Annotated in this window: 69 protein-coding genes (2 of these 69 running past the window's edge); 34 read left to right on the forward strand and 35 right to left on the reverse strand. The window is 69.3% G+C overall.

Features of this window, described 5'->3' with window-relative positions:
* The 7 genes from J3S20_RS20455 to J3S20_RS20485 form a co-directional block, all read right to left on the reverse strand.
* A protein-coding gene (locus J3S20_RS20455) for a toprim domain-containing protein (protein WP_216838378.1) crosses the window boundary here: on the reverse strand, positions 1-3,058 show its 5' portion. 32 nt of this gene lie to the left of the window's left edge; the window shows 3,058 of its 3,090 coding nt (coding positions 1-3,058); it begins with the start codon at positions 3,056-3,058; its stop codon lies beyond the left edge, outside the window.
* On the reverse strand, positions 3,055-3,903 hold the full coding sequence (locus J3S20_RS20460; RefSeq protein ID WP_216838379.1) for a phosphoadenosine phosphosulfate reductase family protein: 849 nt from the start codon (positions 3,901-3,903) through the stop codon (positions 3,055-3,057). Before J3S20_RS20460 ends, J3S20_RS20455 begins: the two co-directional genes overlap by 4 nt.
* On the reverse strand, positions 3,903-4,745 hold the full coding sequence (locus J3S20_RS20465) for a YdaU family protein (RefSeq protein ID WP_216838381.1): 843 nt from the start codon (positions 4,743-4,745) through the stop codon (positions 3,903-3,905). Before J3S20_RS20465 ends, J3S20_RS20460 begins: the two co-directional genes overlap by 1 nt.
* Before the next feature lie 64 nt (positions 4,746-4,809).
* Complete coding sequence (locus J3S20_RS20470) at positions 4,810-5,154, reverse strand: hypothetical protein (protein ID WP_216838382.1); 345 nt, start codon at positions 5,152-5,154, stop codon at positions 4,810-4,812.
* Positions 5,151-5,522, reverse strand: a complete 372-nt coding sequence (locus tag J3S20_RS20475; RefSeq protein WP_216838383.1) for a helix-turn-helix domain-containing protein — start codon at positions 5,520-5,522, stop codon at positions 5,151-5,153. The genes J3S20_RS20470 and J3S20_RS20475 overlap by 4 nt, the downstream gene beginning before the upstream one ends.
* A complete protein-coding gene (locus tag J3S20_RS20480) occupies positions 5,519-5,965 on the reverse strand; it encodes a hypothetical protein (protein WP_216838384.1) in 447 nt (148 codons plus the stop codon). The genes J3S20_RS20475 and J3S20_RS20480 overlap by 4 nt, the downstream gene beginning before the upstream one ends.
* 2 nt (positions 5,966-5,967) lie before the next feature.
* Positions 5,968-6,408, reverse strand: a complete 441-nt coding sequence (locus tag J3S20_RS20485; RefSeq protein WP_216838385.1) for a RusA family crossover junction endodeoxyribonuclease — start codon at positions 6,406-6,408, stop codon at positions 5,968-5,970.
* 581 nt (positions 6,409-6,989) lie between these two features.
* On the opposite strand from J3S20_RS20485, the gene J3S20_RS20490 reads away from it, so the two are divergent.
* From J3S20_RS20490 to J3S20_RS20605, 24 genes are all read left to right on the forward strand, one after another.
* A complete protein-coding gene (locus J3S20_RS20490) occupies positions 6,990-7,172 on the forward strand; it encodes a hypothetical protein (RefSeq protein WP_216838386.1) in 183 nt (60 codons plus the stop codon).
* Positions 7,172-7,981 carry a hypothetical protein gene (locus tag J3S20_RS20495; RefSeq protein WP_216838388.1) on the forward strand — a complete coding sequence of 270 codons (810 nt, stop codon included), beginning with the start codon at positions 7,172-7,174 and terminating at the stop codon, positions 7,979-7,981. The genes J3S20_RS20490 and J3S20_RS20495 overlap by 1 nt, the downstream gene beginning before the upstream one ends.
* Complete coding sequence (locus J3S20_RS20500; protein WP_216838389.1) at positions 7,978-8,148, forward strand: hypothetical protein; 171 nt, start codon at positions 7,978-7,980, stop codon at positions 8,146-8,148. Before J3S20_RS20495 ends, J3S20_RS20500 begins: the two co-directional genes overlap by 4 nt.
* Positions 8,145-8,675, forward strand: coding sequence for a phage N-6-adenine-methyltransferase (locus tag J3S20_RS20505; RefSeq protein ID WP_216838390.1), 531 nt, complete (start codon positions 8,145-8,147; stop codon positions 8,673-8,675). Before J3S20_RS20500 ends, J3S20_RS20505 begins: the two co-directional genes overlap by 4 nt.
* Positions 8,672-9,547: a PD-(D/E)XK nuclease family protein gene (locus tag J3S20_RS20510; RefSeq protein WP_216838391.1), complete on the forward strand. Its 876-nt coding sequence runs from the start codon at positions 8,672-8,674 to the stop codon at positions 9,545-9,547. The genes J3S20_RS20505 and J3S20_RS20510 overlap by 4 nt, the downstream gene beginning before the upstream one ends.
* The gene (locus J3S20_RS20515; RefSeq protein WP_216838393.1) at positions 9,544-9,882 is read left to right on the forward strand and encodes a hypothetical protein; all 339 of its coding nucleotides are present in this window, start codon (positions 9,544-9,546) and stop codon (positions 9,880-9,882) included. Before J3S20_RS20510 ends, J3S20_RS20515 begins: the two co-directional genes overlap by 4 nt.
* Positions 9,879-10,118, forward strand: a complete 240-nt coding sequence (locus tag J3S20_RS20520) for a hypothetical protein (RefSeq protein ID WP_216838395.1) — start codon at positions 9,879-9,881, stop codon at positions 10,116-10,118. Before J3S20_RS20515 ends, J3S20_RS20520 begins: the two co-directional genes overlap by 4 nt.
* Positions 10,115-11,275 (forward strand): recombinase RecT, encoded by a 1,161-nt coding sequence (locus J3S20_RS20525; protein ID WP_216838396.1) that lies wholly within the window; start codon positions 10,115-10,117, stop codon positions 11,273-11,275. The genes J3S20_RS20520 and J3S20_RS20525 overlap by 4 nt, the downstream gene beginning before the upstream one ends.
* Positions 11,272-11,616: a hypothetical protein gene (locus J3S20_RS20530; RefSeq protein WP_216838398.1), complete on the forward strand. Its 345-nt coding sequence runs from the start codon at positions 11,272-11,274 to the stop codon at positions 11,614-11,616. Before J3S20_RS20525 ends, J3S20_RS20530 begins: the two co-directional genes overlap by 4 nt.
* Before the next feature lie 2 nt (positions 11,617-11,618).
* Positions 11,619-13,355 carry a hypothetical protein gene (locus tag J3S20_RS20535; protein WP_216838400.1) on the forward strand — a complete coding sequence of 579 codons (1,737 nt, stop codon included), beginning with the start codon at positions 11,619-11,621 and terminating at the stop codon, positions 13,353-13,355.
* Positions 13,356-13,468: 113 nt separating this feature from the next.
* Positions 13,469-13,714, forward strand: a complete 246-nt coding sequence (locus tag J3S20_RS20540; RefSeq protein ID WP_216838401.1) for a hypothetical protein — start codon at positions 13,469-13,471, stop codon at positions 13,712-13,714.
* 26 nt (positions 13,715-13,740) lie between these two features.
* Positions 13,741-14,079 (forward strand): hypothetical protein, encoded by a 339-nt coding sequence (locus J3S20_RS20545; RefSeq protein ID WP_216838403.1) that lies wholly within the window; start codon positions 13,741-13,743, stop codon positions 14,077-14,079.
* Positions 14,080-14,131: 52 nt separating this feature from the next.
* Positions 14,132-14,476 (forward strand): hypothetical protein, encoded by a 345-nt coding sequence (locus J3S20_RS20550; protein WP_216838405.1) that lies wholly within the window; start codon positions 14,132-14,134, stop codon positions 14,474-14,476.
* 40 nt (positions 14,477-14,516) lie between these two features.
* On the forward strand, positions 14,517-15,251 hold the full coding sequence (locus J3S20_RS20555; RefSeq protein WP_216838406.1) for a hypothetical protein: 735 nt from the start codon (positions 14,517-14,519) through the stop codon (positions 15,249-15,251).
* Between the two features lie 203 nt (positions 15,252-15,454).
* Positions 15,455-15,697: a hypothetical protein gene (locus J3S20_RS20560; protein ID WP_216838407.1), complete on the forward strand. Its 243-nt coding sequence runs from the start codon at positions 15,455-15,457 to the stop codon at positions 15,695-15,697.
* A 32-nt stretch (positions 15,698-15,729) separates the two neighbouring features.
* The gene (locus J3S20_RS20565; protein ID WP_216838408.1) at positions 15,730-16,164 is read left to right on the forward strand and encodes a helix-turn-helix domain-containing protein; all 435 of its coding nucleotides are present in this window, start codon (positions 15,730-15,732) and stop codon (positions 16,162-16,164) included.
* A gap of 271 nt (positions 16,165-16,435) precedes the next feature.
* The gene (locus J3S20_RS20570; protein WP_216838409.1) at positions 16,436-17,656 is read left to right on the forward strand and encodes a tyrosine-type recombinase/integrase; all 1,221 of its coding nucleotides are present in this window, start codon (positions 16,436-16,438) and stop codon (positions 17,654-17,656) included.
* The gene (locus J3S20_RS20575) at positions 17,653-17,889 is read left to right on the forward strand and encodes a hypothetical protein (RefSeq protein WP_216838410.1); all 237 of its coding nucleotides are present in this window, start codon (positions 17,653-17,655) and stop codon (positions 17,887-17,889) included. Before J3S20_RS20570 ends, J3S20_RS20575 begins: the two co-directional genes overlap by 4 nt.
* Complete coding sequence (locus tag J3S20_RS20580; RefSeq protein WP_216838411.1) at positions 17,886-18,446, forward strand: hypothetical protein; 561 nt, start codon at positions 17,886-17,888, stop codon at positions 18,444-18,446. The genes J3S20_RS20575 and J3S20_RS20580 overlap by 4 nt, the downstream gene beginning before the upstream one ends.
* Complete coding sequence (locus J3S20_RS20585) at positions 18,439-19,032, forward strand: hypothetical protein (protein ID WP_216838412.1); 594 nt, start codon at positions 18,439-18,441, stop codon at positions 19,030-19,032. Before J3S20_RS20580 ends, J3S20_RS20585 begins: the two co-directional genes overlap by 8 nt.
* A complete protein-coding gene (locus J3S20_RS20590; protein WP_216838413.1) occupies positions 19,025-19,213 on the forward strand; it encodes a hypothetical protein in 189 nt (62 codons plus the stop codon). The genes J3S20_RS20585 and J3S20_RS20590 overlap by 8 nt, the downstream gene beginning before the upstream one ends.
* Positions 19,210-19,437, forward strand: coding sequence for a hypothetical protein (locus tag J3S20_RS20595; protein WP_216838414.1), 228 nt, complete (start codon positions 19,210-19,212; stop codon positions 19,435-19,437). Before J3S20_RS20590 ends, J3S20_RS20595 begins: the two co-directional genes overlap by 4 nt.
* Positions 19,434-19,577, forward strand: coding sequence for a hypothetical protein (locus J3S20_RS20600; RefSeq protein ID WP_216838415.1), 144 nt, complete (start codon positions 19,434-19,436; stop codon positions 19,575-19,577). The genes J3S20_RS20595 and J3S20_RS20600 overlap by 4 nt, the downstream gene beginning before the upstream one ends.
* Positions 19,574-19,774: a hypothetical protein gene (locus J3S20_RS20605; protein ID WP_216838416.1), complete on the forward strand. Its 201-nt coding sequence runs from the start codon at positions 19,574-19,576 to the stop codon at positions 19,772-19,774. Before J3S20_RS20600 ends, J3S20_RS20605 begins: the two co-directional genes overlap by 4 nt.
* 203 nt (positions 19,775-19,977) lie before the next feature.
* Here the strand turns inward: J3S20_RS20605 and J3S20_RS20610 are convergent, their stop codons facing one another.
* The 7 genes from J3S20_RS20610 to J3S20_RS20640 form a co-directional block, all read right to left on the reverse strand.
* The gene (locus J3S20_RS20610) at positions 19,978-20,397 is read right to left on the reverse strand and encodes a MerR family transcriptional regulator (RefSeq protein WP_216838417.1); all 420 of its coding nucleotides are present in this window, start codon (positions 20,395-20,397) and stop codon (positions 19,978-19,980) included.
* An 8-nt stretch (positions 20,398-20,405) separates the two neighbouring features.
* A complete protein-coding gene (locus J3S20_RS20615) occupies positions 20,406-20,726 on the reverse strand; it encodes an integration host factor subunit alpha (protein WP_216838418.1) in 321 nt (106 codons plus the stop codon).
* 137 nt (positions 20,727-20,863) lie between these two features.
* The gene (locus tag J3S20_RS20620; protein ID WP_246603054.1) at positions 20,864-21,838 is read right to left on the reverse strand and encodes a beta-ketoacyl-ACP synthase III; all 975 of its coding nucleotides are present in this window, start codon (positions 21,836-21,838) and stop codon (positions 20,864-20,866) included.
* An 11-nt stretch (positions 21,839-21,849) separates the two neighbouring features.
* On the reverse strand, positions 21,850-22,920 hold the full coding sequence (gene plsX, locus J3S20_RS20625; protein ID WP_343215265.1) for a phosphate acyltransferase PlsX: 1,071 nt from the start codon (positions 22,918-22,920) through the stop codon (positions 21,850-21,852).
* A 43-nt stretch (positions 22,921-22,963) separates the two neighbouring features.
* The gene (gene rpmF / locus J3S20_RS20630; RefSeq protein ID WP_216838419.1) at positions 22,964-23,164 is read right to left on the reverse strand and encodes a 50S ribosomal protein L32; all 201 of its coding nucleotides are present in this window, start codon (positions 23,162-23,164) and stop codon (positions 22,964-22,966) included.
* 103 nt (positions 23,165-23,267) lie between these two features.
* Complete coding sequence (locus J3S20_RS20635) at positions 23,268-23,795, reverse strand: YceD family protein (RefSeq protein WP_216838420.1); 528 nt, start codon at positions 23,793-23,795, stop codon at positions 23,268-23,270.
* Positions 23,792-24,325, reverse strand: a complete 534-nt coding sequence (locus J3S20_RS20640; protein WP_246603055.1) for a ubiquinol-cytochrome C chaperone family protein — start codon at positions 24,323-24,325, stop codon at positions 23,792-23,794. Before J3S20_RS20640 ends, J3S20_RS20635 begins: the two co-directional genes overlap by 4 nt.
* A 106-nt stretch (positions 24,326-24,431) precedes the next feature.
* On the opposite strand from J3S20_RS20640, the gene J3S20_RS20645 reads away from it, so the two are divergent.
* Complete coding sequence (locus J3S20_RS20645) at positions 24,432-24,977, forward strand: outer membrane protein assembly factor BamE (protein ID WP_216838421.1); 546 nt, start codon at positions 24,432-24,434, stop codon at positions 24,975-24,977.
* Between the two features lie 45 nt (positions 24,978-25,022).
* Here the strand turns inward: J3S20_RS20645 and J3S20_RS20650 are convergent, their stop codons facing one another.
* From J3S20_RS20650 to rpiB, 11 genes are all read right to left on the reverse strand, one after another.
* Positions 25,023-26,204 (reverse strand): MFS transporter, encoded by a 1,182-nt coding sequence (locus tag J3S20_RS20650; RefSeq protein WP_246603065.1) that lies wholly within the window; start codon positions 26,202-26,204, stop codon positions 25,023-25,025.
* Positions 26,204-27,163 (reverse strand): thiamine-phosphate kinase, encoded by a 960-nt coding sequence (gene thiL / locus J3S20_RS20655; RefSeq protein WP_216838423.1) that lies wholly within the window; start codon positions 27,161-27,163, stop codon positions 26,204-26,206. Before thiL ends, J3S20_RS20650 begins: the two co-directional genes overlap by 1 nt.
* Position 27,164: 1 nt before the next feature.
* Positions 27,165-27,692, reverse strand: coding sequence for a transcription antitermination factor NusB (gene nusB, locus J3S20_RS20660; protein ID WP_216838424.1), 528 nt, complete (start codon positions 27,690-27,692; stop codon positions 27,165-27,167).
* Positions 27,689-28,186, reverse strand: coding sequence for a 6,7-dimethyl-8-ribityllumazine synthase (ribH, locus tag J3S20_RS20665; RefSeq protein WP_216838425.1), 498 nt, complete (start codon positions 28,184-28,186; stop codon positions 27,689-27,691). The genes nusB and ribH overlap by 4 nt, the downstream gene beginning before the upstream one ends.
* Positions 28,187-28,304: 118 nt before the next feature.
* Positions 28,305-29,432, reverse strand: a complete 1,128-nt coding sequence (ribB, locus tag J3S20_RS20670; RefSeq protein WP_216838426.1) for a 3,4-dihydroxy-2-butanone-4-phosphate synthase — start codon at positions 29,430-29,432, stop codon at positions 28,305-28,307.
* On the reverse strand, positions 29,429-30,031 hold the full coding sequence (locus J3S20_RS20675; RefSeq protein ID WP_216838427.1) for a riboflavin synthase: 603 nt from the start codon (positions 30,029-30,031) through the stop codon (positions 29,429-29,431). The genes ribB and J3S20_RS20675 overlap by 4 nt, the downstream gene beginning before the upstream one ends.
* Positions 30,032-31,132, reverse strand: a complete 1,101-nt coding sequence (ribD, locus tag J3S20_RS20680) for a bifunctional diaminohydroxyphosphoribosylaminopyrimidine deaminase/5-amino-6-(5-phosphoribosylamino)uracil reductase RibD (RefSeq protein ID WP_343215266.1) — start codon at positions 31,130-31,132, stop codon at positions 30,032-30,034.
* Between the two features lie 3 nt (positions 31,133-31,135).
* Positions 31,136-31,588, reverse strand: coding sequence for a transcriptional regulator NrdR (nrdR, locus tag J3S20_RS20685; protein WP_216838428.1), 453 nt, complete (start codon positions 31,586-31,588; stop codon positions 31,136-31,138).
* A gap of 12 nt (positions 31,589-31,600) precedes the next feature.
* Complete coding sequence (locus J3S20_RS20690) at positions 31,601-31,762, reverse strand: hypothetical protein (protein ID WP_216838429.1); 162 nt, start codon at positions 31,760-31,762, stop codon at positions 31,601-31,603.
* A 27-nt stretch (positions 31,763-31,789) separates the two neighbouring features.
* Positions 31,790-33,091 carry a serine hydroxymethyltransferase gene (glyA, locus tag J3S20_RS20695; protein ID WP_216838430.1) on the reverse strand — a complete coding sequence of 434 codons (1,302 nt, stop codon included), beginning with the start codon at positions 33,089-33,091 and terminating at the stop codon, positions 31,790-31,792.
* The gene (gene rpiB / locus J3S20_RS20700) at positions 33,088-33,561 is read right to left on the reverse strand and encodes a ribose 5-phosphate isomerase B (RefSeq protein WP_216838431.1); all 474 of its coding nucleotides are present in this window, start codon (positions 33,559-33,561) and stop codon (positions 33,088-33,090) included. Before rpiB ends, glyA begins: the two co-directional genes overlap by 4 nt.
* Positions 33,562-33,782: 221 nt before the next feature.
* On the opposite strand from rpiB, the gene J3S20_RS20705 reads away from it, so the two are divergent.
* The 3 genes from J3S20_RS20705 to J3S20_RS20715 are packed head-to-tail and all read left to right on the forward strand — an operon-like array spanning position 33,783 to position 36,351.
* Positions 33,783-35,075, forward strand: a complete 1,293-nt coding sequence (locus J3S20_RS20705; RefSeq protein ID WP_216838432.1) for an O-acetylhomoserine aminocarboxypropyltransferase/cysteine synthase family protein — start codon at positions 33,783-33,785, stop codon at positions 35,073-35,075.
* The gene (gene hemB, locus J3S20_RS20710) at positions 35,072-36,076 is read left to right on the forward strand and encodes a porphobilinogen synthase (RefSeq protein WP_216838433.1); all 1,005 of its coding nucleotides are present in this window, start codon (positions 35,072-35,074) and stop codon (positions 36,074-36,076) included. The genes J3S20_RS20705 and hemB overlap by 4 nt, the downstream gene beginning before the upstream one ends.
* On the forward strand, positions 36,073-36,351 hold the full coding sequence (locus J3S20_RS20715) for a hypothetical protein (RefSeq protein ID WP_216838434.1): 279 nt from the start codon (positions 36,073-36,075) through the stop codon (positions 36,349-36,351). The genes hemB and J3S20_RS20715 overlap by 4 nt, the downstream gene beginning before the upstream one ends.
* Positions 36,352-36,360: 9 nt before the next feature.
* Here J3S20_RS20715 and J3S20_RS20720 read toward each other — a convergent pair whose 3' ends face one another.
* Together J3S20_RS20720 and J3S20_RS20725 are read right to left on the reverse strand one after the other, a co-directional pair.
* Complete coding sequence (locus tag J3S20_RS20720) at positions 36,361-37,206, reverse strand: alpha/beta fold hydrolase (RefSeq protein WP_216838435.1); 846 nt, start codon at positions 37,204-37,206, stop codon at positions 36,361-36,363.
* 1 nt (position 37,207) lies between these two features.
* Positions 37,208-38,416 (reverse strand): CaiB/BaiF CoA transferase family protein, encoded by a 1,209-nt coding sequence (locus J3S20_RS20725; RefSeq protein WP_216838436.1) that lies wholly within the window; start codon positions 38,414-38,416, stop codon positions 37,208-37,210.
* Positions 38,417-38,563: 147 nt separating this feature from the next.
* On the opposite strand from J3S20_RS20725, the gene J3S20_RS20730 reads away from it, so the two are divergent.
* Positions 38,564-40,075, forward strand: a complete 1,512-nt coding sequence (locus tag J3S20_RS20730) for an aldehyde dehydrogenase family protein (protein ID WP_216838437.1) — start codon at positions 38,564-38,566, stop codon at positions 40,073-40,075.
* Positions 40,076-40,197: 122 nt separating this feature from the next.
* Here the strand turns inward: J3S20_RS20730 and J3S20_RS20735 are convergent, their stop codons facing one another.
* The 3 genes from J3S20_RS20735 to J3S20_RS20745 all read right to left on the reverse strand — a co-directional run bounded on the left by J3S20_RS20735 (position 40,198) and on the right by J3S20_RS20745 (position 41,519).
* The gene (locus tag J3S20_RS20735) at positions 40,198-40,608 is read right to left on the reverse strand and encodes a hypothetical protein (protein WP_216838438.1); all 411 of its coding nucleotides are present in this window, start codon (positions 40,606-40,608) and stop codon (positions 40,198-40,200) included.
* A gap of 115 nt (positions 40,609-40,723) precedes the next feature.
* Positions 40,724-41,110: a hypothetical protein gene (locus tag J3S20_RS20740; RefSeq protein WP_216838439.1), complete on the reverse strand. Its 387-nt coding sequence runs from the start codon at positions 41,108-41,110 to the stop codon at positions 40,724-40,726.
* Positions 41,111-41,138: 28 nt separating this feature from the next.
* Positions 41,139-41,519 carry a hypothetical protein gene (locus J3S20_RS20745; protein ID WP_216838440.1) on the reverse strand — a complete coding sequence of 127 codons (381 nt, stop codon included), beginning with the start codon at positions 41,517-41,519 and terminating at the stop codon, positions 41,139-41,141.
* Between the two features lie 42 nt (positions 41,520-41,561).
* Between J3S20_RS20745 and J3S20_RS20750 the strand changes: the two genes are divergently transcribed.
* From J3S20_RS20750 to J3S20_RS20765, 4 genes are all read left to right on the forward strand, one after another.
* Positions 41,562-41,903 carry a hypothetical protein gene (locus tag J3S20_RS20750; RefSeq protein ID WP_216838441.1) on the forward strand — a complete coding sequence of 114 codons (342 nt, stop codon included), beginning with the start codon at positions 41,562-41,564 and terminating at the stop codon, positions 41,901-41,903.
* A gap of 583 nt (positions 41,904-42,486) precedes the next feature.
* Positions 42,487-44,829 carry a penicillin acylase family protein gene (locus J3S20_RS20755; RefSeq protein WP_216838442.1) on the forward strand — a complete coding sequence of 781 codons (2,343 nt, stop codon included), beginning with the start codon at positions 42,487-42,489 and terminating at the stop codon, positions 44,827-44,829.
* Between the two features lie 19 nt (positions 44,830-44,848).
* Positions 44,849-45,343, forward strand: coding sequence for an RDD family protein (locus J3S20_RS20760; protein ID WP_216838443.1), 495 nt, complete (start codon positions 44,849-44,851; stop codon positions 45,341-45,343).
* 38 nt (positions 45,344-45,381) lie between these two features.
* Complete coding sequence (locus tag J3S20_RS20765) at positions 45,382-46,158, forward strand: arginyltransferase (protein WP_216838444.1); 777 nt, start codon at positions 45,382-45,384, stop codon at positions 46,156-46,158.
* On the opposite strand, the gene J3S20_RS20770 is transcribed toward J3S20_RS20765, so the two are convergent.
* Genes J3S20_RS20770 through recO form a run of 3 tightly spaced genes read right to left on the reverse strand, consistent with a single transcriptional unit; the run spans position 46,148 to position 50,381 of the window.
* Positions 46,148-47,305, reverse strand: a complete 1,158-nt coding sequence (locus J3S20_RS20770) for an alpha/beta hydrolase (RefSeq protein WP_216838445.1) — start codon at positions 47,303-47,305, stop codon at positions 46,148-46,150. The genes J3S20_RS20765 and J3S20_RS20770 overlap by 11 nt on opposite strands.
* 59 nt (positions 47,306-47,364) lie before the next feature.
* Entirely contained in the window at positions 47,365-49,605 is a 2,241-nt protein-coding gene (parC, locus tag J3S20_RS20775) for a DNA topoisomerase IV subunit A (protein WP_216838446.1), read from the reverse strand.
* A gap of 32 nt (positions 49,606-49,637) precedes the next feature.
* Complete coding sequence (gene recO / locus J3S20_RS20780) at positions 49,638-50,381, reverse strand: DNA repair protein RecO (RefSeq protein ID WP_216838574.1); 744 nt, start codon at positions 50,379-50,381, stop codon at positions 49,638-49,640.
* Positions 50,382-50,434: 53 nt separating this feature from the next.
* On the opposite strand from recO, the gene J3S20_RS20785 reads away from it, so the two are divergent.
* Positions 50,435-51,046, forward strand: coding sequence for a DUF6498-containing protein (locus J3S20_RS20785; RefSeq protein ID WP_216838447.1), 612 nt, complete (start codon positions 50,435-50,437; stop codon positions 51,044-51,046).
* On the opposite strand, the gene era is transcribed toward J3S20_RS20785, so the two are convergent.
* Together era and rnc are read right to left on the reverse strand one after the other, a co-directional pair.
* The gene (gene era / locus J3S20_RS20790) at positions 51,047-51,973 is read right to left on the reverse strand and encodes a GTPase Era (RefSeq protein ID WP_216838448.1); all 927 of its coding nucleotides are present in this window, start codon (positions 51,971-51,973) and stop codon (positions 51,047-51,049) included. It lies immediately after the preceding gene.
* A protein-coding gene (gene rnc / locus J3S20_RS20795; protein WP_343215267.1) for a ribonuclease III crosses the window boundary here: on the reverse strand, positions 51,970-52,006 show its end. 839 nt of this gene lie beyond the right edge of the window; only the last 37 of its 876 coding nucleotides appear in the window; its start codon lies beyond the right edge, outside the window — the gene reads right to left on this strand; the stop codon is at positions 51,970-51,972. The genes era and rnc overlap by 4 nt, the downstream gene beginning before the upstream one ends.

Raw genomic sequence — 52,006 nt, forward strand, 5'->3', positions numbered from 1 at the left:
AATCGGTGCCGGTGTCGGCGCCGCAGCTCGCCAGGCGGCCGGTGCGCGGATCTCGCTTTAGCACGGCCTTGCTGTTTCGCACGCCGAAAGCGGGAAACCGGGCCTTCCAGCAGTGGACATTCACGTAGCCCTCGAACTCGCGGTAGATCGTCAGCCCCAGGTCGGCCCGGTTGAACCACATGGCCGACCCGTTGATGTCGTAGCCTTCGACCACCGGGTATTTCTTCGTCTTGGGGTCCTTGGCCTGGCCCTTGGGATGGGCCGCGATCAGCAGGCCGATTCCCTCGCGTCGCGACCACGCCTTGAGGCGGCGCAGCCAGCGGCCGGTGTATTGCGTCTCGCTCTCGCCACGCTGGAACTGGTGCTCCAGCTCGTTGTTCGGATCCAGCACCAGCAGCTGCCGCTTGTGTCGCTTCTTCGCCTGCTCGGCGCGCGCCAGCAGCCACTCGTATGTCATCTCCGTGTCCGGATCGTCCGCATAGACGAAGGTGATGTGGTCGCGAATCCATTGCTCGGCCTCGGACAGCATCCAGTCGGGCATGTAGCCGCCGGCTTCGCGCACCGGCTGGTTCTTCACGATCTGGGCGATGTCCAGCGCCAGCACTTCGGGGCGATTGTCCTCCGGGCTGCACCAGATGATGCCGATGTCGTGGCGGTGGGCGATGTAGGCCAGCCAGCAGCGGAGGAAGGCGCTGTTGTGGGTCGCGATATGGGCGCGAGTGACAAGGAACTGGTGGCTGGGATGCGCCACCTGGATGCACTTGACCGGCACGCTCTCGCATCTCTCGGCCGAGACGATGGTTCGATGCTTGAGCCTTGGCCTGCCGCGGCCAAGCACGGCCTCCAGGCGCTCGGCCTTGCGCCGCAGCCTGAAAACCTGCGTCGTCGGGTAGAACAAGACGCGATACTTCGGCCCGCAGTCCCGCCCATTGATTGTCGCTCGCCCGGCAACCAAGCTTGGGCGCATACCGAGCGAAGCAACCAGCGTGAATGCAGCTTCGGCGAGTTTCAGGTTGATCGAGCAGAACTCGGCTTGGCCCTGGGCGCTCATGTAGCCGTCCGTGTCCATCAACCCTTGCAGCAAGGCGAGCCGCTGATCCTGCGATGCCATGAGGTATGCCTGCGGGACGTGTTTGTTGTTCAGCACGCCGAGGGTGCGAAGGTCGGTTGATAGGCCGAGCGGGCTCCACTTGGGCAAGCGGCCGACCCAGTAGGTGCTGGTGGTATCGCTGGCGCCCTTTGCCTGCCTTTCCACGACGAACCCATCGGCCTCGACATGGCAAAGGATTTCAGCGTCAGCATCGGCGCATGTCAGCCTTGACGATGCGCTGGTCCCATCGCCAAGCCAGACGCCCAGCGTGTAGGGCGGCACCAACAGATCTGCGGCGTTCATCTGGACCGGCGCGGCAACGGCGATGGTGTGGTTCAGCCTGGTGCGGTCTTGACCATCGCGCACCGTCAGCGTCTCGGCGATTTGTGCGGTGGTTTTGGAACTCGGGAAGGCCCGAAGGTGCTGCTGATCCTTGCCACGAGGCTTGGTCGCTTCGCGCCCGGCGCGCTTCTTCCGAGCCTGAGTCGCGCTACGCCGCGCCTTGTCGTCGCACGTCACCCATTGGTGCTCGGCGTCAGCGATCACCTCGGTGCCGCAATCGAAGCGCAGTCGGTAGCAGGGCCGGGAGTGCATTACCTCGCTGACGGCCAACACTTTGGTGGCGGTTCCGTCTGGAGCGAATACCAGATCGCCTGGCTGCAGATCGGCCATGTAGCGCCAGCCCTGCGGCGTCGGAATTTCGGTGCCCAGCGCCAGGGCCTTCCCGTGCGACGGGATGCCCGTCACCACGGTGAGCCAGCCGCCGCCGAAAGGCAGGCGGGCGATCTCGTCGAGGCTCTTGATGCCGCTCTCCAGGCCGCGCGGCTGCTGGCCGGTCGCCATGAATTCGCGGAGCGCGCCCGGCTTGAGGTCGAACAGGCCCATCAGCGGCCAGGGCTGCGCCGCGGCGATGGCGTCGCGGAGATCCTGGCGCCCCTGCTCCAGCTGCTCGGGTGTCGGCTCCTGGCCCTTCGGCGCGTGCCGCCGCAGCACGTCATTGGCGTCCTTGCAGCCTTCCGGCCAGGTCACTTTCCAGCAGCGGACCTTGCCGAGCCGGCGCGCTAGCTCCTCCGCCAGGTATTGGCCCGGCACGTCGCTGTCCGTCGCGATGATGATGCGCTTCACCGTGGCCACGGCTTCCTGGTTGGTGTCGAGGCAGAAGAAGCGATGGTTCTCCATGCGCTTCGGGTCATCCTCGGCGAGCAGCTTGTTGTCGGTGCCGTCCGGCATGCTCACGACCTGGCGGAAGCCGGCTTCGTGCAGCGCAAGCACGTCCATCTCGCCTTCGACGAATATGACCTCATCGTCGCTGGTGATGGCGTCGACGTTGAACAGCGTGCGCTCGCTGTCCTTGTCCTGGCGGAACTGCTTGTCCTTCGACCGGAACTTCCGGTTCACGATGGTGCCGCCCCAGCGGTAGGGGAACACGATGGTCGGCTTCGGCTCGAAGGTGGCCTCGCCATCGCCGTCCTTGATCGGCTTGCCATCGGCATTCAGCGCGGGCCACCGCATCGTGCAGGCGTAGATCCCGAACTCGTCGACGGTCTCGCCGCTGATGCCGCGGCGCGCGAAGTAGGCGTAGAGCTCCGGCGGTCGCGTCATCTCCTCCGGCTTGTGCAGCTTCGGCGCCACCGCCACCGGCCGGGGCCGGGGCCTGGGCGTCTCATCGCCGCCGGCGCGGTGGCGGTCGCTGCTCTCGATGCGGCCGGAGCCGGGCACCAGGTCGTTGCCGCCGCAGGTGCCCCGCTTGCAGTGCCAGGCCGCGCCCTGCCCGTCGTCGTCGATCTTCAGCGAGAGGCTTTGCTCGCGGGTGCTGCCGCCATTGCAGGCCGGGCAGAGGAGCTTGCTGTTGGCGCCGGGCACCAGGCGCGTGCGGGCGCTGGGCACGATGCGCGCCTCGGCGAGAATGTCGGCGATGCTGTCGCCGACCAGGAAGGGCTTAACGGGATCGGGGCGGCGGGCCATCATCCGCACTCCACGCCGCATGCCGACAGCGTAGGGCCGGGGTCCAGCGGCAGCCGTGCTTGCCGGCTCACCAGCGATGCGATCTCAGCCAGCGAAGGGCGGTCGCCGCGGTATCGGCCCGAGAAGCCCCGCGCTTTGCTGCTCGCCTCATCCTCCAGCCATTGCTCCATGTGCTCGGGTTCCTCCTCGAACATGCGCGCGACCTGGTGGATGCGCTTCTGGAAGCAGCCGCCGCAGTTGCCGGCCCACTTCGGAACGCGGAGTTGAAAGGGCTGGAGGCGCCAGAACGCCAGAACCTCCTCCTCGGTGATGCCGGCCGCGTCCAGAGGCATCACGCTCTGCCAGGGGCTTCCACCGCGCGCGTTGCTCGCGACCCGCGCCGCGACCCGTTCCGGCTCATCGTGGCGCAAGCCGACGACGTTCACCCATTGCTTCCAGCCCAGGGCATCCTTCAAGAACCGCTTGAGCGTCAGCACCTTCAGTTCCTCGGTGCAGTAGCGCATCCCTGGATGCGGCAGCAGAAAGCCCTTTGCCTCCAGCAGCGCGCGGAAGGGTTCGCCGCGGCGCGATGCGCTGTTGTGGCTCACCTCCTCGGCCCACCGCTTGCCGGTCGCGGCATCGCGGCGCCATTCAATCCAGCGGATGCGGACGTTCCACCGGGCGGCGAACTCGGCCACGAAGTCGAGCGTGCCCGGCATCTCGCGCCCGGTGTTGGCGAAGGCGACCACCACGTCATCCGGCAGCGTGCCGCCGTGCGCCTGGAGGATGCGCCGCAGCATGTAGGCGGATGTTCGCCCGCCGCTGAACGAGATCACGGCCGGGCCGGTGATGAGGAACGGATCAGCCATCAGCTTTGCTCCTCGTCGCCATACTTGCCTTCGGCGACCGCCACAGGGCTGCCGGGGCGCAGGGCCCAGTCGATGTTGGCGCGCCAGCTGCGGTCGTTCTCGCCGCGCAGGAAGGGCGCCGCGGCGATCGCCTGGCAGTAGGCCCGCCATTTGCCCAGCGGGTCCTTCTTCCACCGCTCGGCGATGCGCGCGCGCATGGAGGCCTGGCGCTTGGCTGTGAGCTCGCTGCACTGGGGCAGGCCGGCGCCGGCGGCCATCTCATTCCAGATCGCCGCCATGTCCTGCAGGACCGCCAGCGGGATCGCCTGGGCAGCGCGGGGCACCCTGGCTGGAGGGGCGGCGGGGGGCTCGTCGGGCTTGCCCGGCGAGACTCCTTTCCCCCCTTCTTCTAGGGGGGAAAGGAGAGAATCTTCTTGATGTGACTGTGACTGTGACTGTCCATCGTTTTGCGAAGCGTTTGCCAATGGCTCCGCGATCCCGTTTGCCATGGAAGTGCCGTTGATATTCCAGCGTTTTTCCGCGCCGAGGAGCCCAGCCGAACGCCGTTTTTCAGCGACGGTTTGTGAACGCGCCAACTCGATTTCCATGCGCCGGTTGCGAAGCGCCCCGCCGTCTTCATAGAAAAATGCCAGCACCGCAGGGCGGGCTTTTGCCCACTCGCGACGATCCATCCGGGCGAGGTGCCGAAGCCGCTCGTCGTCGGTTGGCAGCCCGCCCCCGCGCGTCCACGCCTGCATCAGCAGGAGGAGGTAGGCGCCATGCTCGGCGCCGGTTAGGTGGCCTGTGTCGCGCAGGTAGTCGCCGATGTAGAGCGGCATCCAGGCGTCCGATTTGCCGCTCATGGCAGCCACTCCGCTGGCAGTCTGGCGCCCGGCAGCGGAGGCAGCGGAAGGTTGCGGCCTGCTGTCACTCGGGTCGGTCCTGTCGTGCGGCCCGGATGCGCGCCAGCCGAGCGTGCTTCGGGGGCCTGGCGTCGGGGAGATCAGCAGGGGGCACCGTCACGACTTCGCCGGCTGCCGGGCTCCAGACCAGCAGCAGCGGCTGGCCCCGGTGCGTCACCTCCCACTGCTCCGTCCCATCCGGGTTCATCCGAATCATGCGAGCGGTTCGCCGGACGGACGGATCGCGCTCGGTGATGGCGAGGATGAAGCCGAACCACTCCTCCTTGGTCGGCTGATGGCCCAGCCGCTGTTGCGCGCGCCGCAGAGCATGGCGCGACACGCCTGTGATGCGGCTGGCTGGATCGGTCATCGTGGATCTCCACCGGCCAGCGCCAGGAACGCCGCCTCGTCCTCCTCCGAGCGCGAGGCGACCACGACATGCGCGTCGTCAATGCGGGGGAGGCCTTCCACGTCCGGGTCCAGCCGATAGCCCACGCCTGCGACATTCTGGATGGCGCCAGGCGGCAGCTTGGCGCGCAGCTTGGCGATCATCGGGTGGAGGATCATGCGGACGAAATTCGGACGCTCCGCCGCCGGCCCGCTGTCGCCATAGATCGCGTATTCCAGCGCCTCATAGGTGACGATGTGACCGATCGACGCATGCAAGCGGCGCAGCAGCGCGCCCGTGCGCGTCCCCGCGGCGAAGCACGGTTCGGCGGGGCTCGGTTCCTCGGTCAAGTGCAGACCTCCTTTGCGAAGACGGCGCGCGCCGCAGCTTCCGGGCCCAAGGCCCGCCGGAAGGCCGCGTTCTCGCGGGTGCTGATGTCGAGCCGCGCCTGCAGGTCATCCGCCCTGCGCTTGAGCGCGGCGTTCAGGGTGCCGAGGCTGCGGTTGCTGGCGCGCAGCTCGTCGGTTTTGCGATTCGCCGCCTCCAGCAGCGTTTTCAGCAGGCGAATGTCGCCCTGGGCCTCGCGCAGCATTGCGGCGATCTGCCGACCCGCGTTGTCCATGGCCGCAAGCTCTGCTGATTGGTCGGTGCCTGGGCCGGCCAGGCTTTCCCAGCGCAGCCCTGCCGCCGCCAGCATCTTGCTGGCCCGATGGAGCGCGGCGGCTTGCTCGCCTGGCTGGTCGCTCGCCAGCAGAGCGAGAACCTTCGCCAGCTTGGTCCGGTCGAGGCTCACGGCTAACCGAGCCGGGTGATCGTCAGCGTGGTCTGCGGCGTCAGGCCGTATCGCTTGTTCAGCCGCATCGACGCGATCTGACTGTCGTCCTTCCAGACGATCTGGTTCAGCGCGTCGGCGATCAGCTTGGTGGTGTTGTCGAGGTCGGGCTTGCCCGTGGGGAGAAGTTGGCCGGCCTGTGCCGCGGCCTGCTTTTTCTTCGACCAGCTCGCCGGGATCATCACGACGATGTCCATGGCCATGGCCAACGGCCCTTCGAGAGGTGGGCCGCTGAAGACCTTATCCGCACAAGCGCGGACCCAGGTTTCCATGTCCTCGGTCCTGGAGTCGGTGAACGTCCTGACGAATTTCAGCGGCTGGCCGTTGCGGTCGCGGGCGGAGAAGCGAGGCCGGCCCTTGCCGAGCATCTTGCCGGGGATGGTGATGACGATGGGCTCGATCATGCTGACGCCTTTCCGATCTACGAACATAGCCTTCGACGCCACAGGGATCGCTTATCTCGCGATAGGTGAGGATCGAAGCCAAAATCTGCCGCTGTTACTCAAGGGTCACTTATAAGCCACTGTTTAAATGAGACTTTGCGCCGCAGCAGGGCTTAGCCCGCTACGCTTCCGCTGCAAAAATCACCGCAACACGATATTCGTATCTTGCGGTTACCGTCACCGATTGGCAAGATGCGTCGTGGCTGGCTCCCGCATTTGGTTTCCAGCCACGGTCATCGAGGGGTGGGCGCCGCGTTCTCCACGCGGTTCGGTCGGCAGCCGCAGACGCTGACTGCCCGCCCCTCGAAGCAGCCCTTCGGGAGGCATATCGCTTGGTTTTCAAAGGATCTTCCGCGCCTCTCCGACCTGAGAACGTGGACCCTCGAATTCTTGAGACGGCAGCCCGCATCCGCCTGGTTCGGCGGAAATTCCGGGTTCTCCAGTCGGAAATCATTGCGCGTGCCAGCACAAGTCGTTTTGCGGTTCGCCAGTGCCTCCGGGGCTACCTGGTCCGGCAGCCGGATCCGGCATGGTCGGTGCGGGTGAACAGCGCGATTGACGCCATCCTGCAGGACCGGGCCCGCGCGGCGCTGGCCCGCCTCGATCCCGAATTTGCCGCCTGGGACAAGCAGCGCGCGGAGCGCCTGCTGCTGGACCGTGCTGCGCGCCTGGAGGCCGCGGTGCAGCGCGCGCGCGCCGATGCCGATGGCGGAGGGCGCTTCTGATGGTCGGCTTCGGGAAGCAGGGGTGGCCCACTGAGGCGGAGGACATGGTCAAGGCGGGGTGGGTCGTGCCGCGCTCGCCGGGAGAGATTGCGGCCGATCTGTCCAGGCGGTTCGGCATCGCCGTGACGGAGGCCATGGTCTCTGCCAAGGCGCATCGCCTGGGCCTCAAGCCACGCAGGCGCATCGTCACCCTGAACCAGGCGCTGCTGGAGGCGAAGCTCATGCCAGGCGACTGGGATCTCCTGCGGGCGATCGAGCAAGCCGCGCGTTCGGGCCGTCCGGCGCCGACCAATCTCGAGATCTGCGGCCTCTTTGGTCTCGCCAGCGTGTCCACCGCTGCGCGGATGGTCCAGCGCCTCGAAGAAGCGCGGAAGATCGCCGTGCAGCGCGGCGCCGATCACCGCGTCATCACGGCGGCAGACGGTTCCTGGAAGACCGCGGCGCCCCGCGGCAAGCGCATGCCCAACAGCCGGCCGGATTCGCCTCGCAGGACCGCGCCTCCAACCGTGGCGCCTTCCGCCCCTGCCGGCGCGGCGATGCCGGTGGAGGAGGTCGCGGCCTTGCTGGAGGGGCCAGCCGGCCAGCCCGGTCCCTTCGAGGAGCAAGCGCCAGCCGAGCCGAATGCGCCCAGCGCGGTCCGGCCGGCGATCCTGCTGCGGCCTGGCGTGCGGTATCGGACCTACCAATTTCCCCAGGGGCACCCCCGGACCCCCGGCTTCCGGTTCTGCGACGCCGCTACGGTGCCCGGCCGCCCATACTGCGCGGCTTGCTGCGCCAAGGCCTACGTCGTTCGGGGGCAAGCAGCATGAGTAACCGGATCTGGTTCGGCCGGCGTGCGAATCAGCGCCCCCCGGAACCAGTGGCGCCGCCGCCCGCGCGTGGCGTGCTGGTGGAGCTGCAGCCGGATGAGATGGAGGCGCTGCGCCGCTACTGGGATGAGCGCGAGGCGCGCCAGGCCGAAGGGCGCCCCGCATGACAACCGATCTGCTCGGCAACGGCACCAAGCGCGGCATGGGTGGGCACCACAGCCACGCCAGCGACACGACCGTCTGGCTCACGCCGCCGGAGTTGCTGGCCTCGCTTGGGGCGTTCGATCTGGACCCCTGCGCCGCGCCGGAGCCGAGGCCGTGGCCGACCGCCGCGGTCCACTATGGCCTGGCAGAGAATGGCCTGATGAGGCCCTGGGCCGGGCGCGTGTGGCTTAATCCGCCGTATGGCGCCGTCGTCTCTGCGCCTTTCATGCGGCGGATGGTCGAGCACGGGCGCGGCACCGCTCTTATTTTCGCCCGCACGGAAACCGCGCTGTTCCGCGAAACCGTCTGGCGCGCCGCTTCCGCGCTGCTTTTTCTAGCTGGGCGCCTGTATTTCCACCGGCCAAACGGCGACCGCGCCGAAGCCAATGCGGGCGCTCCGAGCGTGCTGGTCGCCTACGGCGCGGAAGACGCGGCGCATCTGCGCGACTGCGGCCTGCCTGGCGCTTTTGTCCACGGATGGCGTGCATGACGAAGGATATCGTCGTGCGTCCGTCGAGCCTGACCACCTTTGCCAGCTGCCCGCGGCGCTGGGCGGCGCGGCACATGCAGGATGAAGTGCGGGCCGCCGGCTACACGCTGGCCCAGGGCCGCGCCACGCATGTCGGCGCGCAGATCGGCACGGCGGTCCACGCGGCGGCTTCGCACACGCTGGCGGAGAAGATGCGCCGCGGCGGCGACCTGGGCACGGATGCCGATGCCGAGGAGGTCGGCATCGAGGCCTTCCGCGAGCGCGTCGCGGCCGAGGGCTGCGACTGGGACACTATCACGGGCGACCCCGACACCGCGCAGAAGCAGATTCGCCGCATGTCGAGGGTGTGGCGGCGCTCGGAAGCCGCGGCGGGCAACCCGCTGATGACGGAGGAACGTCTGGAGGCCGAGGTGCGGCCTGGCCTGATCGCCAGCGGTCAGATGGACGCAGTAATGACGGGCGATCCTGATGCGTCGATCCGGGACACGAAAACAGGCGTCTCGCGCCGCGCGAACGCGCTGCAATACGGCACCTACGGGATGATCCTTCGCGCGCATGGGCACAACCCGGGCGAGATGATCGAGGACTACCTGCCGCGCGTGTCGATCCGAAAGGAGCAGCCCCCCGTGGAGGCGCACTCGGTCGACATCATCGCCGCGCAGGAAGAAGCCTGGGAAGCGATCGAGGCGCTGGCCGCAACGGTGGAAGAATTCCGCCGGCGCTGCGCCGACCCCAATTCGCGGCCGCCGAACATGGCGTTTCGCGCCAACCCCGCCGATTCACTCTGCGCGGCGAGGTGGTGCCCGGCCTGGGGCACCGACTTCTGCAGAGCACACATTCAGGCGCCTCGAAGCGCGGACGAGAAACCATGAACAACGAAGCGACCCAGCCCGCCGAGCCCAGCGATGGGGGATGCGTTCTGAACGACGCGCGCGCGCAGGCCAAGCTGATCGCCCAGCAGGCCCACCACATGACATGGTCCAAGGAGGAGGCGCCGCCGGTGACACTTGGCTTGCATGGTGCGCTGTTCACCTTCGGCCTGGGCGAGCCGGACAACGTGCTGGTGCAGGTCGATCCGCAGAACCCGCTGAATGTGCGCGGGCTCGATGCGGATATGCTCCGCGCGCTGGCCGGCACGATGCTCGGCATTGCCGACGCGCTGGAGCCGTTCCAGCCGCCCGCCGCCGGCAAGGCGGTGGCGAAGTGAGCGGCGACCAGGAGACGGGCCGTGCCCTGGTGACGGTGGAGCAAGGCGATCTGCTCCCACCCGGGCCGCCGCCGCACGCCACGCTGATTGCGACCGATGGCCGGAGGGTGGTGCTGCAGCGCCAGCCGGACGGATCGCTGTCCATGATCATCCACGGGCGCGAGCCGGTGGTGCTGGATCGCTTCCAGACCGCCGCCTTCGTCGCCGCCGTCGCAGCGCTGGGAGACCCCCGATGAGCGAAACCCGCACCAAGCCCAGGCCCACCATGGCGCCGCCGAGCGCGGCCACCGCCGTGATGTCGCCGGAGGAGATGAGGACCGTCCTGAAGCAGACCGGCCGCGAGGCCGGTGGCTCGAAGGTCAGCAGCTTCTTCGAAGCCAACAAGGGCAAGCTGGCGCAGCTGCTGCCGGAGGCGATGAAGCCGGATCGCTTCCTGCGCATCACGCTGAACGCGCTGCGCACCACGCCGAAGCTCATGGAGTGCACCATCGAATCGCTTTTCGGCGCTTCGATCTTCTGCGCGCAGCTCGGCCTGGAGCCGAACACGCCGCAGGGGCACATCTATCTGATCCCCTTCAAGAACAACCGGAAGAACATCACGGAGGTGCAGGTCATCATCGGCTACCAGGGCCTGATCGCCCTGGCGCGCCGCACGGGCGAGATTCAGTCCATCTCCGCGCAGGCGGTCTTCGCCAACGACGACTTCGACATCGACTGGATGAGCCCGGAGAACAGCCGCCACAAGCCGCCGAAGCACGGAACGCCGCGGGGCGAATTCATCGGCGCCTGGGCGAAGGCGACTTTCAAGGATGGTGGCTTCGCCTTCGATTACATGCCGGCCGAGGACATCCTCAAGATCCGGGACGGCAGCCAGGGCTATCGCTCGGCGGTGCGCTTTGCGAAGCCCGGCCAAACGCCGAACACCCCATGGGCCACCAACTTCGACCAGATGGCGGTCAAGACGGCGATCCGCCGCCTGGCGAAGCGCCTGCCCATGTCCATCGAGTTCGCCGCAGCCGCCACCCTGGACGAGGCGGGCGACCGCCGTGTGAGCCAGGGCATGCACCGCGTGCTGGACCACGGCGAGTTCGACCTGTCGGCGATCGGCCAGCCCGAGGACGACGAGGACGCCGATGCAGAACCGCCGCCGCGGGTGCAGGAGCCGGAGCCGGACCAGCGGCAGCCGCGCCAGGGCCGGCAGCCTCGCCAGCCCCGCGGGCAGCAGCAGGAGGCGGATGCCCCCAGCGCCGAGACGCCGCACGACCTGGAGACGGGCGAGGTGGAGGATGGTGATGGCTTCCCCGGTGACGGTGACACGGGCGGCGATCCCGGTCCGCAGACGGATGATGGGCGAAGCGGCGGGCCGCCTCCCCGAGTGGAGTTCGGCGAGTGACCGCCGCGACAAGGCTGTCCGAGGCGCTGGCCGAATGGGGCATGTGGCAGCGCCTGGACCGGATGCAGATCGAGCTCCAGCAGCGGCCCGAGCAGCAGATGATGGTGTCGTTCCGCTCTGGAACCTCTGGGCCCGATGACCGCCATCTGGAGATCCCGCGCGAGAAGCTGGTGGAGTTCATCCACGACCGGATGCGGGATCAGAAATATCGCCTGATGCGCCTGGGCGTGGAGGGCCATTTCGAGCCGACAATTTGCCCGCCGCCGGCGGCGCCCGGCGATGAGGCTGACGCGGCGCCATGCCGCCTTCCCGACACCTGCGACGAGGAGAAGCCGCTTTGACCATGACCTTGAAGGTCCGCGACGTGCTGGGCGTCGTATCGGCCTCTCTGCCGTTGGAGAAAATCACGCTGGTTGGCGGCGGCAACGGCCAGGGCAAGTCCTCGCTGCTGCAGGCCTGCGCCGCGGTGGCGCTGCGGATGCCGAAGCTGCGTGGCGCGTCCCGCAAGGCCGACTTCGCGCATGTGGTGCGCCGCGGCAGCGCCGATGGCGGCGCCGCGACCCTGTCCTGGGAGACCGGCATGCGCCGGATCTCCTGGCCGAGCGGTGATGTTCACTCCACCGGGGACGGCGACGCGCGCCACATGGGCTCGCCCCTGGGCATCGGCGCGGTTCGCTTCATGGAGCTGCCGCCCAAGGAACGCCTGTCCGTGCTGGCCGAACGCCTCGATCTGGCGCCGACGCTGGACGACATCGCGGCCTGGCTGGCGCCGAAAGATGACCGGGGCAAGCCGCTGCCGGAGGCCGAGGAGGATCGGCAGGCCCGACTGGACCTTGCGACGGCGCTGCACAGCAAGGTCGATATCTCCGGCTGGGACGCCTGCGAGAAGACGGCCCGCGAATACGCGCTGAAGCTGAAGGGGCGATGGGAAGAGGTGGCCCGGCCGGCCAACTGGGGGCCGCAGAAGGCCGCCACCTGGGTGCCGGAGGGCCTGCTGCCGGACGAGCCCTACGACCTGGCGGAGGTCGCGGCCGAGATGGACGCGGCCAAGGCCGCCTACCAGGCGGCGCTGCGGGCGGGCAGCGCCAGCGAGGCGGAGATTGCCCTCGCCCGAGAGGCTGCGGCACCCCTCGACGATCTGCTGAAGGCGGGCGAGGCCTGCCAGGCGGCGGTCCTGGCGGCGCAGGAGACGCTGACGGCGCTGGAGCAGCGGCTGAAGGACTTGCCGCGGCCGACCGATGCCCTGCCGCTGCACACCTGCCCGCACTGCGAGGCGGAGATCCGCGTCACGATCAATGCGGCGATCGACGAGATCAGGCTGGAGAAGCCGCCGGCGGAAGCCGCCAAGAAGGCGTCGCCGGCGGAGAACGCCAAGCGGCGCACCGCCATCACCGCCGCCAGGGACGCGATCCGTGGCGCGCAGGATGCGCTGGAGCAGGCCCGAAGGGCAGCGCAGGAGAACAGCGCGGCAGTGGCCACGGCCGAGGAGGCGAAGAAGCGGCTGGCGCGGCTGCAGGCCATGCCGAAGCAGGATCCGGAGGCGGTCGGACGGGCGCAGCTGGCCGCGACCCAGGCCGAGACCAAGCACCGCCTGGTCAGCACCATGCTCCGCGCCCGCGAGATCTACCGGGATTGGTGCGCCCAGCAGCCGATCATCAACTGCCTCGCCTCCACCGGCGTGCGGATGACGGTGATGGAGCGCCGCATGGGCGCCTTCAACGCCGAGCTAGCCGCGCTGTGCCAGGTGGGGCGGTTCGGCCCCGTGACCCTGACCGGCGAAGGCGAGCTTCGCTATGGCGAGTCGTCGTGGGAGCAGATGGCGGAAAGCGAGCGGTGGCGCGCCGAGCTGCTGCTGACGCTGGCCTTCGCCAAGCGAGAGGGCGCCCAGCTGGTGCTGGTCGATCGCCTCGACGTGCTCGTGCCCACCCAGCGGCCCGGCGTCTGCGAGCTGCTGATCCACATCGGCATCCCGGCCCTGGTCGCGATGTCGGCACGCAACCCCGAGGCACTGCCGAACCTGGAGGCGGCCAATTACGGCCGTCGCGCCTGGATTGAGGGCGGCGTGCTGCGGCTGCTGTGACTGCCTACCCCAACTGCTGGAAGGGCCAAGGGGACATGACCAAAGACAAACTAAGCGGGGACTTCTGGGCAGGGCTCCTATCGCCTCTCATTCTTGGCGTGTTGCTTATCGCCATGTCCCCGCTGCTGATCCTGCGGGCATGGATGCTGACGCTGATGTGGGGCTGGTATTTGGTGCCGGCTTTCGGGCTGGAGCCGCTCCGCCTCATCTACGCTTTCGGCATCCTGCTGATTCTCGGCTTCCTCCGTGGCCGGCCGCCTTCTCAGAAGGACGAGAAGTTTTTGGCTGCGGCCCTCATCAGTCTGCTCGCGAGCGCGGCCATTCTGGGGATGGCGTGGATCGGCACGTTCTTCATCTGACCACCACCACGGAAGGACCGACGACCATGGCAAGACGACCGAGCGCGGGTTTTGAGCGCGCGCGCCTCGCGCCGCTGCTGAGAGGAGAAGACCTGGCCGAGATGCTGGCGCTGGCCGAGGTCGGCGTCTGCTGCGGCGGGAGCCTGCACTTCACCAAGCCGACGCAGGTGACGCTGCGGCTGATCGAACTGAAGTTGGTCGAGCGGAAGAAGCCGCCGCGCGAGGTCGACGGCGTGAAGCAGGGCATCAGCGCCAATGGCTATGTGCACCGGCTGACGAAGCTGGGCTGGCTCACGCTGCTGACCCGCGCCGAGCACGAGATGCGGCACCTGCTGCCGCCGGAGCCTGAGCCCGACCCGGAGTGAATCCGGCGTCTGACCAACCCCCACCACCAACCTCTGAAAGGACCACAGGACCATGCGACACGACCAGATGATAACCGCCGGCTTTACCGTCGGCAGCTCGGCCTACATTGAGGCCGTGCGCCAGCAGGAGAAGGGTGGACTGCCGCTGATCGGCCGCACGGCTGACCGACTGCATCAGCGACTGTTGGAGATCGAAAAGCGGCTTCTGGAATTGGGCGATGAACTTGCGGGGCCGCGGCCGCCCGGCCCTCCGCCCAGCGAGAGCGCAGGTCCAGTGCCCGTCATGCGCGGCGGGGTAATCGAGCAGCTGAACGATGCGATGGCGAGCCTTGAGACGAAGGCCGACCACCTCTCGTTCGCGCTTTCCCGCATCGAGGATGCTGTCCGCGGCGCCTGACGCCTCATCTACCCGAAACCCCTGAAAGGACCACAGGACCATGGCGACGAAGAAGAACACCCCGGCCGCCGCGATGCAGGCGGCAAAGGACCACCTCGAAGGCACCGAGCGCGAGCCGATGAGCCTCGCCGAGGCGACGGCGCTGGACCAGGAGCGGCAGGAGGAGGAGCGCCTGGCCGCCGAGGCGGCGGAGGAGGAGCGCAGGGTGCTGGCCTACCTGCGTCATCTGCCCGGCGGCGAGGAGCTGGTGGCGTCCGTCCGCTCCTTCCTGCTGGACCGCCTGCGCGACACCCAGGACGCGCGGCCGTGGAACATGCGGAGCGAGGCCGACCAGCAGCGGGTCATCAAGGCGGCGGAGGAGACCGCCCGCATGCTGGTCCGGGAGATCGTGGGCATCGTCGCGGCGAACAGCTTCCGCCATGTGGCGGGCGTGCTTGAGCAGGTGACCGCCAAGGGCGGCTTCAAGGTGGTCATCAAGGTGCCGAAGTCGGCCGAGGCCTGGGCGGATCTTGGCCCGTTCGAGGGCCGGCCGGTGACGATCGTGCTGGCCGACCCCCAGGCCTATGACGGGCACATGCCGCCGGTGAACATCCGTCGCGATGAGCCCACGCTGCCCGGCATCGTGCGCGAGGAAGACGATTCGACCGGCGAACGCGAAGACGAAACAATCTTTCCCGAATCCGGCGAATCGGAGCGGCCCTCTACTGCGCGCGAAGCGAGCGAGGAGGAGGACCGCGCAGCGCGCGAGGCGGATTTGCAAGGCGTGGAATCGTAATCCAGCGGCGCGTTCGATCCATCCGAACCGGCACAGATCGTCACCCCAAGCGGGGGGGCCTCAAGCGATATCGTAAACGGAAGCCCGTTAACATATTTCACCGTGACACGATACGCGGCTGAGACTATATATTGGGTTCTCACCCAAACCATCGGAGTTACAGGATGAGTCGCCGGAGTTTGTCGCCGCGCGTGAGGGCCGGTGTGGAGCTGAAAGAGATTCGGATACGGCTCCACCCGCTGCTCGGGCCTACGACGACTCTGATCGGCGAGGTGCAGCTGCCGGGCCGGCGACGGGGCGATTTGGTGGATGCCAGCTTCGAGACCAAGGCCATCTTGCCGGAGCTGGAAGCCTACATCGTGGCGCTGAAAGAGCTGTTCGGCGATCTGGCCGAGCCGCAGGCGAAGAAGTCCGATGATGAGCAGCAAGGCGGAGGTGACGACTGATGAGTAAACCACGGTCCGAGACGAAGGGAGCGATGAAGTCCGAACGCCTGCGCGCGAGCCACGGCACGAGGTCGGTGAGCGCGCTGGACCGGCATGTTGGTGCTCGCATCAGGAACGCGCGCATTGCGCGGGGATGGAGCCGCGCTGACGTTCAGGCGCTCGTCAACCTGGGGGCGCCGCAGATCCACAAGATCGAGACCGCCGAGAACAAGTGCTCGATCCAGAATCTCTTTGTCTTCTCGAAGGTGCTGGATGTGCCGATCCAGTGGTTCTTCGAGGACTTCAGCCTGGACCCGCGCGCGGCGTTCGAGGAGCTGCCACCGCTCGATCTTGGCGAGGCCGAGATCAAGATGGTGCAGCAGATCGGCAGGCTGCCGGAGAGCGGCCGCCGGCTGATCTCCAAGATGATCGCCGAGTTGCAGCCCGCGTCGTTGGAGAGCGATGCGGGCGAGGACGAGGCGGCTTAACCCCACCTGTTCACCACTGGGCGGCGCGCGGCCGGCTGCGGACGGCGCGCTGACCGCCCCCTGTAACCCAGGGGGCCGAGATGAGTGAGATCCGAGAAGACAGCGACCTCCGACTGCTCTCCGCGCCAAGCGCGGCCAAGCTCCTGGGTGTTTCCCTCAAGACATTCCGCGCGCTGCGAATTCCCTGCATCCGCTCTGCGGGTGAACGGAAGTTCTACACGCGCCGCGGCATCGTCGATTGGCAGAACCACCAGCAGCAGGAGCAGAAGGCATGCCCACCGTCCCCCGGAAGCCGGGAGGGCGACGGAAAGCCGTCGCCGGCGAAGAATTCCTTGTCACGCGCGCCGAGTCCTCGGCCTGGCACTACGATTTCTCCATCGAAGGAGAGAGATTTCGCGGAAGTTGCGGGACTGGCGAATTCGAAGCCGCCGCAGCCATTGCTAAGGCTCGTTTCGACGAGCAATTCGCCCGCATCAAGCTCGGGCAGGAGCCGGTCCGGCACCTCACGCTGAACGACGCTTTTGTCCGCTTCTATGAGGAGGTGGCGAAGGGCACGACATACGGCGAGCGCGGGCAGAAGCACCAGATGAACCGGATGCTGCGCATCCTGGGCCCGAGGCTGCGGCTGGCCGACCTGACGGACAGCGTGGTCAACGACATGGTGCAGGTGCTGCGCACGACGCCGCTGGCCGCGACGGGCAAGCGCGCAACGCAGGTGGCGTCCGGCTCGACCATCAATCGCTACATCGACACGCTCTCCGCGGTCTGCCGCCGTGCGCGCGAGGTCTGGGGCGTCGTGGTCGGCCAGTGGTCGCGGAAGAAGCACCGCCAGGCCGAGCCGGAGGGCCGCGAGGTCTTTCTGGACCATGAGGTGGCAAAGCGCGTCTTGCACCATGCCGTTGCGCATATCCGCCCGGTGATGCTGCTGGACGTGATGACCGGGATGCGGAAGGCGAACGCGGTCGGAGTGACCTGGGAGCAGATCAGCCTGCCGGAGGCGCGCATCGCCTTCATCGGGAAGGGCGGGAAGTCCCTGGCTGTGCCACTGCCTGCGGAGGCCCTGCGGCTGCTGGAGGCTCTGCAGCCGGAGCCGGAGAAGCGGCGCGGGCCGGTGTTCGTCTATGGCAATCCGGCCGTGGCCTGCGGCTGCGCGGCGTGCAAGCGGCCGGACCTTCGAGGCAAGGCCTTCAAAGATCCGAAGCGGTCCATCAAGACGGCGTTCCGCCTGGCGGGGCTGGGGCCGGAGGTGCGGTTCCACGATCTGCGGCACACCTTCGCGAGCTGGCTGCTGGCGGCCGGCGGCGACCTGAAGATGGTTCAGGAGCGGTTGGGCCACGCCGACATCAAGACGACGATGCGCTACGCGCACATCGACAAGGCCAGGACGGCGCGCGTGGTGGCGGCGGCCAGCGCCGGCCTGTTCAGCGAGCCGAAGCCCACGGCCGAGGTAGTGCAGCTGCCCGCGCCGGAGCGGGAGGAGGACGCGGCATGAAGAACGCGGGAGCGCCGGTGCGGGCCGGCGAGAAGGTGCCGCTGGCGCAGCAGATCGCATGCGTCGAGCGAGAGCTTCGGCTGCGGCGCTCGGCCTACCCCAGGTGGGTAGCGGCCGGCCGGATGACGGAGGAGAAGGCCGCCGCCGAGACGTGGCAGATGCAGGCGGTGCTGGACACGCTGCGCGGCCTGGCCGGCACTCCGACCGCCGTGCAGCCGGATCTGCTGCGATGACGGCCCGCCCGATTATCTTCTCGGCGCCGATGGTGCTGGCGCTGCTGGCCGGCCGGAAGACGCAGACTCGGCGCCTGGCCTCCTCGCCCCTGCGGCGCGTGCAGCTCGGCGAGCGCCTGTGGGTGCGGGAGAATTGGCAGTTTGCGCCGCAGCAATATTGCACCTGTCCGCAGGGCGCAGAACCCTCGCCCTGCGATGATTGGCAGGAAGGAACCGGCTGCGCCAGCAACCGCGATGGCACGATTTATGCGGCAGATGGTGTGAAAGCCGCTCGCTGGCGCCCCTCGATCCACATGTCGCGCTGGGCCTCGCGCCTGACGCTCACCGTCACCGATGTGCGGGTGCAGCGGCTGGGCGCCATGAGCAGCGCGGATGCGCGGGCCGAGGGGACACCGCTCGATCCCTACGACGAAGCCTGGGCCGACGAAGATCCGCGCCGGTGGGTGCTGGCCTTTGCGGCGCTGTGGGACCGCCTGCACGGCGCTGGGGCGTGGGACGCCAACCCCTGGGTGGTCGCCCTGACCTTCACCGTCGAGCGGAGGAACGTCGATGCCTGACCTTGCCCCGCAGAGATACGGCGCCTTGCCGGTGCCGGTGACGGCCGCCTGGTCGGTGGAGCAGGACGAGCGGGAGCCCCGGGTGGTGCGCTGGCGCTGCGGGGCGCGGGGCGAGTTGCGGTTCACCTCGGATGGCGTCAACAGGCCGGGCGAAGGCAAACCGCTATTCACGATCCTGCACGCCGACCGATGCCGGGCCGTGATCGAGCGTGGGCTGTGCCAGATGTGCGTCCGGCCACTTCCCCACTGCCGGATCTGCATGACGAGCGGAGCCACGCTCCAGGGCCTGCCGCTTGTCAGCGATGGGCTTCCCATGTGTCCAGCCTGCGCCATGACCGCCTATCGGGCGTGCATCGGATTGCAGCGCAATGAGGCGGCTGGCCGCCTGCGCATCTATGCCGTGGAGGCGGATGGGTGGGTGCTGTCGCCGAAGGTGCTGGGCATCGTCAGCGGGCCAGGCGCAGACGAGCGCGTCAATGCGCTGATCCGCAAGCACGGCAAGCTTTACGCTGGGCCCGACCTGCAGCTGCGGCGGTTCCGCCGGCTGGCCCTGGCCGATCTGGAAGGGATGCTGGTCGATGGCTGACCTTTCGGCCGCCGCCCGTGCTGCCGCCTATGTCGAGGGGTGGCTGGCCGCCGCGTCGCGCAGCGCCATGACCCTGTCCTACGGGGATCAGCACCCCCTCTATGATGCCTGGGTGCGCGGCTTCGTCCGCGGGCTGCAGAGCGACTTGATGCACCGGCTGCGGGTGGTGCCGCGGCGGTGAGCCGAGCGGATCTCGAGGCGGATGCCCGCCACCATGCGCTGCTGCAGCTGCTGGATCTGGTGGCGCCGGCGGCGGAGAGGGCGAAGGACGCCCTGACGCGCTACCCGCCCGCGGACAGGCCATACGGGCTCACGATGGCCCAGGTGATGGACGAGGAGCGGGAGCGCCTGGTCAGGCTGGTGCGCCAGGCCCACCACCAGATGATGCAGAGGAAGGGGCCATGAGCGACCTCTACCAGATCCTGCGGGCCTGGATGCTGCTGGCGCATGCCGCGGCCCGCCGGCGGAACGGCGCGGCCTTCCGGGAGGCGGCCGACATGCAGGAGCTTTGGGACCACGAGAACAGGGAAGGACGCGGGCGATGAGCAAGAAGCGCGGCGGCCACGACTTCGGCAACCTGACGCCTGAGAAGAAGCGGCTCTGGAGCGAGGAGATTTGGAGGTTCGGCGCGCTCCCGCCCGACCAGATGCGCGCAGAGGCCGCCGAGCATATGGCTCGGTGGGAGCGTCAGGAGCGCAAAAGCGACCGCCCGAATACGGTGAAACCTGCCGGCAAGGGATGACCTATCAGGTCGGTCCCTTGCCGCAACGGCGTCACGCCAGCGGCACAGGCCGGCGCGGAGGAGGCGGAAAGCGAGGGATTTGCTGAGGCGGAGCGGGACGGGAACATGCCCCCCAGACTGATGCGCTACCAGACTGCGCTACGCTCCGACTGCGGCGGCAATAGCACCGGGGGGGCGCAGCCGCCAACCCCCGGGGCGTAGAATCAGCCGCGGGCGACGAGGGCGCGCAGGTCGTGCGCCAGTCTTTCCAGCGCATCCAGCGCATCGCGCACCGGCTCCGGCGCCTCCGGCTCCTCCATATCGCCCAGCGGCAGTTCCGGCGCGTGGCCGGCTTCCTCCAGCCCGCCCTCGCGCAGCAGGCGCTGCACGCCCTTGATGGTATAGCCCTGGGTGTAGAGCAGGTCGGAGATCCGCCGCAGCAGCGTGATATCCTCCGGTCGGTAGTAGCGCCGGCCGCCGCCGCGCTTCAGCGGCTTCAGTTGGGGGAACTTGGTTTCCCAGAAGCGCAGCACATGCTGCGGGATCTGCAGATCGTCCGCCACTTCGCTGATGGTGCGGAAGGCGGTGGCCGCCTTGCGCGGCCGGGCGCGCGTGGCGTCGCCTTCCAGCGTGTCGTCACTCATGCCCGATCTCACGCATCATCGTCAGCCGAGCGACCCACGGCGAGCCCGGGGTTCAGCCGCGCCTTGAGCACATGGGAGGGGCGGAAGGCCAGCACCTTGCGCGGCTGGATCGGCACCTCGACGCCGGTCTTCGGGTTGCGCCCGACCCGGCGGCCCTTCTGGCGCACGACGAAGGAGCCGAAGGCGGAGATCTTCACCGCCTCCCCCGCCTCCAGCGCCGCCGACATGCGCTCCAGCACCGTCTCCAGCAGCTCGGCGCTCTCGTTGCGCGAGAGTCCCACCTGCGCGTAGATCGCTTCCGCCAGATTGGCCCGCGTGATCGTCGTCATGCCAGAGCAGATCCTTGCAACCCCTTCAAGTCGCAAGAAAGCCGGGTTCCGGGATGGCCGTCAACCACGGGATTGGAACGGTGTGGCGTGAAGTTCACACACTGTGGCAGCCGCGCCTCACAAGGCGCGGGATTGCCTCAGAATCGGGCCAGTGCGGCGCCCCAGGTCAGCCCGCCGCCGATGGCTTCCATCAGCACCAGCTCGCCCGGCTTGATGCGGCCGTCGCGGGTGGCTTCCGCCAGCGCCAGCGGGATCGAGGCGGCAGAGGTATTGGCGTGGCGGTCCACCGTGACCACGACGCGGTCGAGGCCGAGATGCAGCTTGCGGCCCATCGCCTCGATGATCCGGATGTTCGCCTGGTGCGGCACCAGCCAGGCGACGTCGTCATGGCCGAGGCCATTGGCGGCCAGCGCCTCATCCACCGCGGAGGCCAGCTTGGTGACGGCGTGCTTGAAGACCTCCCGACCCGCCATGCGCACCACGCCGGTGCCGCCGGTCGATCCCGCGCCGCCATCGACCTGCAGGATGTCACCGTGCCGGCCGTCCGAGTGCAGATGGGTCGAGAGCAGGCCGCGGGCGCTGCCCGGCTCGGCCCGCAGGAAGACCGCGCCGGCGCCGTCGCCGAACAGCACGCAGGTGCCGCGGTCGGACCAGTCCAGGATGCGGGAATAGACCTCGGCCCCCACCACCAGCACGCCCCTGGCCTGGCCGATGCGGATCATCGCATCGGCGACCGAGAGCGCGTAGATGAAGCCGGTGCAGGCGGCCGAGAGGTCGAAGGCGAAGCCGCGCGTCACGCCCAGCGCGCCCTGGATGCGCGCGGCGGTGGAGGGGAAGGCGCTGTCCGGCGTCGCGGTGGCGACGATCACCGCATCCACATCGGCCGCGCTGGCGCCGGCCTGGGCCAGCGCGGCGCGGCAGGCGGCGGCGCCCATGGAAGAAGCGGTCTCCCCTTCCGCGGCGAAGTGGCGGCGGCGGATGCCGGTGCGCTCGACGATCCAGGCATCGGTGGTGTCGAGGTTCTTCTCCACCGCCAGCTCGTCATTGCTGACGGAGCGCGCGGGAAGGTAGCCGCCGGTGCCGGCGATCACGCCGCGAATCGCGCTGGACATGGGGAAACGCCTCAGCGGGGGGTGGTGGCAAGCCGCGGGGTGGGGCTGGGCAGCAGGGCCAGGCCTTCCCGGATCCGGTCGTTGAAGCGGTGCGTCACCATGTCCATCGCCACATCCACCGCATGGGCAAAGCCGACGGCATCGGTACCGCCATGGCTTTTCACCACCACGCCATTGAGGCCGATCAGCACCGCGCCGTTGTAGCGCCGCGGGTCCATCCATTCGCGCAGACGGTCCAGCGCCGGGCGGGCCAGCAGGTAGCCCATGCGGGCGGGGATCGAGCTGGTGAAGACCTGGCGCAGCAGGTCGCGCATCAGCTTCAGCGCGCCCTCCCCGGTCTTCAGCGCCACATTTCCGGTGAAGCCATCGGTCACGATCACATCGACCGTGCCGGCGGCGATATCGTGGCCCTCGACAAATCCGCGAAAATTCGCGCCGAGATGACTGTCGCGCAGCGTCTCCGCCGCCTGGCGCACGCGCTCATCGCCCTTCAGCTCCTCGGAGCCGACATTGAGCAGGCCGAGGGTCGGATTCGTCAGGCCCAGCACGGCGCGGGCGAAGGCATCGCCCATGATGGCGAATTCGATCAGGTTGCGCGCATCGCATTGCAGATTGGCGCCGAGGTCGAGCATGACCACGTCGCCGCGCGCCGAGGGGCCGATCGCCGCCAGCGCCGGCCGGTCGATCTCCGGCAGCGTCTTCACCACGATCTTGGCCAAAGCCATCAGCGCGCCGGTATTGCCGGCGGAGACGACGCCCGAAGCCTCGCCCTGCGCCACGGCGTCGATCGCCACGCGCATCGAGGATCCGCGCACGCGCAGCGCCGCGGTCGGCTTCATGTCGCCCGGGATGGATTCCGGCGCATGGCGCAGGCTGCAGGCCTTGGCGGCGCGCGGCCGCCGGGCGAGCAGCGCGCCCAGCCGAACCTCGTCGCCGGCCAGCAGGAAGCGCGCCTTCGGATGACGCTCCGCGGCCAGTTCCAGCCCATCCAGCACGGATTCGGGCGCGTGGTCCCCGCCCATGGCGTCGATCGCCAGGGCGAATTCACCGCTGCCCCGGCCCGCCAGGTCCTTCGCCGCCACGCTCAGAGCCTTCGCCACATGGGCGGTTGCCCTTTCGTGCGGGTCAGACTCGGACGACGCCCTTGGCCTTGTCGGCCGCCATCACCTCACGGCCGTCGTAATGGCCGCAATGCGAGCAGATGTGGTGCGGGCGCTTCGGTTCGCCGCAGTTGGAGCACTCCATATGCGCGGCAGCGGTCAGAGCCTGGTGGCTCCGGCGCATACCGGCGCGGGAGGGCGAAACCTTTTTCTTCGGAACGGCCATGGTGCCGAGCCTTTCTCGTCAACAAGCTGCAATATCAGCGGAGCCGCGGGCATTAGCACCGCGCGACCCAGGGGCGCAAGCGGCCCCGGGTCGCTTCATCCCCCTAGTTCCGCTTGAGGCGGGCCAGGGCGGCGAAGGGATTCGGGCGCTCGGGGGGCGTATCGTCCATATCGGGCGCGGGCTCAAGCGCATCGCCCTCCAGCTCCGGCGGAATCGCCGCATCAGGGGCGCGCGGATAGGGGTCCAGCGCCAGGGCCAGCTGCTCCGCCACCACCTCGCCGAGATCGACCACCCCGCCCGAGGTCTCGATCTCGTCCGGGCTTTCGGGGTCGTCATCGGTGGCCGGCGTGCCCTCCGGCAGCAGGAGCAGGTCGATCGGCACATCGACCCGCTGGGCCACCGGCTCCAGCGTCACCACGCATTCCTGCACCACATCGGCCTGCAGACGGCCCTGCAGCCGGGTGGTGCCGTCCGTGCCCGGCACCAAAGTGAGCTGCGCCTCCAGCCGCGGCACGGCCGGGATGCCGAAGCGGGCGGCCAACGCGGAGCCCTCCTCCGGCCTCGCCCGCAATTCCAGGCGGCGCGGCTCGGTGGCGCCCAGGCGATGCGGGCGGGAGAATTCGGGGGTCATGCGAAGCGCACCTTGCCGCGCTGCAGGGCGGCGATGGGCTGGGGCGCCAGGGTGGCGGCGACCGCCTGGGCATGGGCGGCCAGCCTTTCCGCGGCGCCGTCCGGCACCGCCGCGCCGCGCCAGATATTGCGCGACAGGGCCTCGGCCAGCGCGGCCTGATCATTGGCATCCAGCGCCGCCTCATAGGCCGCGGCGCGGCCGTGGAAGGCTTCCCACATGCGCTTCACCCGCTTGCCCACCACCAGGTCGCCCACCCCCATCTCCCGCAGGTTCACATCCATATCGGCGAACATGGCGTCGAAGACGGCCTGGGCGAGCTTCGGTCCCACCGGGTCCGAATCCCGCCTCAACCGGCGGATCAGCAGGGCGACATGCAGCGAGACGAGGTCGAAGCGCCCGTCCAGCGTGTCGGGCACCCCGAGTCCCGCGAAGAAATCGGGCTGGCGCGCCGCGGCGACGGCCGCGCCGTAGAGCTCGAAGCCCGCACGCTCATGCGGCTTGCGTGCGAAAAGGCCGAGCAGGCCCATCATCCACTCCCATTCAGCCGATCCGGCGGGCTGCATCCTGAGGCACCGCCCGGCGGCGGCCGTTGACCGCAACCCGTCCGGGTGGCATTGCCGCCACATGGAGCGCCCCATGCACGCGGTCAACATCTTGCGGCCCTCGGCGGCCCGTCGAACCACCCGTTTGGGCCTGGCGCTCGGCGCCCTGCTGGCCACGGCCGGCTGTTCCTGGATGCCCTCCGTCCCCGGCGCCAGCCTGTTCGAAAGCCCGCGCCAGATGCGCGGCCATGCGGTGGATGAGGAAGCGCTGGCGCAGATCACGCCCGGCGTCAGCTCCCGCGCCGATGTGGAGGCGGTGATCGGCTCCCCCTCCCATACCGGGACCTTCGACAATTCCACCTGGTACTACATGAGCAGCGTCACCCGGCAGCGCCCGGCGCGGACCCTGTCGGTCGAGGACCAGCGGGTGGTCGCCATCAGCTTCAACCAGGCGGGCGTGGTGCAGGACATCAAGCGCTACGGGCCGGAAGATGCGCGCGAGGTGGAGGTGGTCACCCGCATCACCCCCGCCCCGGGCAATGACCGCACCCTGCTGCAGCAGCTGTTCGGCAATATCGGGCGGCTGGCGCCGGGCCTCGGCGGCCAGACCAACCAGACGATCGGCGCGCCCACCCGCTAAGCCCAGGTGCCAGGAAACAGCCGTAACCGGCTGTTCCTGCGGAATTCAGACCGCCTGCGTTCGGGCCGGGCGCAGGAACAGCGTCAGCCCCAGCGCAAACAGCAGCGCCGGCAGCAGCATCAGGTTCAGCACATACCAGCCTGCCGTCGCATGGATGACGCCGGAGCCGAGCGCCGTGCAGGCGACGGTGCCGAAGACGATGAAGTCGTTCGCCGTCTGCGCTCGCACCCGTTCATGCGGCGCATGCGATTCGCCCAGCAGGGTGGTGGCGCCGGTGAACATGAAGTTCCAGCCGAGCCCCAGCAGCACCAGTGCCACCACGAAGTGCGCGAAGGTCTCGTCCTGCACGGCCACCGCGACGCAGAGCGCATTCAGCGCCACCCCCACCCCGATGATGGTCCGCGCGCCCCAGCGGGCGATCAGCCGGCCGGTGAAGAAGCCCGGCGCGAACATCGCCACCGCATGCGCCTGGATCACCGTGGCGCTGGCGCCGACGCCGAAGCCACAGGCCATCATCTCGAGCGGGGTCGAGGTCATCAGCAGGTTCATGGTGCCATAGGCCATGGCGCCGGTGCCGGCGGCGGCCAGGAAGGCGGGGCGGCGCAGGATCTGGATGATCGGCGTCGCCACCTTCGGGCGCGGCGGCGCCGGCGGCAGGCGGACCTTGGTCAGCAGCACCGCGCAGGCGATCGGCAGGACGGCCAGGATCAGATAGGTGCCAAGGAAGAGGAAGGGCTCGAACAGGTTGCGGCTGTGCTTCACCAGCTCCGGCCCGAAGATCGCCGCCAGCACGCCGCCGGCCATGACCAGCGAGATGGCCTTGGGGCGATAGGCCGGGCTTGCGACCTCCGCCGCCGCGAAGCGGTAGTGCTGGGCGATGCCGAAGCCAATGCCGGCGGGCAGCGCGCCCAAGGCATAGACCCAGAAATCGCCGAGCCAGATGCCCAGCGCGAAGGTCAGCGCGCCGCAGAAGGACCCGGCCGCGCCCATCAGGAAGCCGGCGCGGCGGCCGAGGCGGGCGAAGATGATGCCGGCGGGAATCGAGGCCGCCATGGTGGCGACCATCTGCAAGGCGAGCGGCAGGGTGGCCAGCGACTTGTCCGAGGCCAGGCTGTAGCCCACCAGCCCCCCCATCGCGACCTGGCCCACCACCGAGGCATTCATCAGCGCCTGGCAGAAGAACAGGATCCGCACGTCCCGCTTCATGCGGGCTTCTTCGGCAAGCATCAGAAGTGACTCCATCCGCTGGCAGGCAGCGGCACATCATGCCCGGCGGGGTCGCGCAGCCGCACCCCCTGCCCGGCGACAAAAACACCGATCCGCGTCACCGGCACGCCGGCCTCGGCCGCCGCCGCCAGGACACGGTCCGAATCGGCCGGGTCTGCGGCGAAAAGCAGCTCGTAATCGTCGCCACCGGTCATGATCCGCGGCAGCAATGCCGGATCGGCGGCGAGCGCGGCCTGAGCCGGCGCGGAAAGCGGCACCGACGCTGCCTCGATCACCGCGCCGCAGCCGGCCGCGCGGGCCAGGTGGCCGAGGTCCTGCACCAGCCCGTCCGAGACATCCATCGCCGCCCGCGCCAGCCCCACCAGGGCCAGGCCGAGCGCCACCCGCGGCTGCGGCAGGCGGTAGCGGGAGGCCAGGTGCGGGTCCGGCGGCAGCCGCCCGGTCAGCGCCAGCAGGCCGAGCGCCCCGTCGCCGATGCTGCCCGAGACCCAGACCTCGTCGCCCACCCGAGCACCCATGCGCCGCAGCGCCGCGCCCGGTGCGACATGACCCAGGATGGTGAGGGAGAAGGTCGCTGGCCCGTCGGTGGCCACCGTATCGCCGCCCAGCAGTTCGATGCCGAATTCCGCCTGGTCCAGCGCCAGCCCGGCTGCGAAGGCGGCGATCCAGTCCTGGGTCACGCCGCGCGGAAAGGCGGTGGTCATCAGATAGGCGAGCGGCGTCGCCCCCATGGCCGCGAGATCGGACAGATTCACCCGCAGCAACTTGCGCCCCAGCGTCTCGGGCGGATCGTCCGGCAGGAAATGCACGCCCGCCACCATCGCATCGGCCGCCAGCACCAGGCTGCGGCCCGGCGGCGGGTCCAGCAGCGCGGCATCGTCGCCGAGGCCCAAGCCCCCCTTCCCGGCCAGCGGCGCGAAATGGCGCGCGATCAGGCCGAACTCGGCGGGCAGGGTCATCTCAGGCGCGGGGCACGGTAGCAGCGGGGGCCGGCGCGAATTCGTCGGCGCGATAGGCGCGGGCCAGCGCATCCAGCACGCCATTGGCGAAGCGCGGCTCGTCGCCCACGAAGAAGCCATTGGCGATGTCGAGGTATTCGTTGATCACGACGCGCGCCGGCGGGTCCTTCGGGCTGGCCAGCTCCCCGGCCGCCGCGCGCAGAAGGGCGCGCAGGACGGGGTCCAGCTTCTCCAGCGGCCAGTCCTTGGCCAGCGACCGGCCGATGGTCTCGTCCAGGCTCTCGATCTGGGCGGCCGTGTTGCGGACGATGCGGGCGAAGAGCTTGGCGTCGGCCTCAGGAATCCGGCCCTCGCCATAGCTTTCCTCGGCCTCATTGGGGCCAAGGCGGTGGCGGACGAATTCGGCGATGACCGATTCGGGGTTCTCCCCGGCCTGCTCGCTCTGAAACAGCGCCTGCACGGCGGCGACGCGGGCGCCGGTGCGCGGGCGGCCGCCGGCGGCGGGGGGCTTGCCCTTATGCGCGCTCATCGGCGGGCCCAATGCGAGAAATGCCAGCGGCGGGCCAGCGCGATCTGGCCGAGCACGGCATGCGCCGCCTCCGCCCCCTTGTTGTGCTGGTCCGCGCGCGACCGCGCGATGGCCTGGTCCAGATTCGCCACCGTCAGCAGGCCGAAGCCAAGCGGCGCGCCGTATTCGGAGGAGACGGTCATGGCGCCCTGGCAGACCGCCTGGCAGATGAAGTCGTAATGGTCCGTCTCGCCCTTCACCACGCAGCCGAGCATCAGGAAGCCGTCCCAGCGGTCCGGCGCGCCGAGCGCCATGCGCAGCGCCGCCGGCAGCTCGAAGGCGCCGGAGACATCGACCACTTCGAGGCTGGCGCCGACGCCTTCCAGCACGCCGCGCGCGCCGGCCAGCATGCCGCCGACGACATCCGCATAATAGGGCGCCTGGATCACCAGGATCCGCGGCGGTTCGCCCGCCAGGCCCTTGGCGGCGCGGGTGGGCGCGTCCTTCGTGCTCATATCTTGACCCTTAAACGCCGGGCGCCGGCTTGGCTTCGCGCCACAAGGCGCGGCGGCCATTCGGCCGCTCGGCCGGCGAAAGGCGCCGGCCGCCTGTCGCTTGATTGTGCCGCAGGTATCACTTGCTGTCCTTCGGGATCGGCCGCGTCTCCACCACCGTCAGCCCATAGCCTTCCAGGCCGACCAGCGGGCGGGGGTTGTCGGACAGGCGGATGATGTCGCGCAAGCCCAGATCCGCCAGGATCTGCGCGCCGATGCCATAGTCCCGGATCTCCGGCGAGACCAGGCTGCGTTCCCGCGCCGCGCGCACCTGCTGGGACAGCCCGTCCAGCCGCCAGTCGCGCAGCATCACCACCGCGCCGCGCCCGGCTTGCGCGATGCTGCGCATGGCGGCGTGCAGGTCATCCTCCACCTTGCCGCCCACCATGTCCCGCAGCAGGGAGGTGGCATGCATCCGCACCAGCACCGGGCTGGGGCCGGAAAGGTCGCCCTTCACCAGGGCCAGGTGCTCGCCATGATCGAGTGTCGAGGCATAGACCACCACGCGCCAGGTGCCGCCCACCCCCTCCACGCTGCCTTCCTCCACCCGGCGCACCAGGCGCTCGGTCCGGCGGCGATGCGCGATCAGGTCGGCGATGGTGCCGAGCTTGAGGCCGTGATGCTGGGCGAAGGCCACCAGGTCCGGCATGCGGGCCATGGAGCCGTCGTCGTTCATGATCTCGCAGATGACGCCGGAGGGGTTGAGGCCGGCGAGGCGGGAGAAATCGACCGCCGCTTCCGTATGCCCGGCGCGGACCAGCGTGCCGCCCTCCCGCGCCACCAGCGGGAAGACATGGCCGGGGGTGACGATGTGTTCGCGGCCGAGTTCCGGATTGATGGCCACCGCCACCGTCCGCGCCCGGTCGGCGGCCGAGATGCCGGTGGTGACGCCGTCCCGCGCCTCGATGGAGACGGTGAAGGCGGTGGCGTGTCGGGTGCCGTTGGACTGCGCCATCAGCGGCAGGCCGAGCTGCTTCACCCGGTGCCGTGCCATGGCCAGGCAGATCAGCCCGCGGGCGTGCTTGGCCATGAAGTTGATGGCATCCGGCGTCGCGAATTGCGCCGGGATGACCAGGTCGCCCTCATTCTCCCGGTCCTCGTCATCCACCAGGATGAACATGCGGCCGCGACGGGCTTCCTCCAGCAGTTCCTCGGTGGGGCTGAGGAAGTCGTGAAAATTGGTGGTGCGGGCGGTCACGGTGCTCATGCCTCGAACTCCCGCAGGCGGGCGACGTAGCGGGCCAGCATGTCGATCTCGATATTGACCAGATGGCCGGGGCGCAGCTGGGCGAAGCCGGTCACCTCGGTGGTGTGGGGGATGATGTTCACGCCGAATTCCTGGCCTTCCACCTCGTTCACCGTCAGGGACACACCATCAATGGCGACGGAGCCTTTCGGAGCGATGAACGGCGCGATGGCCTTCGGCACCCGGAAGCGCCAGCGGGTGGAGCCGTTTTCCGGCGTGGAGGCCAGAACCTCGCCCAAGCCATCGACATGGCCGGAGACGACATGGCCGCCCAGCTCGTCGCCCATGCGCAGCGGCCGCTCCAGATTGATGCGCCGACCGACCTGCCAGCCGCCCAGCGTCGTTTTCGTCAGTGTCTCGGCCGAGGCCTCCACCGTGAAGGCGGTGGGTTGCAGTTCGACCGCGGTGAGGCAGCAGCCGGAACAGGCGATGGAGGCGCCGAGCACCGCGCCCTCCAGCCAGCCCTCCGGCACGGCGACGGTCAGGCGCATGTCCTGCCCCTGCCCGATCGGCGTGACGGCGGTCACCTCCCCCTGGGCGGTGATGATCCCGGTGAACATTCAGCCAGCCTCGCGCTCGAATTCGGTCAGGACATCCGCGCCGATGGTGCGGTGCGCCATGCGCCGGAACTTGGGCGCCTTGGCCAGTTCCGGCAATGGCAGCGCATAGGATGCGGGTATGCCGTCGCCGCCGATCACCATGGGCGCGTGGAACCAGGCGAGGCGGTCGACCAGTTCCTCCCGCAGCAGGGATGCGGCGATGCCGGAGCCGCCCTCGGCCAGGACGCGGGTGAGGCCGCGCGCGGCCAGGGCAGAAAGCAGGCCGTGCATGGACAGGCCCTCCGGCCCCGCCGACAGTTCCAGGATCTCGACGCCCGCCTCGCGCAAGGGCGCCAGGGCGGTGTCGGGATGGCCAGGCGTGGTGGCGACCAGGGTCGGCGTCTCCCGCGCCGTGCGGACCAGGCGGGCGGTGAGCGGGATGCGTAGCCGGGCATCCGCCACCACGCGGGGTGCAGGCACCGGCACGCCGCCGGGCAGGCGGCAGGTCAGGTCGGGATCGTCATCCAGCACGGTGCCCGACCCCACCAGGATGGCGTCGTGCCGGGCGCGCAGCGCATGGGCGACGCGCCGGGACTCCGGGCCGGTGATCCAGCGGCTTTCCTTGGTGGAGGTGGCGATCCGGCCATCCAGGCTGGTCGCCAGCTTCAGCGTGACCAGGGGCAGGCCGTGCCGCAGGCGCTTGATAAAGCCGGCATTCAAGGATGCGGCCTCCTCCGCCAGCAACCCCTCCTCCACCACCACCCCCGCCGCGCGCAGCCGGGAAAAGCCTTCGCCATCGACGCGCGGATCGGGGTCCCGCAGGGCCACGACGACTCGGGACACGCCGGCGGCGATGAGGGCGTTGGTGCAGGGCGGCGTGCGGCCCCAATGGCAGCAGGGCTCCAGCGTGACATAGGCGGTGGCCCCCCGGGCCGCCGCGCCGGCGCGTTTCAGCGCCTCCGTCTCCGCATGCGGGCGGCCGCCGGGCTGGGTCCAGCCGCGGCCGACCACCTGGCCGTCCGCCGCCACGATCACGCAACCGACTGCTGGATTGGGCCAGGTATTGCCCAGGCCACGCGCCGCCAGCGCGAGCGCGGCCCGCATATGCGCTTCATCCGCCACGGATCAGGAGCCTTCGATATTCCCGAGGAAGGCGCGGAAATCCTTCGCCTCGCGGAAATTGCGGTAGACGCTGGCGAAGCGGACATAGGCCACCTCGTCCACATCCCGCAGGGTTTCCATCACCACCTCGCCGATGCGGCGGGAGGGCACTTCGCTATCGGCCTCGACCTCCAGCCGGCGCTGGATGCCGTTGACGATGCGCTCGATCCGCTCCTCGTCGAAGGGGCGCTTGCGGAGCGCGACGCGGACGGAGCGGGCGAGCTTGTCGCGGTCGAAGGGCACCCGGCGGCCATCGGTCTTGATGACCAGCAACTCGCGCAGCTGGACCCGCTCGAAGGTGGTGAAGCGATTGCCGCAGGCGGGGCAGGACCGGCGGCGGCGGATCGAGGCGCCGTCCTCGGCCGGACGGCTGTCCTTCACCTGGGTGTCCTCGTGGCCGCAGAAGGGGCAGCGCATAAATCTATGCCCTCAGACGCCGGGCGCCGGCTCCGCCGGCTTGGCTTCGCGCCGTGCACTGGCGTGCCGGGCCATGCGGGCGGTCTGGGCGCGGCGGCCATTCGGCCGCTCGGCCCGCGGAAGTGCGCGGGCCGCCTTTTCGGGTGGCGCTTCCGGCAGGCGGGTGAAGGCCACCCTCAAGGAGATGCGCCATCCGCCTGCTCAGCCGTAGATCGGGAAGCGGCGGCAGAGGTCGAGGACGCGGGCCTTCACGGCGGTCTCGACCGCCTCGTTCGCCTCGGGGCTATTGGCCTGGGCCAGGCCGTCCAGCACTTCGCCGATCATCTGGCCGACCAGCTTGAACTCGGCCTCCCCGAAGCCGCGGCTGGTGGCGGCCGGGCTGCCGAGGCGGACGCCGGAGGTGACCATCGGCTTCTCGGGGTCGAAGGGGATGCCGTTCTTGTTGCAGGTCAGGTGGGCGCGATTCAGCGCGCCCTCCGCCGCCTTGCCGGTCAGCTTCTTCGGGCGGAGGTCGACCAGCACCAGGTGGTTGTCGGTGCCATCGGTGACGAGGTCGAGCCCCTGCCCCTTCAGCTCCGCCGCCAGCGCCTTGGCATTGGCCACCACCTGCTTGGCATAGGCGCGGAATTCCGGGCGCAGCGCCTCTCCGAAGGCGACCGCCTTGGCGGCGATCACATGCATCAAGGGGCCGCCCTGCAGGCCCGGGAAGACCGCGCTGTTGAACTTCTTGGCCAGCGCCTCGTCGTTGGTGAGGATCATGCCGCCGCGCGGGCCGCGGAGCGTCTTGTGGGTGGTGGTGGTCACCACATGGGCATGCGGGAAAGGCGAAGGATGCGCGCCGCCCGCCACCAGCCCCGCGAAATGCGCCATGTCCACCATGAAGATCGCGCCGACCTCATCCGCGATCTCGCGGAAGCGGGCGAAATCCCAGGTGCGGGCATAGGCGGAGCCGCCGCCGATGATGACCTTGGGCCGGGTCTCCCGCGCGATGCGGGCCACCTCATCCATGTCGATGCGCTGGTCCTCGCGGCGCACCGTGTAGGGCGCCACCTTGAACCACTTGCCCGACTGGTTGGCCGGCGCGCCGTGCGTGAGGTGGCCGCCAGCGGCGAGATCCAGGCCCATGAAGGTATCGCCGGGCTGCATCAGGGCGAAGAACACCGCCTGGTTGGCCTGCGCGCCGCTATGCGGCTGGACGTTCGCGAAGCCGCAGTCGAACAGCTTCTTGGCACGCTCGATCGCCAGCGTCTCCGCCACATCGACCACCTCGCAGCCGCCATAGTAGCGGCGGCCGGGATAGCCCTCGGCGTATTTGTTGGTCAGCACCGAGCCCTGCGTCTCCAGCACCGCCTTGGAGACGATGTTCTCCGAGGCGATCAGCTCGATGCCGTCCTGCTGGCGGATCAGCTCGCCCTGCAGGGTGGCGGCGATCTCAGGGTCCGTCTCGGCCACGCCGGCGGAGAAGAAGCGGGCGGGCGTCATCGCCGGGGTGGTCTCGTTCATGGGGATGGGCTCCATCCGGGGCTGAGCTTCAGGACGCGGCGGTCATGCCGGCCGCCTTCATATGGCGTGGTCAGGAAGACGTTCAGGGCATCCAGTGCCACTTCCGCGCCGATCATGCGGGCGCCGAGGGCCAGCACATTGGCATCGTTGTGCTGCCGGGTCAGGCGGGCGCCGGTCGCGTCATGCACCAGGGCGCAGCGGATGCCGGCATGGCGGTTGGCGGCGATGGAAATCCCGATGCCGGTGCCGCAGACCAGCACGCCGAAGCGGGCCGTCCCTTCCAGCACCGCGCCGGCCACGGCCGTGGCGAAATCCGGATAGTCCACGCTTTCCGGCCCATGCGTGCCGAAATCCAGCACCGGATGGCCGGCGGCTTCCAGCGCCGCGCGCAGCGTCGCCTTCAGGCCGATGCCGGCATGGTCCGAACCGAGGGCGATGGGCGTCTGGGCAGGGGACAAAGCGGGTGTCATGCCGAGCCTGTTACCACTTCCGGTGGCCGCCCGGAACCACTGCCGCCATATCTTGCGCCGCAATGCCGCCCCGGCCGCGCCGCATGGCAGAGGCCTGCCGCCTGCCCGCGTAACGGGAGAAACATGCGCTGCGCCACGGGCGAAACGTGCATGCAATGCCTCTGCCTTGCCTCCGCCCCCCGGGACGTGGAACGGATGCGCCGGGACAGGAGATACGGAACATGGCCTCGGAAAATCCGGAAACCATCGCGCTGCATGCCGGCTGGCGGGCGGACCCCACCACCGGCTCCGTAGCGGTGCCGATCCACCAGACCACCAGCTTCCAGTTCCAGGATACCGGCCATGCCCAGCGCCTGTTCGGCCTGGCCGAGATGGGGAACATCTACACCCGCATCATGAACCCCACCGTGGACGTGCTGGAAAAGCGCGTGGCGGCGCTGGAAGGCGGGGTGGCGGGGCTGGCGCTGGGCTCCGGCCAGGCGGCGACCACCTTCTGCGTGCTGAACCTGTGCGAGGCGGGGGACAATATCGTCTCCTCCACCGACCTCTACGGCGGCACCTGGAACCTGTTTGCCAATACACTGAAATCCTTCGGCATCGAGGTCCGCTTCGTGGATCCGGCGGACCCGCAGGCCTTCGTCAATGCGACGGACGACCGCACCCGCTGCTGGTATGCGGAGACGCTGCCGAACCCGAAGCTGCAGGTCTTCCCGATTGCGGAAGTGGCGGCACTCGGCCGCAAGCTGGGCGTGCCGCTGATCATGGACAACACAGCGGCGCCGGTGCTGTGCAAGCCGCTGGCGCTGGGCGCGGCCATCGTCATGCACTCCACCACCAAGTGGATCGGCGGGCATGGCACCAGCATCGGCGGCATGGTGGTGGATGGCGGCAATTTCGACTGGGAGGGCAACGCCGCGCGCTTCCCGACACTGAACAAGCCGGACCCGAGCTATCACGGCGCGGTCTGGACCCAGGCGGTGAAGCCGCTGGGGCCGATCGCCTATATCATCCGCATGCGGGTGATCCTGCTGCGCGACCTCGGCGCGCCCATGGCCCCGATGAACGCCTTCTTGACCCTGCAGGGGCTGGAGACGCTGCCGCTGCGGATGGAGCGGCATTGCGCCAATGCCATCAAGGTGGCCGCCCACCTGGCGCAGCACCCGGCGGTGGCCAAGGTGATCCACCCCAGCCTGCAGACGGGCGAATCCAAGCGCCGGGCCGATGCCGCGCTGAAGGGCGGCTATGGCTCGCTAATGGGCTTCGAGCTGAAGGCCGGCGCCGAGGCGGGCCGCAAATTCATCGAGGCGCTGAAGATGTTCTACCACGTGGCCAATATCGGGGATGCCCGCAGCCTGGCGATCCACCCGGCCACCACCACCCATAGCCAGCTCTCGGTGGAGGAACAGGCGGCCTCCGGCGTCACCCCCGGCTATGTGCGGCTGTCCATCGGCATCGAGCATATCGACGACATCATCGCCGATCTCGACCAGGCCCTGGCGGCCGCCGCGGCATGACCGGCTACCCCGCGATCCGCCCCCGCCGCAACCGGGTGGATGCCTTCACCCGGCGCATGGTGGCGGAGAACAAGCTTTCGGTGGATGACCTGATCTGGCCGATCTTCCTGATCGAGGGAAAGGGCATCGAGACCGAGGTGTCCTCCATGCCCGGCGTGAAGCGGGTGACGCTGGACCGGCTGGCCGCCCATGTGGCGCCGGCCGCCGAGCTCGGCATTCCCGCGCTCGCCATCTTCCCGGCAACCAACCCGGAGAAGAAGGATGGCGAGGGGACCGAGGCCAAGAACCCCGAAAACCTGATGTGCAGCGCGGCGCGGCTGCTGAAGAAGGAATTCCCGGACCTCGGCCTGGTCGGCGACGTGGCGCTCGACCCCTATACCGACCACGGCCATGACGGCGTTTTACGAGTTGGCCCCGGCGGAATGTACGTCGCCAATGACGAAACGGTGGAGATCCTGGCCGTCCAGGCGGTGATCCAGGCGGAGGCGGGAATCGACATCATCGCGCCGTCCGACATGATGGATGGCCGCATCGGCGCCATCCGCGCCGCGCTGGATGCGAAGGGCCTGATCCATACCCGCATCATGTCCTATGCCGCGAAGTATGCCTCCGCCTTCTATGGCCCGTTCCGGGAGGCGGTGGGCTCCGGCGCCTCGCTGCAGGGGGGCGACAAGAAGACCTACCAGATGGACCCCGCCAATACCGACGAGGCGCTGCGCGAAGTGGCGCTGGACCTGGCCGAGGGTGCGGATATGGTCATGGTCAAGCCGGGCATGCCCTATCTGGATATCGTCCGCCGCGTGAAGGACCGCTTCGCCGTGCCCACCTTCGCCTACCAGGTGAGCGGCGAATACGCGATGATCATGGCCGCCGTCCGCAATGGCTGGCTGGACCATGAGCGGGCGATGATGGAGAGCCTGCTCGGCTTCAAGCGCGCCGGGGCGGATGGCGTGCTGAGCTATTTCGCGGTGGAGGCCGCACGGAGGTTGCGCGCGGGGTGAACGAGCTGGCGGCGATCAGGGCCCAGCGGGCCGAGGTGGAGGCGCTGCTCGCCTTTCGGCATGCGTCGGGGGCGGAGAAGGCGGTGGCCTGGTGGCGCCTGCACCGGGTGCGGGGCGCCCGCCCCGGCACCGCCCCCCTGCCGGCCCTGCCCGCCCCGCCGCCCGGGGCGCTGTCCACCTTCCAGTCCCTGGCGCTGCGGCTGGGCTTCCTGCGGCTGGAATCGGCGCGTCCGCCGCGGCATATCCAGCGGGCGATGCGGCCAAGGCAGGGCTGAGCCGAGGCCTCAGCCCAGGAAGGCCAGGATCCGCGCCACTTGGTCCGGCGCCATCAGCGCGGGCGCATGGCCGATGCCCGGCAGCGTCGCCAGCTCCACCCCCGGCCGCTGCGCCATGGCGGCGGCGGTCGCTTCCTCCAGCACATCGCTTTCCGCGCCGCGCAGGATCAGCACCGGCTGGCGCACCGCCTGCCAGATCGGGCGCAGGTCGATCGGCCCCGATGGCGCCCCCTTTTCCGCCTCTGCCAGCGGCAGGGCGATGGCGGGGTCATGATGCAAAGCGAGCCGCCCATCGGGCAAGGCGCGCGTGCTGGTCTCCGCCATGTGGCGCCATTGCGCGTCGGTCAGCGGGCCGAAGGGGGCGTGGACCCTGCGGAGATAGGCCTCGATGCCCGCCAGGTCGGACGGCCCCGGCGCCTCGGCCAGATAGGCGGTGATCCGCTGCAGCGCGGCCGCGGGCACCTGGCTGCCGACATCGTTCAGCACCAGGCGGCGGATCGGCGTGCCTTGGGCGGCGGCCAGCAGCATGCCGCAGATGCCCCCCAGCGAGGTGCCCACCCAGTCCACCGGCCCCTCCAGCCGCGCCAGCAGATGCGCCAGCGCCATCACATAGCTGGGCGGCGCATAGGCCCGCGGATCAGGCAGCCAGTCCGAGGCGCCGCGCCCCGGCAGGTCCGGGCAGAAGACCCGTCGGCCCTGCCCGGCCAGCGCCTGCGCCAGCACGTCGAAATCCCGCCCGTTGCGGGTCAGGCCATGGACGCAGATGACAGGCGAGCCCTCCGGCGGCCCCCATTCCGTCCAGGCCATCTGGTGGAAGGCGGCCCCCAGCAGGTAGCGCAGCCTTCCACGGCGCATCTCAGACGACGCCCTTGTCGCGCAGCGCCGCGATCTCGGCCTCGCTCAGGCCGAGCAGGCCGGAGAGCACTTCCTCGGAATGTTCGCCGAGCTGCGGCGGCGGCACGCGGTAATCGGCCGGGGTGGAGGAGAGCCGCACCGGATTGGCGATGACCTCCACCGTGGCGCCGGAGGCATGCGGCATTTCCACCACCACCTTGCGCGCCTGCACATGCGGGTCCGCGAACACCTTCTCCAGCGTATTGATCGGGCCACAGCCGATCTTGGCCGTCTCAAGCGCCGCCACCCATTCGTCCGTGCTGCGCTGCTGCATCACCGGAGTCAGCGTGTCCGTGACGAACTGGCGGTTGGCGACGCGCGCGGCATTGGTCGCGAAGCGCTCGTCCTTCAGCAGCGCCTGCTGGCCCGTCACCTCGCAGAAGCGCGCGAAGGTCGGGTCGTTGCCGACGGAGAGCACGATATGCCCGTCCTTGGTCGGAAACACCTGGTAGGGCACGATATTCGGGTGCTGGTTGCCCAGCCGCGGCGGGTTTTCCTTGGTGGCCAGGAAGTTCATCCCCTGGTTCGCCAGCCAGGCCACGCTGGTGTCCAGCATGCCGATATCCACCTGCTGGCCCTGCCCCGTCCGCTCCCGATGCCGCAGGGCCGCCAGGATGCCGATGCAGCCATAGAGGCCGGCGAACAGGTCCGCCACCGGCACGCCCACCTTCTGCGGCAGCCCATCGGGCTCCCCGGTCAGGGACATGACACCGCCCATGGCCTGGATCAGCGAGTCATAGCCCGGCCGCGGCGCATAGGGCCCGGTCTGGCCGAAGCCGGTGATGGAGCAGTAGATCAGGCCCGGAAACTTCTGGCTCAGCTGCTCGAAGCCCAAGCCGTACTTGGCCAGGGCGCCGACCTTGAAGTTCTCCACCAGGATGTCGCAGCCATCCAGCAGCTGCAGGACGATCGCCTGGCCCTCCGGCTTGGCGATATCCAGCGTCAGCGACTTCTTGTTGCGGTTGACCCCAAGGAAATAGGCGCTTTCCTGCGTCTCCGGCCAGACCGGCGGGGCGAAGCCGCGGGTATCGTCGCCGGAGCCCGGCTTCTCGATCTTGATGACCTCGGCGCCCAGGTCGCCCAGCATCTGCGTGCAGGTGGGGCCCGCCAGGACGCGCGTGAGGTCCAGGACCCTGAGGCCGCGCAACGGTCCGCTCGGCGCCTTCTCCATGGTCAATCCAGTCCCTTCCCAATCTGTGGCCGTGCGGGGCTTTCCCCGGGGCATTGCCGCCCGGCGCCCGGCACCGCATCTTGCGGCCATCAGGCGCCATGAATGTGGCGGCCGCTTATAGTGCCGTGTTCCCGCGGGAGGAAACCCATGCTCGACCTGCCCCACAAGACGCCCGAGGCGCCGACCACCGACCCCTTCGCCCTGGCGCGCGCGCTGTCCGGCGTGCATCTGATCGGCGGGCGCTACGTTCCGGCCCGCTCCGGCAAGACCTTCCCCGTGGTGAACCCGGCGACCGGCGCGCAGGTGGCGGAGGCCGCGGAAGGCGATGCGGCGGATGTCGATGCCGCGGTGCAGGATGCGGCCCGCGCCCAGAAGGCCTGGGCCAAGGTGCCCGCCCGCAAGCGCGGCGCCCTGGTGCATGCCTGCGCCGCCGCCATCCGCGCCCATGTCGATGAGCTCGGCCTGCTGATCGCGCTGGAAACCGGCAAGGCGCTGCGCACAGAATCCCGCGTCGAGGCCAATGTGGTGGCCGATGTCTTCGAATTCTTCGGCGGCCTCGGCGGCGAGCTGAAGGGTGAGAGCGTGCCCTTCGCCCCCGATGTGCTGTCCGTGACGGTGCGGGAGCCGCTGGGCGTGGTCGGCGCCATCATCCCCTGGAACGTGCCGATGCTGCTGATGGCGCTGAAGGTCGCGCCCGCCCTCGTCGCCGGCAATGCGGTGGTGGTGAAGTCGGCCGAGGAGGCGCCGCTCGCCGTGCTGCGGATCTGCGAGATCATGAACCGCATCCTGCCGCCCGGCGTCTTCAACATGGTCTCCGGCATGGGCCCGGAATGCGGCGCGCCGCTGGTCGCCCATCCGCTGGTGAAGAAGGTGACCTTCACGGGTTCGGTGGAGACCGGCAAGATCGTCGCCCGCGCGGCCGCCGAGAAGCTGATCCCGGTCACGCTGGAGCTCGGCGGCAAGTCGCCGATGATCGTCTTCGCCGATTGCAACTTCGAAAAGACCGTCGCCGGCGCGCTCACCTCCATGCGCTTCACCCGCCAGGGGCAGAGCTGCACCGCCGCCAGCCGCATCTATGTCGAGCGCCCGATCTTCGACCGCTTCGTGGCGGAGATGAAGCAGGCGGTGGACAAGATGGTCATGGGCGACCCGCTGGACGAGAAGACGGACATCGGCACTATCGTCAGCCAGGGCCAGCTGGAGAAGGTGAAGGCCTTCATCGAGGAGGGCAAAAAGACGCCCGGCGCCACCGCCCATGTCTGCTCCACCATGCCGACCGATCCGGCGCTGAAGAAGGGCCTCTTCGTGCAGCCCGTCATCTTCACCGGCCTCGATGGCAGCTCCCGCCTGGTGCGGGAGGAAATCTTCGGCCCGGTCACCGTCATCCAGCCCTTCGACGATGCGGAGGCCGTGCTGGCGGAGGCGAATGACAGCGAATACGGCCTGGCGGCCAGCCTCTGGACCAACAACCTGAAGATCGGCCTGGACCTGGCGCATCGGCTGGAGGCCGGGCTGGTGCAGATCAACCAGAACCTGGTGGTGCAGGCGAACCTGTCCTACGGCGGCGTGAAGTCCTCGGGCCTCGGCAAGGAAGCTTCGCTGGAATCCATGCTGGAGCACTTCACCCACAAGAAGACCATCATGGTGAATATGGGCTGAGGCTGCGCCGCCTGCCGGGCTACAGCACGATCTGTCCGAATGGACAGATCTCGTGCTGTAGAAGCTATTGTTTCTAAAGCACGAAATCGGTTCACACTGGTTCAGTGTGAACCGATAGTGCTTTAGCGTGTACAGTAGGGATGGAAGGACGTGCCCCGCATCGTGATGGTGGCGGGCGTTACCGGGAAGAGCGAGATGGGGCAGGCATGGGCGACGCTGAAGCCCGTGTCGGAATAGGCTGAGACGCGGACGCCGAGCACGCCCGCCGGCGCCGTGACGCACTGCCGCTGCCCCAGCAGGAAGTTGGTGCGCGTGCTCAGCTTGATGACGGGCAGCCCCGCGCGCTGGAAGGCATCGATGTCGATGCTGCCGACATAGCCGCCGCGGTGATCGACGCAGATTTCGATCGGGCGATCGCTGGGCTGCGCCAGAGCCGGGCCGCTGGCGGCGAGCAGGGCGGCCAGCGCGGCGATGCGGCCAGCGCTGCGCCAAGCGGATGCGCCGTCTGGCGTCGCATCCGCCCCCTGCGTCACGAGGCTCGTCCTGGGCGTCGTGTGTCGAGGCGACATGGTGGTTCGGACCTTGCGGCTATGCTGTTCTTCGTGGGGAAGTGGCGACGCAATTTCGGCCGGGCGCCGGCGGGGCAGGTCAGCTGGTGCAATGCGCCTGCAGCGAGGTGCCGCGCATGGTGATGGTGGTCGGCACCACCGGCCGGATGCGCAATTGGCAGGCGTCCCGCCCGCCCACCACCGAGAGCGAGACCTGGACCTCCCAGCTGCCGGCCGGCGCGGTGCCGCAGCGCTGCTGCCCCACCGGCACAGACTCGTCGGTGAGGATGACCTGGGTGTGCAGTCCGCCACCCTCGATGTAGTAGCGCGCCGTGACCATCATGCGGGCGACATAGGCGCCATTCTGCTGAACGCAGATCCGGGCGGGCGTCGAATTGACCTGCTGCGCCAGGGCCGGCGGGGCAACGAGCAGGGCGGGCAGCAGCAGGCACAGGGCCGGGGCGACCCGATCAGGGCGATGTGGCATGCGGCATCTCCTTGGCTGGTCGGGCACCCTATTGGGTGCAGGAAAACTGCAGGGTGGTCCCGCGCGCGGTGACGGTGATGGCCCGCACCGGCTGCACCCGGATCCGGCAGGCTTCCAGGAAGTCGGACCCGTTGAAGACGCGGACCAGGATCTCGACCATGGTGGTGCCGGACGGCGCAGTGACGCAGAGGCCCTGCGCCACCGGAATGCCCGCCTGCAGCCCGAGTACGCGCTCTTCGGTACGCTGGGTGCCACCCACCGGCACCATGCCCCGGATCTGCGTGCTGATGACGAAGCCGCCGCGATTCTCGACGCAGATGCGATGCTCCTGCGCTTCCGCCGGCGGCGATGCGGCCAGCAGCAGGGCCAGGGCGGGAAGCGCGAGGGAGGCGTGGCGCAGCCGGATCATGGAAACTCCCCTTTTGCGGAAAGCCCGCGCCGCAGGAGGATCTTGGGCGCGAAGGACGAGACGCAGACAGAAACCGGGGCAGATACAAAAACCAAGAAGCTCTCGCTTCTCCAAAAAATGCAAAATGTGCCGCTGACGATGATCATTCTTGAAACTGCGCGCGATTTCGTCTGTCCCGGTATTTCGGTTAATGCATTAAGATCATCGCCGTTACGCGGAGACAAGCGCCTTCCGGTGGCTGCGCGGTCCTGCCAGCGGGCGCGCCGCGCTCAGCGAGTGCAGAAGGGGTGGAAGGACGTTCCCCGCATCGTCACCGTGGTGGGCGCCACCGGAAAGATGGTGATGTGGCAGGCATGGACGACGCTGAAGCCTGTGTCGGAATAGGCCGATACACGCACGCCAGTGGCACCGATCGGCGCCGTAACGCATTCCTGCTGGCCCAGCAGGAACTGCGTCCGAGTGCTGAGCGTGATGACGGGCAGCCCGGCCCGTTGGAACGCAGCGATGTTGAGGCTGCCGATATATCCGCCGCGATGGTCGACGCAGATGACAATGGGACGATCGCTGGGTTGCGCCATTCCACGGCCGGCGCCTGCCAGTAGCAGCAACCCCCCCGCGATCCAGACCCTGCGCCGCAGCCCCATTTGCCGCCCCATCCATCTCGCTCCTGTATCCGTCACAAAACGCGCGCTTGCACCGCTAAGCCTGCTGACCGCGCCGGGGGGCGAGGATGGCGGTCCCCAGCACGAGCGCAGCCCCGAATGGGCAGGCGGCACGGTCGTGGCACTCGGGACGACCCCTGGGCGCTTCGTTCAGAGGATACAATCAGCAAAGACCGATGCTGAAGCGGGAACTGCCGATCGCCGCCATAGGAAACAGCTTCTGGAACCCACGACTGCATCGCGCCCCTCGCACCGCGTGCCGCCGCGACCTTCCCTTCCCCGCCCATACGGTCCATCTGGCGCGCATGCGCTTCCTCCTCCGCCTCGCCGGGCGTCTCCTCCTGCTGGTCCTGCTGCTGGCCGGCCTCGCCACCGCCTTCGCCGCGGCGGTGGTCTTCACCAGCCTGCCCGATGCGCGGGAGGAGCTGGCGATCCCCAGCCTCTCCGCCCCGGTCGCCATCACCCTCGATGCCCAGGGCATCCCCCGCATCCGCGCGGAGACGGAGCGCGATGCGGCCGTGGCGCTGGGCTACCTGCATGCCCGGGACCGCATGTTCCAGATGGAGGCGATGCGCCGCAGCGCCGCCGGGCGGCTGGCGGAGCTCGCCGGCCCCTCCGCGCTCCGCCTCGACCGCATGTCCCGCACCCTGGGCCTGCTGCCGCGGGCGGAGGCCGACCTCGCCGCGCTCGATCCCGGCACGCGGGACATGCTGGAGGCCTATGCGGAGGGGGTGAATGCGCTGATCGCCGCCCGCGGCCGCCTGGCCGCGCCGGAATTCCTGGCGATCGGGGAGCCGGAGCCCTGGCGGCCCGAACATTCCCTGCTCTGGGGCAAGGTGATGGGCCTATGGCTCTCCGGCAATTGGCGGCGGGAGCTGGAGCGGGCGGCGCTGGTCGCGGCCCTGCCGCCGGAGAAGGTGGAGGACCTCTGGCCGCGCGATGGCAGCCCCGGCCGGCCGGACCTCGCCGCCGCCCTGCCGAGCCCCGCCCACCTGGCGCGCGTGCTGCAGGCGATCCCGGTCTTCGGCGAGGATGCGCCGCTGCCCGCCTCGGCCTCCAATGCCTGGGTGGTGGCCGCGCGGCGCAGCGCCAGCGGCGCGCCGCTGCTGGCGAACGACCCGCATCTCGGCTTCAACGCGCCGATCCTCTGGTATCTGGCGCGCATCGATTTTCCGGATGGCAGCTTCCGGGCCGGCGCCACGGCGCCCGGCGTGCCGGCCATCGTCATCGGCCGCAACCAGTCCCTCGCCTGGGGCTTCACCACCACCCATTCGGATACGCAGGACGTCTTTGTCGAGCGGCTGGCAGGGCCGGATGCCTACCTGACGCCGGAAGGTCCGCGGCCCTTCACGCTGCGGGAGGAGCGCATCGCGGTGCGCGGCCAGTCGGAGCCCGAGATTTTGCGGGTGCGGGAGACCAGGCACGGGCCGGTGGTCTCGGACCTCGATGGGCTGGCGGCGGCGGAAGGGCATGTGCTGGCCGTCGCCATGGCCAACCTCCAGCCGGCCGATACCGCCGCCAGTTCCCTGCTCGCGCTGAACCGCGCCACCTCCGTCGCCGAGGCCCGGGCCGCGGCCGCGCTGTTCAGCAGCCCGCCGCAGAACCTGATGGTGGCGGATGCGGCCGGGCGCATCGCGCAATACCTGGTCGGCCGCACGCCGGTCCGCGCCGGCGGCGATGGCACCCTGCCGGCGCGCGGCTGGGACGGCAGCATGGACTGGACCGGCTTCGTGCCCTTCGACGCCATGGCGCATGTCGAGGACCCCGAGAGCGGGCAGATCGCCAATGCCAATTCCCGCCCGGCGCCGGCCGACCACCCGGTGTTTCTCGGCCGCGACTGGTATGGCGACTGGCGCCTGCGCCGGATCCGTGAATTGCTGGCCGCGCGCCCGACGCATGACGCGGCCGGCTTCGCCGCCATGCAGAACGACGTCACCTCCCTGCTCGCCCAGGCGCTGCTGCCGGTGCTGCGCGCGGTGCCGCCGCCGGCGGGCCTCGCCGCGCGGGCCCATGCGCTGCTGGCGGGCTGGAACGGCGAGATGCGCGCCGATGCGCCGCAGCCGCTGATCTACCACGCCTGGCTCGCCCGTTTCCGGCAGCTGGCGCTGGAGGCCGGCGGCGCCCCCGAGGGCACCCCGGCCGGCCCGGAATTCACCGAGCGCCTGCTGCTGGACCCCGCCCGCGGCGCCGCCTGGTGCGGGGCGGAAGGCTGCACGCCGCTGCTGGCTCGCGCGCTGGGCGAGGCCGTCGCGACGCTCGAATCGGCCCAGGGCAGCGACCCGGCCGCCTGGCGCTGGGGCGCTGCGCACATCGCCAGCTTCGAGCATCCGCTGCTGCGCTTCATCCCCGGCCTGAACCAGATGACCCGCCTGCAGGCCGGCACCGGCGGCGACAACGAGACCCTGTCCCGCGGCGGCATGCGCGGCAGCGGCCCCAATCCTTTCGCGCATCAGCACGGCGCCGGGCTGCGCATGGTGGCGGACCTGGCCGAGCCGGACGGCATCCTGGCCATCATCGCCACCGGCCAGTCCGGCCACCCCATGTCCGATAATTTCGCCAGCCTTCTGGAACGATGGACGAATGGCGACGTTGTGCGCCTGGGCCGTCAGGCCGGAAACGAGTCGGGGTCCATCCGATTAACCCGTTGATGTGATGCGGAGAGGTGCCGTGCAGGTCACCCCTGATGAATTCGACGGCGTGCTGCGGCGGCGCCTGGCCGCCTGGGCGGTGGATGCGCTGCTGCTGTTGGTGCTGTCCTGGCTGGTCTGGGGCGGGGCCGCGCTGCTCGCCATGATGACCATCGGCCTGGTCGGCGGGCTGCTGCTGCTGCCCTGGGCGCTGCTGCTGCCCATCCTCTATGGCACGCTGTCCATCGCCTCCCCGCTCTCGGCCACGCCCGGCCAGGCGCTAATGGGCCTCGCGGTGCGGTCGGAGTTGGATGGCAGCGCGCCGACGCTCGGCCAGGCCTTCACCTCCACCACCCTTTATGCCCTGTCGATCGCCGCGGGCGGCGTGCCGCTGCTGGCGCCGCTGTTCTCGCATCGGCGGCGGACGCTGCACGACCTCTTCTCCGGCACGCTGGTGCTGCGCAGCGCGACGCTGGCCCGGCGCGCATCGACCAAGCCGTCATCGACACGGGGCCTTGCCGCCGAGGATGGTTGATTTGCGGCTGGCTTACGCGGAGACTATGGCCCAATCACATGCTGCACCGCCCCGCACGTCGCCCCCAGTTCTTCTACACCACCGCGCCCCTGCCCTGCCCCTACCTGGCCGGGCGGACGGAGCGGAAGATCGTCACCGAGCTCGCAGGCGCGGAGGCGGAGACGCTGCATGACCGGCTGTCCCGCGCCGGCTTCCGCCGCAGCCACAATATTGCCTATTCGCCGGTCTGCCCGGGCTGCCGCGCCTGCATCCCGATCCGCATCGTGGCCGGCGAATTCCAGCCGGATCGCACCCAGCGCAGGATCTTCCGGCAGAATGCGGACCTGGTGACGGCGGAACTGCCCGCGCGCGCCAGCGCCGAGCAATTCGCCTTGTTCCAGCGCTACCAGGGTGCCCGCCACGGCGATGGCGACATGGCCGCGATGGGCTTCTACGACTACCGCGCCATGGTCGAGGACACGCCGATCACCACCGGCATCGTGGAATTCCGCGAGGCGGGCGGCAGGCTGGTGGGGGCCTGCCTGACGGACTGGCTCTCCGACGGTCTCTCCGCCGTCTATTCCTTCTATGACGCCGAGGCCGCGAAGCGCAGCCTGGGCACCTATACCATCCTCTGGCTGGTCGCCCGCGCCCGGGCGCTGGGCCTGCCTTACGTCTACCTGGGCTACTGGGTGCCGCAGAGCGCCAAGATGTCCTACAAATCCCGCTTCCGCCCCAGCGAGACCCTTTCGGGCGGCGTCTGGCGCGTGCTGGCGGAGCACCAGGACCATTCCGAGGCCCTGGCGCCGGAAGAGAAGCTGACCGTCACGGGCTGATTCCGGTCGGCTGCGGCAGATAGGCGTGACGCCGGATCCGGCCCTCGAAGGTCCAGACCACTTGGTCCGCGGGCGCCAGGCTTTTGCGCGTTGGCGGTTTTGCGCCGGACAAGACCGCTGCCAGGTCGACGCGCGCATTGGGGTCATTGCGGTACCATTGGTGCTGGACCGAATCGTAGTCGGATCCCCCATCCGGCAGGATGTCCTGCCGAGCGCTCCAGGACAGACCCTCGAAGTAGTCCACCACCTCCAGATTGGGCGGGAGCACGGCCAGATCTTCCGCGCCAAAATGGCCGAGCCGCCGGCTTCCCTCATTGGCGATGCGACTGAGCAGGCTCAACGTGCTGTCGCGGCTGATCGCGACCGTCACCCGATCCGCCAGATCGGCAAGGATCCGCAGCGACATGCCGTTGCCGAAGGCGCCGGAATCGACATCGGCGGAAGCCATCACTGCATCACCGAACAGGCCGCGCATCTCCCGCGTCATCAGGCCATTGGCAAGCGAGAGCAGCCCATAGGCCAAGGCGTGGTTGCCCATGGAATGCGCCAGCAGGACGAGGCGCTGCGGCTTGCCGGGAGCGCGCGAGCGGGCATTGCGGATCTGCGCCAGTAGCCGGGCCAGCGCCGGCCCCGCCGCGGCGGCGTCCTGCTGGTCGCGCCAGTATTGCTCCTTTGCGCCGGAGATCAGGCCGCTGGCATTGGCAGCGATCACCTTGCCGTCCGACGGCCAGGAGAAGACGAGGGGCGCCAACGCGACCCCGGCGGCGCCGTAGAACTCCTGCAGCTGCGCAGCGCGGGTCACCGCAGAGTCGAAGCTGTTGGAGAAGCCGTGGATGAACAGCAGCGGCACCGCGCCCTGGGCCGCGGCTTCGGCCAGCCAGGATTGCAGCAGCTGGGCGCAATCGCCGCCCGCCGGATCCTTGAAATCATCCTGGCCGGCGATATCCGGCGGACGCAACACGTCGCGCTTCGCCTCCGTCTCCTCCGGCTTGCCGAGCAGTTCCACCTCGACTCGGCCGAGCCAGAGCCGCGCAGGCGCGGTCTTGTCTGCGTCCATGCAGAAGGCTGCATCCATCCGGGCGCGATTGGTCGCAAAATGAATGATGGTCGAGCCGCTCTTTGCGGGCGTCTTCGGCTTCTTTGCCATGCTGTGCTCCCCTTCCGAGGCAGGACAGCATGGTCGCTCGTTTCATGTCGAGTTCGGAATCAAGCCCCGAACTTGCGCGACTTCGGGAAGCGATCGGGCGGCATCTTGCCGGCGCCGGCGCGCTGGCCGGCCCAGGTGCGCAGGTCCGTCTCCACCTTCACCCCGCCGCCATAGCGCCAGGCCAGGCCTTCCTTCGCGCTGAACACCTTGGCGTCGTTCAGCGTGGCGCCGTCCTTCAGCTGCATCAGCTGCACGCCGCGGCCGCGCGTCATCTCCGGCACCTGGGACAGGGGGAAGACCAGCAGGCGGTTGTTGCTGCCGATGGTGGCCACGCTGTCGCCCTCCGCCGGCACGCAGAGCAACGCCTCCACCGCCGCATCCACCACCAGCACCTGCTTGCCGGTGCGCTTCTCGGCCAGCAGTTCCTCCCCCTTCACCACGAAACCCTTGCCGTCCGTCGCCGCGACCAGGAAGCGGCGGCCTTCCTTGTGGACGAAGAGCGTGACCACGTCGTCGCCATTGGACAGGTCCAGCAGCAGCCGCACCGGCTGGCCGTCGCCGCGGCCGCGCGGAATGGCATCGGCCTTCACCGTATAGGCCTTGCCATTGGTCGCCAGCACCACGATGCGGTCCGTGGTTTCGGCGTGCAGGGCGTATTTCAGGCTGTCGCCTTCCTTGAAGCGCAACTCCGCATCGGCGCCGAGATGGCCCTTCTGCGCCCGGATCCAGCCCTTCTCCGAGAGGATGACGGTGATGGGCTCACGCTCGATGAAGGCGGTCTCGTCCACCACGGCGCCGGGCTCGATGCTGCCGGGAATGGTGCGGCGCTTGCCGAGGGGCGTCTCCTGGCCGAAGCGTTTCCGGGTTTCCCGGATCTCCTCCGCGATCGCGGCCCAGCGCTTGCCTTCGCTGGAGAGCAGGCCCTTGAGCTTCGCCTGCTCCTTGCTGAGCTTCGTATGCTCCCGCCGGATCTCCATCTCCTCCAGCTTGCGCAGCGCGCGCAGCCGCATGTCGAGGATGGCGTTCGCCTGGGTCTCGGTCAGGCTGAAGGTGGCCATCAGCGCCTCCTTCGGCTTGTCCTCCTCCCGCACGATGCGGATCACCTCGTCCAGGTTGAGGTAGACGATCAGGTAGCCGTCGAGGATCTCCAGCCGCCGGGCGATGGCCGCCAGGCGATGCTCCGACCGGCGCACCAGCACCACATGGCGATGGTCCAGCCAGCAGCGCAGCACCTCCCGCAGCCCCATCACGCGGGGGGTGCGGTCGGCATCCAGCACGTTCATGTTCAGCGGGAAGCGGGTTTCCAGCTGGGTGTGGCGGAACAGCGTCTCCATCAGCATCTTCGCATCGACGGCGCGCGACTTCGGCTCCAGCACCAGCCGCACGACATCGGTGGATTCGTCGCGGACATCGCCGAGGAGGGGGAGCTTCTTCTCCTCCATCAGCGCGGCGATCTGCTCGATCAGGCGGGATTTCTGGACCTGGTAGGGGATCTCATGGACCACGACCTGCCAGGTGCCGTTCTTCAGCGGCTCGACCGTCCATTGCGCGCGCAGCCGGAAGCCGCCGCGGCCGGTGGCATAGGCCTCCCGCATCGACTCGGGGGATTCGACCAGCAGCCCGCCGGTCGGGAAATCCGGGCCCTTCACATGGGCCAGCAGGTCATCGATGCCGGCCTGCGGGTTGTCGATCAGCACCAGGGCGGCGTCACACAGCTCCCCCGCATTGTGCGGCGGGATGGAGGTGGCCATGCCCACCGCGATGCCGGCCGCGCCATTGGCCAGCAGGTTCGGGAAGGCCGCCGGCAGGACCAGCGGTTCCTTTTCCTCGCCATCATAGGTGGCGCGGAAATCGACCGCGTTCTCCTCGATGCCCTCGAGCAGCGCCTGGGCGACCTCGGTCAGGCGGGCCTCGGTGTAGCGCATGGCCGCGGCGTTATCGCCGTCGATATTGCCGAAATTGCCCTGGCCCTCGACCAGCGGGTAGCGGGCGGCGAAGTCCTGCGCCTGGCGGACCAGGGCTTCGTAGATGCTGCTGTCGCCATGCGGATGGTACTTGCCCATCACGTCGCCGACGATGCGGGCGCATTTCTTGAAGCCGGCGGCGGGGTCCAGCTTCAGCTGGTGCATGGCGTAGAGCAGCCGCCGATGCACCGGCTTCAGCCCGTCCCGCACATCCGGCAGGGACCGGCTGACGATGGTGGACAGGGCATAGGCCAGGTAGCGCTCGGACAGCGCATCGGCCAGCCCGGTTTCCCGCATATTGCCGCCCTCAGGGGGGGCCTTGATGTCATCCGGCATGATCTGGAATTCGTGCTTTGTTCAGGGCGGGTTTAGCTGCTGGGGGCGGCCGTTGCCAGCACCGCGACGCGATCCGTCAGCATCTCCCGCGCCGCCGGCAGGCCACGATTGTGCACGCCGAAGACGTCCCGCGCCAGGAAGTGCCCGGTCAGCCGCAGCCCGGCCGCCCAATCCAGCGGGCCGGAGGGGCCCTGCCCCAGCAGGAAGGCCGGCAGCGGGAGCAGCCGGTCGCGCCATTCCCCGGCAGCCGCTTCGGAGACCGCGCGGCCGGAGCGGGGGGAGACGAAATTCAGGTCGTCATGCCCGCCGGTGACGGCGCAGGCGGAGAAATCCAGGCCGTAGCCGAGATCGGCCAGCAGGTCGGCCTCCCACCGCACCAGGTCGGGCAAAGCGAGCTCCGTGCCGCGGGCGAGGGTCGCGATGAAGGCGACCAGACCGTGGAAGATGCGGGGATGCGCCTCCCGCTCCGGCAGGGCGCCTTCCGCCACGGCGCAGGCGGAGCGCAGCGCGGCCAGCGCCAACGGGTCCTCCATGGCCAGCGCCGCGGCCGGGTGCACCAGCTCCGCGCTCAGCGCGCCCAGCTGTTCCGGCAGGCGCGCCACCCAGCGCGCCTCCACCAGATTGCCCGGCTGCCACAGCGCGGATTGGGCGCGGGAGGCGCCGCCCTTGGCCAGGCCGGCATGACGGCCGTGTTCCTCCGTCAGCAGGGTCGCGATCACCCCGCCCTCGCCGTGCGGGCGGATGTCGAGGATGATGGCGGGGGCGGTCCATTCGATGGTCACGGCGCGGAAGGTGGGCGTTCCCGGGGCGGCTGGGAAGCCAATAGAGGATGACGATGTTCCTTGCGCTGAAGACGCCCCTGCTCGCCTCCTCCGCCGCGCTGGTGCTGGCCAACCTGGTCCCGCTGGCCGGCGCGCTGCTGGGTTATTGGTCGAGCTTCGAGCTGATGCTGCTGTTCTGGGCCGAGAACATCGTGATTGGCCTGTTCCAGATCCTCCGCATGGCGACCGTGCTGGGGATGCGGCGGGAGCGGGAGGTACTGGCGCTGATCCCCTTCTTCGCCATGCACTACGGGCTTTTCACCTATGTGCACGGCTTTTTCCTGGTCCTGCTCTTTGGCGGCGGGCTGACCCTGGATGCGGCGGTGGGCCTGCTCGGCGGCGGGCTGCTCTGGCCCGTGCTGGGGCTGGTGGCCAGCCATGGCCTGTCCTTCGCCCTGAATTTCTGGGGGGCCGGGGAGTGGCGCAGCGTCGCGCCCAATGCGCTGATGAAGCAGCCCTATGGACGGGTGGTGCTGCTGCACCTGGTCATCATGGCCGGCGGCTTCATCGCCCTGGCGCTGCAGGATGCCACCATCGCGCTGGCCCTGCTGGTGCTGGCGAAGATCGCGGTGGACCTGCGGGCGCATTGGCGGGAGCATCGCGCCGCCGCTGCCGGCTAGTCAGCCGGCGTCGTCGAGGCCCAGCGCGCGGATGCGGCCGCGCTCCTCATCCCAGCCGGCGCGTTCCTTGACGTTGACGAACAGGTGGATGCGCCGTTCCAGCAGCGCCTCCAGCTCCCGCCGCGCGGTCTGGCCGATGTTCTTGATCTTGCTGCCGCCATCGCCGATCAGGATGGCCTTCTGGGTGGCGCGGGTGACGTAGATGGTCACGTCGATGCGGGCGCTGCCGTCCTTGCGCTCGGTCCAGCTTTCCGTCTCGACCGTCGCGTGGTGCGGCACTTCCTCATGCGTCTGGCGCAGCACCTGTTCCCGCACGATCTCGGCGGCCAGCATGCGCTGCGGCAGGTCCGAGAGGTCGTCCTCCGGAAACAGCCAGGGGCCCTCGGGCAGGTTGTTCGCCAGCACCGCCAGCACCTTGTCGAGACCCCTGCCCTTCAAGGCGGAGACCATGAACGTCTCGGCAAAAGGAAGAATCTCGTTCAGCTGCTGGGCCAGCGGCAGCAGGCGGGGCGGGTCCACCAGGTCGGCCTTGTTCAGCAGCAGCATGGCGCGCCGCCCACCCTGCTTCAGCTTCTCGGTGATCTGGCGCACCTCGTCGGTCAGTCCGGCGCGGGCATCGACGATCAGCACGGCCAGGTCCGCATCCTGCGCACCGCCCCAGGCGGCGGCCACCATGGCGCGGTCCAGCCGCCGGCGCGGGGCGAAGATGCCGGGCGTATCCACCAGGATGATCTGCGCCAGGCCCTGCATGACGACCGCGCGTATACGGAAGCGCGTGGTCTGCGGCTTCGGCGAGACGATCGAGACCTTCGTGCCGGTCAGCGCATTCACCAGCGTCGACTTGCCGGCATTCGGCGCGCCCACAATGGCGACCAGCCCGCAGCGGCGTGGGCCTTCCGCCGGTGCCGGGGTTTCCGTCTCGCTCATGCCGCGCCCAGAATCTGCAAAAGTCGCTCCGCC

The organism is Falsiroseomonas tokyonensis (assembly GCF_019024325.1).
GTDB classification, from domain to species: domain Bacteria; phylum Pseudomonadota; class Alphaproteobacteria; order Acetobacterales; family Acetobacteraceae; genus Falsiroseomonas; species Falsiroseomonas tokyonensis.

Bases quoted from the DNA above. Each gene is read 5' to 3' on its own strand.
- J3S20_RS20460 (WP_216838379.1), bottom strand. From the start codon at position 3,903: ATGGCTGATCCGTTCCTCATCACCGGCCCGGCCGTGATCTCGTTCAGC.
- J3S20_RS20465 (WP_216838381.1), bottom strand. From the start codon at position 4,745: ATGAGCGGCAAATCGGACGCCTGGATGCCGCTCTACATCGGCGACTAC.
- J3S20_RS20470 (WP_216838382.1), bottom strand. From the start codon at position 5,154: ATGACCGATCCAGCCAGCCGCATCACAGGCGTGTCGCGCCATGCTCTG.
- J3S20_RS20485 (WP_216838385.1), bottom strand. From the start codon at position 6,408: ATGATCGAGCCCATCGTCATCACCATCCCCGGCAAGATGCTCGGCAAG.
- J3S20_RS20495 (WP_216838388.1), top strand. From the start codon at position 7,172: ATGGTCGGCTTCGGGAAGCAGGGGTGGCCCACTGAGGCGGAGGACATG.
- J3S20_RS20500 (WP_216838389.1), top strand. From the start codon at position 7,978: ATGAGTAACCGGATCTGGTTCGGCCGGCGTGCGAATCAGCGCCCCCCG.
- J3S20_RS20505 (WP_216838390.1), top strand. From the start codon at position 8,145: ATGACAACCGATCTGCTCGGCAACGGCACCAAGCGCGGCATGGGTGGG.
- J3S20_RS20510 (WP_216838391.1), top strand. From the start codon at position 8,672: ATGACGAAGGATATCGTCGTGCGTCCGTCGAGCCTGACCACCTTTGCC.
- J3S20_RS20515 (WP_216838393.1), top strand. From the start codon at position 9,544: ATGAACAACGAAGCGACCCAGCCCGCCGAGCCCAGCGATGGGGGATGC.
- J3S20_RS20525 (WP_216838396.1), top strand. From the start codon at position 10,115: ATGAGCGAAACCCGCACCAAGCCCAGGCCCACCATGGCGCCGCCGAGC.
- J3S20_RS20535 (WP_216838400.1), top strand. From the start codon at position 11,619: ATGACCTTGAAGGTCCGCGACGTGCTGGGCGTCGTATCGGCCTCTCTG.
- J3S20_RS20540 (WP_216838401.1), top strand. From the start codon at position 13,469: ATGTCCCCGCTGCTGATCCTGCGGGCATGGATGCTGACGCTGATGTGG.
- J3S20_RS20545 (WP_216838403.1), top strand. From the start codon at position 13,741: ATGGCAAGACGACCGAGCGCGGGTTTTGAGCGCGCGCGCCTCGCGCCG.
- J3S20_RS20550 (WP_216838405.1), top strand. From the start codon at position 14,132: ATGCGACACGACCAGATGATAACCGCCGGCTTTACCGTCGGCAGCTCG.
- J3S20_RS20555 (WP_216838406.1), top strand. From the start codon at position 14,517: ATGGCGACGAAGAAGAACACCCCGGCCGCCGCGATGCAGGCGGCAAAG.
- J3S20_RS20565 (WP_216838408.1), top strand. From the start codon at position 15,730: ATGAAGTCCGAACGCCTGCGCGCGAGCCACGGCACGAGGTCGGTGAGC.
- J3S20_RS20570 (WP_216838409.1), top strand. From the start codon at position 16,436: ATGCCCACCGTCCCCCGGAAGCCGGGAGGGCGACGGAAAGCCGTCGCC.
- J3S20_RS20575 (WP_216838410.1), top strand. From the start codon at position 17,653: ATGAAGAACGCGGGAGCGCCGGTGCGGGCCGGCGAGAAGGTGCCGCTG.
- J3S20_RS20580 (WP_216838411.1), top strand. From the start codon at position 17,886: ATGACGGCCCGCCCGATTATCTTCTCGGCGCCGATGGTGCTGGCGCTG.
- J3S20_RS20585 (WP_216838412.1), top strand. From the start codon at position 18,439: ATGCCTGACCTTGCCCCGCAGAGATACGGCGCCTTGCCGGTGCCGGTG.
- J3S20_RS20590 (WP_216838413.1), top strand. From the start codon at position 19,025: ATGGCTGACCTTTCGGCCGCCGCCCGTGCTGCCGCCTATGTCGAGGGG.
- J3S20_RS20600 (WP_216838415.1), top strand. From the start codon at position 19,434: ATGAGCGACCTCTACCAGATCCTGCGGGCCTGGATGCTGCTGGCGCAT.
- J3S20_RS20605 (WP_216838416.1), top strand. From the start codon at position 19,574: ATGAGCAAGAAGCGCGGCGGCCACGACTTCGGCAACCTGACGCCTGAG.
- J3S20_RS20610 (WP_216838417.1), bottom strand. From the start codon at position 20,397: ATGAGTGACGACACGCTGGAAGGCGACGCCACGCGCGCCCGGCCGCGC.
- J3S20_RS20615 (WP_216838418.1), bottom strand. From the start codon at position 20,726: ATGACGACGATCACGCGGGCCAATCTGGCGGAAGCGATCTACGCGCAG.
- J3S20_RS20620 (WP_246603054.1), bottom strand. From the start codon at position 21,838: ATGTCCAGCGCGATTCGCGGCGTGATCGCCGGCACCGGCGGCTACCTT.
- rpmF (WP_216838419.1), bottom strand. From the start codon at position 23,164: ATGGCCGTTCCGAAGAAAAAGGTTTCGCCCTCCCGCGCCGGTATGCGC.
- J3S20_RS20635 (WP_216838420.1), bottom strand. From the start codon at position 23,795: ATGACCCCCGAATTCTCCCGCCCGCATCGCCTGGGCGCCACCGAGCCG.
- J3S20_RS20640 (WP_246603055.1), bottom strand. From the start codon at position 24,325: ATGATGGGCCTGCTCGGCCTTTTCGCACGCAAGCCGCATGAGCGTGCG.
- J3S20_RS20645 (WP_216838421.1), top strand. From the start codon at position 24,432: ATGCACGCGGTCAACATCTTGCGGCCCTCGGCGGCCCGTCGAACCACC.
- J3S20_RS20650 (WP_246603065.1), bottom strand. From the start codon at position 26,204: ATGCTTGCCGAAGAAGCCCGCATGAAGCGGGACGTGCGGATCCTGTTC.
- thiL (WP_216838423.1), bottom strand. From the start codon at position 27,163: ATGACCCTGCCCGCCGAGTTCGGCCTGATCGCGCGCCATTTCGCGCCG.
- nusB (WP_216838424.1), bottom strand. From the start codon at position 27,692: ATGAGCGCGCATAAGGGCAAGCCCCCCGCCGCCGGCGGCCGCCCGCGC.
- ribH (WP_216838425.1), bottom strand. From the start codon at position 28,186: ATGAGCACGAAGGACGCGCCCACCCGCGCCGCCAAGGGCCTGGCGGGC.
- ribB (WP_216838426.1), bottom strand. From the start codon at position 29,432: ATGAGCACCGTGACCGCCCGCACCACCAATTTTCACGACTTCCTCAGC.
- J3S20_RS20675 (WP_216838427.1), bottom strand. From the start codon at position 30,031: ATGTTCACCGGGATCATCACCGCCCAGGGGGAGGTGACCGCCGTCACG.
- nrdR (WP_216838428.1), bottom strand. From the start codon at position 31,588: ATGCGCTGCCCCTTCTGCGGCCACGAGGACACCCAGGTGAAGGACAGC.
- glyA (WP_216838430.1), bottom strand. From the start codon at position 33,091: ATGAACGAGACCACCCCGGCGATGACGCCCGCCCGCTTCTTCTCCGCC.
- rpiB (WP_216838431.1), bottom strand. From the start codon at position 33,561: ATGACACCCGCTTTGTCCCCTGCCCAGACGCCCATCGCCCTCGGTTCG.
- J3S20_RS20705 (WP_216838432.1), top strand. From the start codon at position 33,783: ATGGCCTCGGAAAATCCGGAAACCATCGCGCTGCATGCCGGCTGGCGG.
- hemB (WP_216838433.1), top strand. From the start codon at position 35,072: ATGACCGGCTACCCCGCGATCCGCCCCCGCCGCAACCGGGTGGATGCC.
- J3S20_RS20720 (WP_216838435.1), bottom strand. From the start codon at position 37,206: ATGCGCCGTGGAAGGCTGCGCTACCTGCTGGGGGCCGCCTTCCACCAG.
- J3S20_RS20725 (WP_216838436.1), bottom strand. From the start codon at position 38,416: ATGGAGAAGGCGCCGAGCGGACCGTTGCGCGGCCTCAGGGTCCTGGAC.
- J3S20_RS20730 (WP_216838437.1), top strand. From the start codon at position 38,564: ATGCTCGACCTGCCCCACAAGACGCCCGAGGCGCCGACCACCGACCCC.
- J3S20_RS20740 (WP_216838439.1), bottom strand. From the start codon at position 41,110: ATGCCACATCGCCCTGATCGGGTCGCCCCGGCCCTGTGCCTGCTGCTG.
- J3S20_RS20745 (WP_216838440.1), bottom strand. From the start codon at position 41,519: ATGATCCGGCTGCGCCACGCCTCCCTCGCGCTTCCCGCCCTGGCCCTG.
- J3S20_RS20755 (WP_216838442.1), top strand. From the start codon at position 42,487: ATGCGCTTCCTCCTCCGCCTCGCCGGGCGTCTCCTCCTGCTGGTCCTG.
- J3S20_RS20765 (WP_216838444.1), top strand. From the start codon at position 45,382: ATGCTGCACCGCCCCGCACGTCGCCCCCAGTTCTTCTACACCACCGCG.
- J3S20_RS20770 (WP_216838445.1), bottom strand. From the start codon at position 47,305: ATGGCAAAGAAGCCGAAGACGCCCGCAAAGAGCGGCTCGACCATCATT.
- parC (WP_216838446.1), bottom strand. From the start codon at position 49,605: ATGCCGGATGACATCAAGGCCCCCCCTGAGGGCGGCAATATGCGGGAA.
- J3S20_RS20785 (WP_216838447.1), top strand. From the start codon at position 50,435: ATGACGATGTTCCTTGCGCTGAAGACGCCCCTGCTCGCCTCCTCCGCC.
- era (WP_216838448.1), bottom strand. From the start codon at position 51,973: ATGAGCGAGACGGAAACCCCGGCACCGGCGGAAGGCCCACGCCGCTGC.